Below are 42,064 nucleotides of genomic sequence, written 5' to 3'. Positions count from 1 at the left end.
GTGGTAGAGCCCACTCAACCACTGCGTCTTGCTCGATAATCCAAAGACAATTGAGAGGCTAGGACTTTTGTCCCAGCATCACACGGGAGTTTTGAAACTTTAGGTTTAAAACTAAGTCATGGAACTTCTTCGAAGTTCGCTGACGTCCGATCTCACCTAAGGAAAGTTTCAGAGATAACATTATCCATAAGCAAAAAGCCTGAGCCAACGCTCAGACTTTTTTGTGTTAATCAATTTCGAGACCACCGGTGTAGAGGCGGTAATAAGTTCCGCGTTCTGCCATCAAGGAAGCGTGGTTACCTCGCTCGATGATGCGTCCCTTGTCCATGACCATGATCACATCCGAGTTGACGATGGTTGAGAGACGGTGGGCGATGACAAAGACAGTCCGTCCTGCCATCAGGCGATCCATCCCCTCTTGGACCATCTTTTCTGTCCGTGAATCGATTGAGGAGGTCGCTTCATCAAGGATCAAGACCGGCGCATTGGCCAAGGCAGCACGCGCAATGGCAATCAACTGACGTTGACCGTTTGAGAGACCGGCTCCATCATCGTTCAAGACGGTATCGTAGCCTTGGTCCAAATGTTTGACGAAGGAATCCACATTGGCAATGCGGGCTGCTTCCAGGATTTCCTCCCGGGTCGCATCTGATCGACCATAGGCGATATTTTCTGCGATGGTTCCAGTGAAGAGGTGGATATCCTGCAAGACGATCCCTAGCGAGCGACGGAGCGAAGCCTTCTCGATCAGCTTCACATCGATCCCATCATAGGTGATAGATCCTGATTGGATATCGTAGAAACGGTTGATCAAGTTGGTAATGGTGGTCTTTCCTGCTCCTGTCGCACCGACGAAGGCCACCTTTTGCCCCTTGTCTGCGTAGAGGTTGATATCGTATAGGATTTGGTTCTTCTCATTGTAGGAGAAGTCTACATTTGTAAAGACGACATTTCCGACCAGTTTGACTAGTTCGTAGTCGCCATTTTCCCGAGGGTGTTTCCAAGCCCAGAGGTTGGTCTTCTTATCAGTGATGACCATGCGACCATCGACCTCTTCATAGTTGACCAAGGTGACTTTCCCTTCATCCACTTCGACTTCTTCATCCAAGAGATCAAAGATCCGATCTCCCCCAGCAAGAGCAATGAGGACAAAGTTCAACTGTTGCGATACTTGGGTGATAGGTCCGTTGAAGGAACGGTTGAGCTGGAGGAAGGCCATGAGTCCACCAATGGTGAGGCCACTGATACCATTCAAGGCAAAGATCCCACCGACTAGTGAAGTCAAGACGAAGGAGACATTTCCCAGGTTCCCCAAGATAGGCATCAAGACATTGGCATAGCGGTTGGCCTGATAAGATGATTCAAAAAGTTGGTCATTAATCCGCTCAAAGGCTTCAATACTTTCTTTTTCATGAACGAAGGCCTTGACCACTTTTTGACCAGACATCATCTCTTCGATAAAACCATTTTCAATCCCTAAGTTCTTTTGCTGATCGGCGAAATAGCGACCAGATTTGCCAGAGATATCTTTGATGACATAGGCCATGACTCCGACCATCAAAAGAACGAGAAGGAAAAGGAGAGGGCTGATCATGATCATGCTGACAGCTACCCCGATAATGGTAATGGCAGACTGCAAGAGCTGCGGGATAGACTGCTCGATCGCTTGGCGAAGAGCATCGATGTCATTGGTGTAGATCGACATAATATCCCCGTGTTGGTGGGTATCGAAGTACTTGACAGGGAGCTTTTGCATGCGGGCAAAGAGCTGGTTCCGTAGCGAGCGAAGCGTATCCTGAGAGACTGTCGCCATAATGAGGGAAAAACCATAGTTGGCCAAAACTCCCAAGATACCGACTACTGCCAGCATCATCAAGAAGCTGAGGAGAGGCCCAAAATCCTTGCTTCCACTATCCAACATGGGTTGGATGTATTGGTCCACCAAGGCCCGGATAGAGGAGGTAATATAGACCGTAGAGAGGGAGGCTGCCACAATGAGGACAGCCGCTAAGAGAAGGACAAACTTATACTGTTTCCACATATAGTCTAGCAAGCGCACCAGAGAGCCCCAGCTGGCTTTTTTCTTATTCTTCATCTGCTTGTCCTCCTTTCCCTTGGGTTTGCATGTCATAGACTTCACGGTAGATGGCATTGCTCTCGAGCAGTTCTTGGTGAGTACCGATGGCATCGATCTTCCCATCATTCATGACCACGATCCGGTCTGCATCTTGGATAGAAGAGATCCGTTGACCAATGATGATCTTGGTCGTATCCTTGAGACTAGACGCCAGTCCTTGACGGATCAGACTATCCGTCTTGGTATCGACAGCCGAGGTCGAATCATCCAAGATCAAAATCTTTGGATTCATCAAGAGAGCGCGGGCGATACAGAGACGTTGGCGCTGACCACCTGAGACATTGGCTCCACCACGTTCGATCATGGTATCATAGCCATCCTTAAAGTTCTGGATAAATTCATCCGCTTGAGCGATCTTACAAGCTTCCACGATTTCTTCGTCCGTCGCGTCCTTATTTCCCCAGCGCATATTTTCCTTGATGGTACCGGAGAAGAGGACATTGGTCTGAAGCACCATGGCAACTTGCTTGCGCAAATGGTCTAGATCATAGTTTCGCACATCCTGACCAGCTACCTTGACGCTACCAGACTCTACATCATAGAGACGAGGGATGAGCTGGACCAGACTAGACTTACCAGAACCAGTCCCCCCAAGGATTCCGATCACTTCACCCGAGCGAATGCTGAGGTTGATATCAGATAAGACATGGGCCTTGTCACCATTTTCGTCTGTATAGGCAAAGTCCACATGGTCAAAGGTAACAGATCCATCTGCTACTTCTGTCAGACCATTCTCAGGAGAGACGATGGTTGACTCTGTCCCAAGCACTTCATTGATCCGCTCCACTGATGCCATAGAGATTGAGAGCATGACGAAGATCATCATAAACATCATGAGGGACATAAGGATGGTCATGACATAGGCAAACATAGACGTCAGCTCACCCGTTGTGAAGCTGCCACCCACGATGAGTTGGGCCCCGATCCAAGAGATCAGGATAAAGGATGCATATAAGGACAGCATCATGGCTGGACTACTCAAGATCACGATGCGGATAGCCTTCATGAACATGTTGTAGATCAAGCGAGAAGCCTTCTTAAACTTAACCGTCTCTTCTTCTTCCTTGACATAGGACTTGACCACGCGCATATTGGTAATATTTTCCTGGATGCTATTGTTCAAGTTATCATAGGCCTCAAAGACCTTGGTAAAGAGTGGATAGACGATCTTCGTAATCACCCCCAAGACCAGACCCAAGAAAAGGGTAATTCCAATAAAGATCATGGCCATCTGCGGATTGATCAAATAGCTAGCAACAATGGCAAAGATCAAGTTGAGCGGTGCACGCACACAGATCCGGATCACCATCTGATAGGAGTTCTGCACATTGGTCACGTCCGTCATCATGCGGGTTACTAGACCACCTGAGGAGAAGCTATCGATGTTTTCAAAGGAGAAGGTTTGGATCTTTTTGAAGATCGCCTTCCGTAGATTCTTAGCAAAGCCTGCTGATGCAAAAGCTCCGTAGCGGGCCGACTGCATCCCACAGAAAAGAGAGAGAAAGGCGAAGACCAACATGAGGAGACCATAGGTCAGAACAGTGGTCATATCCCCCTTCTGAACCCCCTTGTCCAGAAGCGTCGCCATGATAAAGGGAATAGAAATCTCAAACATGACCTCAAACACCATATAGAGTGAGGCCAGAACTGAGGGTTTCTTGTATTCCTTGATTTCAGCAATCAATGACTGAAGCATAGATACCTCCTAAAATACTAGTTAGTACAGTTTTCGTTAGTAAGACGTCCATTCCCAAACAAAGAGAAAATCATTTGAAGAGATCGGCCATCTCTGCATTCGAAAGCTATGGAAACAGAAAGCGCCCTGACAGCGTTACTGTAGGGACGACTTTCATTATTCATAACAGTTATTATAGCTTAACAATGGATAAAAATCAAACTTTTAGTCAGTCCTTACCAAATAGACTGACATTCTTCTGGATACAAGTTTCTACTCTTCACTGGTACTGAGAGACACCAAGCTCAAGAAGCGATCAAAGTAGGTCTTGTTCTTCTTTAAGTTTTTCTTCAGGCTTTGTGCCTCTGAGACTTCATCCGTGATGATTCCATCAACCGGCCGTTGAAGGTAGGCCGTTAACTTTTGCTCATCATTGATGGTCCAGACATAGAGATCTTTTTTCATCTCATGGGCCTGGGTTACCAAATCCTCCTGATAAGAAAAGTCTTCGATCGCAAAGAAATCAACAGAGTAGTTCTCAAACTGTCCAAACTGAATCGGAATGACATAGCCGGTCTTAATCTCCGGAGCTTTCTTCTCCACCTTTTCCATCACCGACAGATCCAAGGACATGGTTGGATAGTCCTTTTCAACTCCCAACTCCTTCATCTTTTGGACGAAGAGGTCCACGTAATTTTCTGGTTCTGCACCGTGAGGTTTGAGCTCGACCAAGAGGGGCATCTTCAGCTCCTTGGCCCGGGTGACAAACTCCTCAAAGGAGGGGATGTGACTGGTATGACCATCCTGTTGGATCTCCAATCCCTGCACCTCAGCCAGGGTCATATCTTTGACATCCTTGTCCACTCCAGCCAAGCGTTTGAGATTGTAGTCATGCATGACGACGAATTGATGGTCCTTGGTCAAGAGGATATCCATCTCAACATAGGAAACCTTCTCCTTGGCAGCTGCCTCGAGTGCTTCGAGGGAATTTTCTACACCCTTGGCCACATAGCCACGATGGGCTACGATTTTTACCTGGTCATTGACCTCTAAGGTCGCTAAGTCAAATGCTGCCATCCCTGACTGAGCCAGGAGGAAAAGAAAGGTCAGGACAAAGAGCCCCTTCATCTTGCGAGAGCCTCGAGTCTTGATGACCGAGCAACTCGGAGCCTCCCAGCCATTGTCCAGGATGATTCCCAAAGTTCCCAGTTTAGACATGACAGAAAAGAGGAAAATGTAGAGGCGGATCAAGACCAAAAAGATAGTCTGCACCCAGATATGCTGGCCCGTTTTGTCCAGCTGACTAGACGCAAAGACCAGGCCAAGGATCAAGAGAATACCCGTAACAGAAAGGATAAACTCAAAGGAGAAGATCCGCAGGATAAGGCGAATCCCACCTTTTTTAGTCATCTCCCAACTCTTGCGCAAGGCAGTGCCAAAAGGCAACTCTTCAATCACGATATTGGGTACCGTATAGATGAGACGCAGATTGAGATAGATCAGAAGCACTTGAACTATGAAGAGACCGATGGCCCCAGCGGTCGTCTTGGAAAACTCCCCTGTGATAAAGTTCGGAATATAGAGACCATCCGTCAGAGTGGAACCAATGAAGAGACCCGCTACAGGCAGAGTCAGAACCATATAAAAGAGAAAATGCAACAGATTCCAACCGCTAAAATCCTTTAAGCGACCAAAAGACTGGTGAAAGACCTTTTTAAAAGACAGGTGCTGATCCGTACGAGACAGATAGATCAGGGCGATCATTGTCCGCATCTCCAGCATAAAGAGAAAGGCGAAGACGATGGCAAAGAGAATCAAAGCCACTAGACTCAATGGATTGGTCAAGGTCGTGAGGATATTGTTCTTGTCAATGTTGGACTCACCCGATAAGAGGAGGGCCAGTTGAAAGACCCAACTCAAGGCCGCAGCCCCTATACCAACCACAAACTGCAAAAGAATCCCCACAGAGATAAAGGACCATTTGTTGCGCCAGATCAAGTAAAAGGCCCCTTTCAGGTCTTGCCAGTAACTCCGTTTCATAAACTCTCACTTTCATTTCTATTATTCCCTTAGGATAGCGGAAAAGCCCTCCCTTGTCAATGCGTTTCAAAAGAAAAAGGCTGGGAAAACCAACCTTTTCTGATCATTCTGCTAAAAGCACTTCTTTGATAGTTTGTTTTTGGAGTTTTCTGTTGGATAGATAAAAGAGGCTTTCGTAAACCACAGCAAAACCAAGCAAGGTCCAAAAGCAAACGTTCCAGTCAAAGTTGTGCTCAATCTTTTCGGGTACCGTGTCTTTGATCACACCAATCAAGATTTCCATGATGCCATATTGATAAGCCGTCCCAAGGGCAAATCCTAGATAAGCCCAGAAACGATAGGGAGCGAGAATATGACTTTGGCATTCACGATCGGTGTAGCCAAATGCCTTCATAAGAGCCAAGGTTTCGCGACTTTCTGAAACGACAATCCCCAATGACAAAAAGAGGATCGAGAAAGAAAGAATCAGACCAATCATAATCATCATTGTTTGGATGATGTCATCTGTGTAGTCCCTTAGCCCAAAAGACAATTGAACCATGGACGCGAAACACATGGAGCCAAAGACCACAAAAAACAGGATTGATTTTCTCCCCCAAATCAGCGACGAAGACAGCTCTTTTAGGAAGGATTTCTCTTTCTTAGGAGCCCTTCTTCTCCTTTTTTCCTTAATCGGTGTTGGAGATTTTTTTAATAAGCGAAGGGCCGGCGTTTGTAGTTGTCTTCTAGCATAAGCAATCGCAAGGACCATAAAGAAAGTCGTTGGCAACACCACCAAAGCAAGCAAGAGCTGCCAATGAAAATGAATGGTAATTTCTGGCAGAATCCCCTTCTCATTGCGAAAGTCATAAAAATGTCCCATCATTAGAAAAGAAGCGAAATAGCCAAGAAGTGCTCCAACTCCAAAACTGAGTCCAAAAGCCCAAAATCGTTTCGCCAACTGGCCATTGCTATAGCCCAAAGCCTTTAAAATCCCTAATTGTTCCTTGTGGTCATCGACAAATTGTTTGATATAAAAACACATGAGAAGGCTCGACGTCAAGGACAAGACAACCCCACTGACCATAGCCACCATCCAAGATAGCGAAACCTGGGCATCATAGTAGGTCTGAATCATCGGATTGGTTTTAGAAATCTCCAACTGCTCGATATCCAGGTAAAAATTCAAGAAGAGATTGGCCACAAAGGCCGCACAAGCCCCAATGATACTGACGACAACTAATTTTCGAATATCTTTTACTGAAAACATGGCTTACCATCCAATCTCATAGGCAGTCTGAGGCTGATCGTTGGTCACAACTTGGGTAATCTTGCCACTATTGACGCGAATGATGGTTCTGGCCATATCCGCAATATTTTGGTTGTGCGTCACCATAATTAGAGTAAAGCCAAGCTTTTCCTTCAACTTCCAGATATAGTCGAGAATCTTGCGCCCTGTTTCTTCATCGAGGGCCCCCGTCGGCTCATCTAAGAAAAGAATCTCTGGCTTTTTGGCCAAGGCCCGAGCAATGGAGACTCTCTGCTGTTCCCCACCAGACAATTCACTTGGATACTTGTCCAGCTTATCGCCAAGCCCCAAATCCTCAATGATCTGCAAAAAATCATGATTGTTTGCCAGGTCAGCTCCCATCTTTACATTTTGTCTAACCGTGAGATTCGGTAATAAATAATACTGCTGAAAAATAAAAGCTATCTTCTCACGTCTAAAGGCTGTCAATTGAGCATCCGTGAGTTGCGATAAATCCTGCCCTTTAATGAGGATATGCCCCTCGTCTATCTTTTCTAATCCTGATAATACGTTTAAGAGAGTGGACTTTCCTGATCCAGAAGGACCTAGGATAACCACATCATCCTGGTCTTGAATCTGCAAATCAATCCCTTTTAAAACCTTTGTTTGGCCGTAACTTTTGTGAACATTTTCTAGTTGAATCATTTCTTTCCTACCATTTCTTTGATGAGAGATTGACAAACTTCTGTCAATAAACCAATCACTTCTTCCATGCTGAACTGATAAATACCAGAAGCAACCATAGAGGCCATCCCGTGTGAGTAGATGAATAGATGCTGGTACAAGCGACTAGCCTCCTCTAGCGTCAACGGATAGTCTGCGACAATCGAATCCAGAACCATTTGGTAACTATGATCCTTCATGGGAAGAAAATCTTGAAAGCGACGAATCGGATCTTTGCTAGGATTTTGGAAAAGCAATTGAAAGAGTTGGGGCTCTTTTGAGGCAAACAGGATATAAGCAACCCCGACAGATCGAAAAGGCTTCTCATCTTCTAGGGCCTTGCGAATATACTCCACCACGACCATCTCCGCCGCAACAATAACCTCTGCTTGTAACTCAGCCATATTGGCAAATTGCCCAAAAATGACCCTTGGCGTGGCTCCCAGTTTCTCTGCTAATGCTCGAGCCGTCAAACTAGCCAAGCCCTCTTCTCTCACCAATTGTAAAGCTGTCCCAATGATAGCCTCTTTACTAAATTTAACCTTGGGTGGCATAAGACTCCTTTCGCGCAACAGTTGTTACGCAACATATGTTTCCTAAAGAATACCATAACAAAGAAAGACTTGTCAAGAAAAATCTGTAAAGCATAAAACAAAAAAAACCAGCCCACTGATACAAGTGAAGTCTGGTTTACTAACAAGATTCTAAGGCAAATCATTTCCCGCCGCCAAGTAGATTTGGTACCATTCCTTGCGCGTTAGGGTGACTGTTGCTGCTTTCCCCGCTTCAAGGACATGCTGGGGTTTGGTCGTTCCGATGACAGCCTGCATCTTTCCCGGATAGCGGAGGACCCAAGCAAGGGCGATGGCTGTCGGAGTGACCTGATATTTCTTCGCCAAGTCATTAAGGACATGATTGAGGGCCGCAAACTCTTCCTTGCCGACAAAATTCCCTTTGAAATAGCCATGCTGGAGGACAGACCAGGCTTGAATCACCGTATCGGTTAAGCGACAATACTCAAAGACACTGCCATCTCGCACGGTTGCTTTTGGCCCTTCCATGTTGACATGAAAACCAGCTTCAAGGCTAGGCGTAAAGGCGGCACTCAACTGCAACTGGTTGATCTTGAGTGGTTGTTTGACAGCCGTTTTGAGCAATTCCATCATCATAGGATTTTGATTGGACACCCCAAAATGATGGACCTTGCCCACTTGCCCCAAGTGATCAAAAGCTGTCGCCACTTCTTCCGGCTCCATGAGGGCATCCGGTCGGTGAAGGAGGAGACTATCTAAGCGCTCGATCTGCAGACGCTCGAGGATACCATCGACGGAGTCCAAAATATAGTCCTTCGAAAAATCAAAATAGGTAAAACCGTCTTTACGAATCCCACACTTAGACTGGATCCACATCTGATCCCGAAGATCCGGACGGCTCTTGAGAACCTTCCCCAGCAGGACCTCACACTGGCCATCGCCATAGATATCCGCCAGATCAAAAGTGTTGATCCCAATCGACAAGGCTGCCTCCACCAAGGCTTCCACCTCGTCTTCACTCATCTGACTGATCCGCATCATCCCAAGGACAATCGTGGACAGACGCTCATTTTCAGCAAACTCAATATAGTTCATGTCCGCCTCCTTTTCATTCTTCCTTCATTATAAAGGAAAGAAGACCAAACAGCAATGATTTCACAAAGCAAAAACACCTCCAGTATCCACTGAAGGTGTCTTTTTTAGCGATAGCTCAAGGCTTTTTTGACTGTTTTGACCAAGCCTAGATCATCTGTTTGTAAGATGAGGCTAGAATAGATTTTTCCAATGATCATGGTGCCAAGGAGCGTAAAGGCCAAGGCGATTCCGAATGACCCCCATGATTCAAGTCCACTTGCATAGCCATTGATGGTACGGAAAGGCATGAAGAAGGTTGAAATGAATGGAATGTAAGATCCAATCTTCAAAAGAGGAACATCACCAGCGCTACCCAAGGTAGTCACTCCAAAGAATCCAACCATCACCAACATCATCAGTGGAGAGAGGGCCTTCCCTGTATCTTCAGGACGAGCAACTGTTGACCCTAGGAAAGCTGAAAGGACAACGTACATGAAGATTCCAAGAATGATAAAGAAGAAGGTGTTCAAGGAAATGGATTGTCCAATATGTTGAGTAATAGGAGAGTCTGGAGATAATACATCTTTCACAAGAGGAATGGAATCTCTAAAGATCCAAACACCTCCCAAACCTACTGCATAGATACCAATATGGGTAAAAATGACTCCGAAAAGACCAATCATGCGAGCATAGAAATAGTGAGTTGCGCGAATGCTTGAGAAGACCACTTCCATGATCTTGGTTCCTTTTTCACTGGCTACCTCTTGAGCAGTGATACTTGAATAAAAGATCAGAATCATGTAGAGAAGAAAACCGATTCCTCCAGCTACCATGGTCTGCACCATTTTCAGTCCTTCTTTCTTCTCATCAATTTTTTCAGTCAATGAGACCTGTTGAGAAAGGGCTGTTAACTGCTCTTGGCTTAAATCTGCCTTAGAAACATTGAGCATTTGTTGGACCTGACTCAATTTAGCCATAAGAACTGATTTGAAATCTGGCTTCATGGCATCCTCACTCTGGTAGCGAGCCTCTAGCTGGCCATCCTTTTCTTCAACTGTGAGGATCCCCTTGATTTCTTCCTCTTTCATGGCCTTCTTAGCTGCTGCTTCATCCTTATAGTCAAAGGTCAAGCCATCGGTCCCTTTCAAGCTTTCCTTGACAGGAGCTTGATCTGTAATCAAGGCGATGTTGCTTTTAGCAGAGGTAGAAGAGCCAACGAAGTAGTTTATTCCGATCGTCAATCCAATGAAGAGAAAGGGAGAAAGAACCATCAGGAAAAAGCTCCATGATTTCACTTGGCGTAAATAAGTTTCTTTGATAACAATCAGCATCTGTTTCATACTTCTACTCCTGATTCTAATTTAAAGATTTCATCAATGGTTGGGGCTTGTTGGTCAAAGGTTGCAAGATAGCGACCCTTGGTCAACTGGTCAAAGAGGTCTGGACCTGCTGTCTCATCATCCAATACCAACTTCCATAGACCTTGCTTGGTCATAGTCACTTTAGTCACATGAGGCAAGGCTTCCAACTCCTCTTGACTGAAGTCATTGGATACGAAGAGGCGAGTCTTGCCAAAGCTATTCCGAACTTCTTGTACAGGACCTGAGAGGATGACGGATCCATCACGGATCATGACCAACTCATCACAGAGTTCTTCTACATTGGTCATGACATGGTCTGAAAAGATAATAGTTGCACCGCGTTCTTTTTCTTCAAAGATGACCTGCTTGAGGACTTCTGTATTGACAGGATCCAGTCCACTAAAAGGCTCATCTAGGATGATCAATTTTGGCTCATGGATCATTGTAATAATCAATTGAACCTTTTGCTGATTCCCTTTTGAGAGACTCTTGATCTTATCAGTTAATTTCCCTTTTACTTGGAGTTTTTCCATCCAGATCGGAAGTTTCTCCTTGACCTCAGCAGTTGACATTCCTTTGAGATTGGCAAGGTAACGAACTTGCTCATAGATGGTCAACTTAGGCATGAGGCTCCGCTCTTCTGGCAGGTAACCAATTTCCTTATAGGTTTCTTGACTGATTGCTTTGCCATCCAATTGGATATCGCCACTGTAGTCAAGGAAGCGGAGGATACTATGGAAGATGGTCGTCTTCCCTGCTCCGTTCTTCCCAATCAAACCTAAGATGGATCCTTTTTTCGCAGTCAAGTCAATGCCGAACAAGACTTGCTTTTTGCCAAAGCTCTTTTCTAAATTTCTGATTTCTAACATAGAAAACTCCTCTACTCTTTATAGTAACGTTTGGTAATCTTGTACTGAGAGACCAAGATATAGATATAAATTAATGATACAACTACTAATGCTAACAAGATATCTGCCTGGAAAGTAATGCCGACTAAGAATATCAACATCAAGGAAATCGGTAAGACATAATTGCTTAATTTGAAGACAATATCGAAGTTCTCCTCATAGCAAATTTGTTTCTCTGCTTCATCCATCATACTCATTATTAATTCACGGACTTCTGCCCCACTAGCATTTCGTGGGATTGCTTTTCCATAAATCTGTTTGAAGGTTTTTCGAAACTGATGTTCCAGTCCAAAAGTAAGAAGGAGCAAAGCAACGAAAATAAGCAGGATGCTATCTTTTCCAAAAACGCCTGTTAGTTTATCTTCATAGACTAGTTTTTGGCAAGAAAAGAAGAGCACTAACAGATAGGGAACAATCATGACGCCTTTGAAAATCGCAGCCAAGTCATAAAGCCTTCTCGTTTGACTTTCATAATGGTAGGCTTCGTCTTCATCTTCTGTCTCCTCCATCATCTGATAAGACTGGCGGGACGACAAGAGATAAGTAGACGCAATTCCGAAGCTCACCAGATATAAAATGATTGACCCTATATAGAGCATATCTCGATCAAATAGTTTTTGGATTTCAATAGGATGATCTGAACCAAAATAAACTTTAAAAAAGCCAATGATTATTCCTAAAAGGAACATGGCCAGGTTTCTCCAAAAACGAAAACGGGCTGACCTTTCTTTATACTTCTTTTTCACTTTCATTCTTCTCCCTCTACTAGACTAAAAACATTCTCCACCGGTTCCTTGAAAATCAGGGCGATGGTAATAGCAATGATAACCGAAGGGGTGTATTCCCCCCGCTCCAAGAGACTGATGGACTGGCGCGAGACCCCTGCTAGCTTAGCTAGCTCGGATTGGTTGAGCCCATCACGCGCCCTCAGCTCTTTCAGTCGATTTTTTAAGATCATGGCTTTCGCCCCCTTATAGTTGAATACCTTGAATATCTTCGATGCGAACTAATTTGAATTCCTTCTCTTTTTTCTTATTCTCACGGCTCAATTTGACCCAATCTTCATCGATATCCGTAATTTCATATTCGGTTCCAAAACCATTCACTGTAACCGTGACCGTTTGGCCTTTCAATTCTTCTAAAAGTCTAGACATGTCTTGATTTCCTTTCACTTGTTTTTCTAATCTTTTGATGCGCTTGTTCAACCTTTTAATCTTCTTTTCTGAGCTTGTATAAAATATAACCAGAAAAGGGATAATGAGAATCCAAATGGCGTCCATAACAACTCCTCTTCTTCTTTCAACTGAAATCATTGTAACACTTCTTTTTCTTTTTGACAAGTATATTTTTCAAAAAAATAAAAATATTTGTCAAAAATAGAAAGATGGTTGACATAGATATTTTGAGTACTTAAAGGAATTTCTCTATTTTAATAGGGTTTCAAGGCCAATAACTTACAAATCCTGTAAGAAAAAAACAGTTGAGAACTTCTCAACTGTTTCATCTTTTTACGACTTAACGCACTTCTGCATTCACTTTTTCTTCGAGAGATGCTTGGATTTTCTCCATGTAGCGTGCGACTTCTTCGTCGGTCAAGCTATCTTCTGGATTTTGGAAGGTCAAGCTATAAGCCATGGACTTCATTCCGATACCCAGTTTTTCACCTGAGAAGACGTCAAAGAGTTTGATATCTGTCAAACGTTTCACGCCTGCAGCTTGGATGGCATCGACTACCTCTTGGTGAGTCACTTCTGCCTTGAGGAGAAGGGCGATATCACGGCTGACCGCAGGGAACTTCGTAATTTCCACAAAGGCTGCGGCTGGTTGAAGGGCTGCTTCAATAGCTGAAAGGTTAAGCTCAGCCACATAAGTCTCTGGAATATCATAAGCCTTAGCCGTCACAGGGTGTACTTGACCGAGGAAACCAAGAACTTGATCCCCGAGTGAAATCAAGGCTGTACGTCCTGGATGGAGACTAGCTATTTCAGAGGTTGCTGTATAAGTCACTTCAAGACCCAAGCGAGCAAAGAGGGCTTCCAAGATTCCCTTAGCATAGAAGAAATCAACTGGAACAGCTGGAGTCTGGAAGTCTTTTTCAGCAACTAAGCCAGTCAATGCAAAGGCAAAGCTGTTGATTTCGTTTGGCAAGTCTTCTTTTGGATTACCCGTTTGCTCGAAGACTTTTCCAATCTCGTAAAGAGCCAAGTCTTTGTTCTTACGCGCTACGTTGTAGGCAACTGTATCAAGGATACCAGAAACCATATTTTGACGAAGGACTGAACGATCCACAGTCATTGGCCACATGAGCTCCGTTAAGTTACTTGGTGCAGTCGTGAATTCAACGGCTTTTTCAGGAGTTGTCAGAGCGTAGGTGATGATTTCTGTCAATCCAGCCCCTTCAGCGATAGTCCGAACCTGACGACGCAATTTTTGTGTCGCTGTCAACTCACCGGCTGTCCCATCATCTTTTGGAAGACTGGTTGGCAAGCGGTCATAGCCATAGATACGTGCGATTTCCTCAAAGAGGTCCGCTTCAATCGTGATATCCCAACGGCGACGTGGAACGCTAACTGTGAAGGCTTCTGCATTTCCAGAAAGGCCAAATCCAAGGCGACGGAAGACATCCTCTACATCCGCGTAGGAAAGCTCAGTACCAAGGACACGGTTAACGTCTGCAAGAGTAGAAGAAACTTCTACATCAGAAGTATCCAATTCACCTGCTGAAACAATACCTTTACGAACAGTTGCTCCTGCAAGTTCAGCAATCAGGCTTGCTGCCGCATCAAGGGCTTCATTAACGGTTGCCACGTTGATGCCTTTTTCAAAGCGAGAAGAAGATTCTGAACGAAGGTTGAGGCGACCACTAGTCTTGCGGATTGATTTACCATTGAAGACAGCGGCTTCAAGGACGACACGGCTAGAGTTTTCAGAGATTTCTGTAGCCTCTCCACCCATGACACCTGCAAGGGCAACAGGTTTGTCAGCAACAGTAATGACTAAGTCAGTTGTTTCCAACTCACGCTCTTCCCCATCCAAGGTCACTAATTTCTCACCAGCACGTGCTTCACGCACACGGATGTCAGTACCTTCAAAGGTATCCAAGTCAAAGGCATGCATAGGCTGACCAAAGTAAAGTAGGATGTAGTTGGTCACGTCAACGACATTGTTAATCGGACGGATACCTTCATTCATGAGAAGATTTTGCAACCATTGTGGACTTGGTGCGATGGTCACATTGTCCAAGATACGAGCAGCATAGTAAGGCGCCTTGTCTGTGTCAATGCTGACAGAAAGAGCATCCGCTACGGATTGGTCTGTTTCAGTCAAAGAAAAGTCTTTGAAATTGACTGCCTTGTCATAAATCGCTGCTACTTCGTGCGCTACCCCACGCATAGAAAGAGCGTCTGCACGGTTTGGAGTGATGGAAAGTTCGATAATTTCATCATCCAAGTCGAGGTAAGAGAAGACTTCATCTCCAGGAACAGCATCTTGAGGCAAGATTTGGATCCCGTCAGCGAATTCCTTCGGTACAACGGAGTCAGAAATCCCTAATTCACCAAGGGAACAGATCATTCCGAGAGATTCCAAACCACGGATTTTCCCTTTTTTGATCTTGTAGTTGTCCGCGATACGAGCACCTGGAAGAGCCACCATGACCTTGATGCCAGCGCGCACATTTGGTGCTCCACAGACGATTTGACGGGCTTCTTCTTCACCCACATTGACTTGGCAGACATGCAAGTGTGTTTCTGGCACATCTTCACAAGACAAGACTTCTCCGACGACAATTTTTGAGAGACCAGCAGCAGGTGATTCCACACCTTCTACTTCGATCCCTGTAGTTGACATTTTTTCAGCCAACTCCTCTGATGGCACATCAATGTCCACCAATTCTTTTAACCATTTATAACTAACTAACATATGTAAGATACCAAGGGCCAAGCAGAAATCTAGTTATCTTTCCTAGATCTCCATCCACCCTCGTTTTGATCCTTTCATTTTGTGTTTTCCAGCTCGAGGCTTGTTTAGGTAGGTCTAGTAACCTCCCCTTCTCTAGAATAGAAGTTTCTCGTTCCTTCTAGATCAATTTCTTTCTCAACAACCAGTCTGTATCCACGGTATCTCCAGTGATATACTGGTGTTCACTAAATCGTTCAAATCCAAAGCGATAGTAAAAATCTTGCGCCTTAAAGTTGCGTTCCCAGACACCTAGCCAAGCCCACTCAAAGCCACGGCTCTTGGCTTGATCCAGCGCAAAGGTAAACATTTCCTTGCCAAAACCAGCCCCATGCCATTCCTTTTTGACATAGATCCGTTGGATCTCAAAGGCCTTGTCCATCTCTACTGGCTCGGTCTGCGCTTGGCCCCAGTTGATCTTGAGAAAACCACAGATTTCTTGATCTTCATTGAGGACAAAATAGGTTTCGGACTCCGGATCTTGCAGATCCTTTTCGATTTGCTCCAATGAGAGAACCGTTGAGAAGTAATCTTCCAAATCTTTCTCAACGATATAGGGACCAAAGGTATCCCGATAGGTTTCCACCTCTAGGTCACGCAGGGTCTGTGCCTGGTCGATTTTTACTCTAACTAACATGATTATTTAAACTGTTCCGAGAAGCGAACATCTCCTTGATAGAAGCCACGGATATCATTGATTCCATAACGAAGCATGGCTACACGCTCCTGACCAAGTCCGAAGGCGAATCCTGAATAAACTGTTGAATCAATGCCACTCATCTCAAGCACGCGTGGGTGAACCATGCCGGCTCCCATGATTTCGATCCAACCGGTCTTCTTACATACATTACATCCCGCTCCCCCACATTTGAAGCAAGAGACATCGACTTCAACAGATGGCTCTGTAAATGGGAAATAAGAAGGACGCAGACGGATTTGGCGTTCTGCACCAAACATCTTTTGCACGATCAACTGAAGCGTTCCTTGAAGGTCTGCCATAGAAATATTCTTCCCAACGACCAAGCCTTCGATCTGATGGAACTGGTGGCTGTGGGTCGCATCATCTGTATCCCGACGGAAGACCCGCCCTGGAGAGATCATCTTCAAAGGCCCCTTGCTAAAGTCATGCGCATCCATAGCACGCGCCTGAACTGGTGATGTGTGGGTCCGAAGCAAGATTTCTTCTGTGATGTAGAAGGTGTCCTGCATATCCCGCGCTGGGTGATCTTTTGGAAGGTTCATGCGTTCAAAGTTGTAGTAGTCTTTTTCAACTTCAAACCCATCGACGACTTGGTAGCCCATCCCGATAAAGATATCTTCGATTTCTTCACTGGTTTGGGTCAAGACATGACGGTGACCACTTGCGACTGGACGTCCTGGTAGGGTCACGTCGATACTTTCACTAGCTAATTTAGCTTGGACTTTCTTTTCTTCCAAGAGTTTGGCTGTTTCTTCAAAGGCAGCCGTCAAGACATCACGCGCTTCATTGACGTGTTTCCCGATAACCGGACGCATTTCAGCAGAGACATCTTTCATCCCTTTGAGGATTTCAGTAAGGGAACCTTTTTTCCCAAGGACAGAGACGCGTAACTCTTGCATCTCTTTTTCGTTTTCAGCAGAGATTTGCTTCAAAGCTGCCAGCGTTTCTTCCCGAAGCGCTTTTAATTGTTCTTCAATCGTTGACATATTTCCTCCATCATGGTCTTCACTCAGACATAGAAAAAACCACGCGCCACACCCATATTCGGAGCGTTGACACGCGGTACCATCCGTTTTTTATCTGAAACTCAGACCTTAATTTCTAAATCCTTGCGCAAGTGAATTCACTCAGCTTTCATGCAAAGAGCTTTCAGTCACGGCTCTTCTCCCTGTTGCACTTCCCTTGAGGTACTAGTCTTGCAGATTTCTATTCAATTACATTCTAGTTTATCAGATTTTTAGTTAAAAAACAAGTTAGATGAGACTAATTTCAATAGACAAAGAAACAAGACGCAGGGCATTATTTATTTGCCTTGTCTGTTTCATCTGCTTTCCTTTTCAATAGAAGAGTTGCTGCTTGGTTAAAACCATCACACCAGTTATACCATTTTGCTTCATACTCATCTTGAGGTAAGATACGATGTTTTAAATCCAGAACAGAGGATATCTTTCTTTCCTCGCAAGCTTGCGCATAGAGATGATAGAGCTCATCACCACCATCTCTATCAAACTCAGCAGAAATCGTATCCCGACTAGCCAATAAAGCCTGATATGCCCTGTGATGCCCGTCTGTAATCAAGAAGCAATTTCCAAATGCAAGAACACTAATCGGATCCACATTGATGATTTCTGCCGACTGATCAAGCATCTGGATATCATGTAACTTCTTTTCCGATAAATAAAGTTGAGTCGGATGAAGATCTGTTATCTTGACTTCCATTTCTTTCTCCTCTACCATGAGTAAAAAAGCTGGTCATGAGCACTGGTGAACATTTTTAAAGGTCAGGATTTAAAGACCTGCCAAAGCCAAATTCCCTTGCCATTCTTGTTATTCGTTTGTTTTTATTCGATGACTTGTCCAGCTTCTTTCAAGACAGATTCTGGGATGGTAATGCCTAATTCTTCTGCTACTTTTTTGTTGATGACAGATTTACCATCTGTAAAGATCTCGACTGGTGTATCCGCTGGTTTTTGACCTTTCAAGATTTTCGCAGCCATTTTACCAGTTGCCACTCCAAGATCGTGTTGGTCGACAACGACTGAACCTAAACCACCAGCCTCGACCATGGCTGTCGCACTTGGGAAGATTGGTTTTTTAGCTGTTTTGTTTGCTTCGACTACAGTTGAGAAGGCTGAAGCGATGGTGTTGTCGATTGGAACCCAGATAGCATCCACTTTACCAGTCATGACAGAAACCGTTGAAGCAATTTCATTTGTAGAAGGGACTGAATAAGGAACCACCTTGTAGCCTGCTTTTTCAGCCAATTTTGTAAATTCTTCTACTTGCGTTTTAGAATTATCTTCACTGGTTGAGTAAAGAACCCCGATTGTTTTCACGTTTGGAGTCAACTCTTTGATCAACTTCAACTGTTGTTCCGTTGGGTTGTGGTCAGATACTCCTGTGATATTGCCACCTGGTTTTTTCAAATCTTTGACCAAGTTAGCGCCGACTGGGTCTGTGATAGCACCCATGACGATTGGTTTGTCCTTAGTCGCACTAGCCAAACCTTGAGCAGATGGGGTTGCGATTCCAATCAAGACGTCGTTGTTGTTTTGGACCAATTGCTTGCTCATGGTTGCAACCTTGTTTTGGTCTCCTTCCGCATTGAGGAATTCGATCTCAATCTTGTCCTTATCGTAGCCTTCTTCAGCCAAGCCATCTTGAATCCCCTTGTAGATTTCGTCTAGCGATGGGTGGCTGACCAACTGCAAGACACCGACTTTTACCTTTTTACTTCCATCTGCTTTATTAGCATCATTTTTATTGTTTAACATTGGATAGACAACAGCTACTAAAATAATAGCTAGCAAAGCACCAATCATTCCCAATACACGTTTGTTTTTCATTTTCTTTACCTCAATTATTTATTTTTTCATTTTCTAGCATCTTTGTTAAAGACTGAGTCGCCATCGTTTCTTCATCTTCTTTTCTCCCTTCTTTTTGAAACAAAAAACACGCCCACACATAGCTATAGCTATGTGAGGACGTGTCATCGCGGTGCCACCTCACTTATGGGAAAATGGATAAACTCCTCCCATATCTCTGTCTTGTCTAGCAACAAATTGCACGATAAGGTGTGCCGACCGAATTTTTATTGTTTCAAATTCATCTCATCATTAGTCCAATTTCATAAATGTCCACTACCCACTTCCACCAACCGTGAGCTCTCTATTAAATTTTCATTTATTACTTTTCTAATTGAATCCATTGTAAATGTTTCCGTAAGCCTTGTCAATACTTTTTTATGTTTTTTTTGAAAACGTTCGTCATTTCCTGAAAATTCATTATCTAACGGATGCTTTTACAAGGATTGAAAACCGCCTTCTTACTGGGTTTTCAGGCACTTTTTTGATATAATTTACTAGAACTAGTCTAGAATGTTGAGGAACCCCATGTCTTTTGATGGATTTTTTTTACACCATATGGTGAATGAATTACAAAGCGAACTCCTATATGGTCGCATCCAAAAAATTAACCAACCCTTTGAACAAGAGTTGGTTTTACAAATTCGTAGCAACCGCAAGAATCAAAAACTCTTGCTGTCTTCCCATTCTGTTTTTGGTCGGATCCAACGGACCCAGACCAATTTTGAGAATCCTGCCTTCCCTAATACCTTTATCATGGTCATGCGCAAGTATCTCCAAGGGGCAGTCATTGAGCAGATCCAGCAACTGGAGAATGACCGGATTTTAGAAATCGCCGTCTCCAATAAAAATGAAATTGGAGATGATATCTCTGTGACCCTGATCATTGAAATCATGGGTAAGCACAGTAATATCATACTCCTGGACAAGGCGACTGAAAAAATCATCGAAGCCATCAAGCATGTGGGCTTCTCTCAAAACAGCTACCGAACTATCTTGCCAGGTTCGACCTATGTAGCTCCTCCGAAAACCGAAGCGTTCAACCCCTTTACCATTAAAGACGAAGCCTTATTCGCCTTTCTTCACCGAGAAGAGTTGACACCTAAAAACCTTCAAGCCCATTTCCAGGGTCTTGGTCGAGATACTGCTCAAGAATTGGCTAGTCGATTAGAAAGTGGAGAAAAATTAAAAACCTTCCGGGCTTTCTTTGAAGCTCCAACAGATCCCCGTCTAACGAAAAAATCCTTTGCTGCTCTCGCTTATGCAGATAGCCAAGAGGAGACCTTCGATACCTTATCGGATCTACTTGACCACTACTACTTGGACAAGGCTGAGCGCGACCGGGTCCAGCAACAAGCTGGGGAACTGATCCGCAAGGTGGACAATGACCTAGAAAAGAACCGGAAAAAATTGGCCAAACAAGAAGCCGAACTGGCAGCGACAGAAAATGCCGAAGACTTCCGTCAAAAAGGCGAACTGCTCACCACCTTCCTCCATCAAGTCCCAAATGATCAAGACCAAGTCACCTTGGACAACTACTATACCAACCAGCCTATTACCATTGCCTTGGATAAGGCCTTGACCCCCAGTCAAAATGCACAACGCTACTTCAAGCGCTACCAGAAGCTAAAAGAAGCTGTTAAACATTTGACCTCTCTCATCCAGGAAACCAAGGAAACCATCTCCTACCTAGAGACAGTCGAAACCGCTCTGGCCCAAGCCAGCCTTTCTGAAGTAGCCGAGATTCGCGAAGAGCTGATCCAAACAGGCTTTATCAAACGACGCAACCGCGAAAAGATCCACAAACGGAAAAAACCAGAAAAGTACTTAGCCTCAGACGGAAAAACCATTATCTTGGTCGGCCGAAACAATCTTCAAAACGAAGAATTGACCTTTAAGATGGCTAAGAAAGATGAACTCTGGTTCCACGCCAAGGATATTCCAGGTAGTCACGTGGTTATTACTGGTAACCTCAATCCTTCAGATGAGGTCAAGACGGATGCAGCTGAGCTAGCGGCCTATTTCTCTAAGGGACGCCTCTCTAATCTGGTCCAAGTCGACATGATTGAAACCAAGAAACTTAACAAACCGACCGGAGGAAAACCTGGCTTTGTAACCTATACCGGTCAGAAAACCCTACGGGTCACCCCTGAAGAAGAAAAAATCAAATCCATGCGCATCAGCGAGTAGACAACATAAAAGGACTGAGAATCATCTCAGCCTTTTTGGTTTATTCTGATTTGTGAATATCCTCTTTGACCTGGTCAACATTGAACTTGGCAAAGAGATACTGGCGGTCCTGGACAGGGAAGCGTTGATCCAATTGATCAATGGCCCCAACTTCAACAATCCCTTCTTTGATGACAAAATCCATGACATGACCTCCGAAGGTATGGTCATCTGAGATAAAGTGGAGGTGATAGCCTGCTACACTGACCCCATGAAACATCTCTGGTGTCCAAAAACCAACAATGGTTCCTGTAACATTTTCTCGCGTAAATTCTGGCTGATGGGTCGCCACGTCTGCAAATTTGGTTTCCGATGTTGATTTTGGAATCATGCGCACATGCATTTTGGCGAATTCTCCGTGAATCTTAATTGAACGAAACAAATTTTCACCATCGTAATATGATTCAATGCGAGCCTCTAATTCCTCGTCTGTCATTTCAAAGCGTTGCCGAAAAATCACTTCGGCCTGATGGGGAACGATGGCCGCATAGGGAACTGTCGCATCCGGGGCCACTTCCACAATCTCTGGCTCTTCTCCTGATCCCTTAGCTTGATAGGCCTTGCCATCTAGGACAATTAATTCGCCATCAATTGAGTCCAGGGTCCCAATTCCTAGATCTCCGTGCTCTAGTAATTCTTTAATGGTAAAGGATCCTCCATAGAGACCTGCCATCAAAGCCCCCAAGGTATTGTATTGAAACAATTTCACCGGTTCCATTATCTTCTCCCTCATTCATCTTGTCTTCTTTTTAGCCCTTCCAGTATACCATATTCTCAAGGACAATAACAGAAAGACTGATTAAAAAAGAGCGGGTCAGAACAATGATGCACACTTGTTCGGATTCCCGCCCTTCAAGGCTCAAATAGTTAATCTTCTAATAGGCTCTCATAGAAAGCTTGCATTTGCCCATCATCTGGGACTAGCTGCAAATAGCCTTCTGCCACTTCCCGGGCTTTTGCGATTTGTCCCAACTCTCTCAAGAGGTAACTATAGCTTTCTAAGTACTCTGGATTTTCTTTCAAATCTGGGTAGAGCTCTTCATAGATTGGAGCCGCTTTTTCAACCTCTTCGAGTGCTACCAAGGCACGAGCGATATTCCAACGGGTGACGACATTTTCCACTTCCACTTCTTGCCATTCAAGGACGTCTTCATAGCGTTCCTGTTCCAAATATAGAGTTGTTAGGCGAAGGGCGATATCTTCAAGATCCTCAGCAACTTCTTTGGCTTCTAACAAATACTTCTCTGCTTTTTCTGGCTGGTGCAACTCGTAGGCCAATTGGGAGGCTAGAAGGAGGAGATAAGCGTCAAAAGGATTCTTTTGGATCCCTTGCTCTGCTATTGCTAGCGCTGTTTCTCGGTCATTCTCAGCTTGTAGAGCCAAGGCATAACCATATTCATACCCTTCGAAGTCTGGCGACAGTGTATCGATCTGCTTGAAGTAGATCAGAGCACGTTGATACTCTTCTCGGTCATAAAGAAGGGTTGCCAATTCATAGGCAATCTGGTCATCAAACTCGATTTCCAAAGCTTTTTCTAAAAACTCAATGGCAGACTCAAACCGACCCAGATTGGCATAAGCATAGCCAATCCGCTGGTAGGTGGAAATGCCTGTTTCTTCTAAAATGAATCTGTTATCTAACTGAGCATACTCTTGAATGGCTTCTTGGTAATTTTCGAGTTCTAGATCAATCTCTGCCAAGCCTAGTTGAATAATAGGGTCATCTGAAAGACTTGCAGCTTCCATCAGCTTTTCCCGAGCCACATCTGCCAAACCCTCACTTTGGTAGAGATCTGCCTTGACCAAGAGACTAGCCAGGTACCACTCCGAACTTTCCGGGATTTCTTCCAAATAAGCAAAGGCTTCTTCCATTAGGCCATCTTCCGCTACAATGGTCGCTAGACTCAGATAGACCTCTGGATAATCATCTTTCAGATGCAAGTAAGTTTGTTTTGCTTCAGGGTAAAACCCGATACTTTCAAAATACTGGCCCAATTCTAACAAGGTTTCTGGATCATCTTCTAGAAAAGCCTTATCCAAATAAGCCGGCAGACGATCTAGCTCTTGGTTCTCAATTGCTTCTAGGATTTTTTGACTATTCTTCACTTTGAATTTCCTCAACTTCGTCTTCTTCGTACAAGCCACTGACTTCTTTGTACCATTCAAATAGAGCACTGATGACGACCTTGGCGGAAGCGTAAACCGGGATTCCTAAGAAGACACCCCAGATTCCAAACATAGAGCCAGAAGTAATCAATACAAACAGGATGGTAATTGGGTGGATATTGAGCTGACTACCCAAGACAAGTGGAGAAACGAAACGTCCCTCGATGGTTTGCTCAACAATAAAGACAATGACGACTTTGACAAACATTTCTGGTCCTGCTACCAAACCCAAGACTAAGGCTGGGAGCATGGCCAAGAAGCTACCCAAGTATGGAATCAAGTTCAGGAAACCAGCGGTTACACCAAGTGTCACAGCATAACGAAGTCCAATGATCTTAAACAAAAGAATGAACATTAAGGCCACAATGATGGCAACTGTGATCTGACCTCTGACATAATTGGCCAATTGGGTATTGACATCAGACAGGACTTTGCCTGCTGATTTACGAATCTTGGTTGGTAAGAAACGGATAATTTGACCTTTCAAATTCTTCCCATCTCTCAATAGATAGAAGACGATAAAAGGCATAATAATCAAAGCGATAATGACTTGAGAGGCGACAGCAATCAGATTGCTGACCCAGTTGACTGCACGGGCAGAAAAGGAACTCGCCCAGCTAGTAATATTCTCTGACAACTGGCTGGTCCATTCATCCAGTTGAGGCTTGATTTCTGGCGACACTTTGTTGTCTAAGAAATCATCAATGGTCATATTGGCCTTTTCCAAGTAATCTGGCAGATTCTTCATAAAACTGAGAACCTGACGCTGAATGGCTGGAATAGCGACGGCCAAGCCCCATAAAATGAGAAGGGCAATCAAGATAAAGACGATGGAAATCGCAATAATCCGCTTAACTCGGTGCCTTTCCAAAAAGTCAACAATTGGATTTAACAAATAATAGAGGAGGCCTGAAATAATGACGGGCAGCATGACCGCTGCTCCAAACTCTAACAGGGGTGTAAAAATAAAGCTAATCTTGCTCAGAACTAAAATATTTAATCCCATTAGCAAGGCTACAAGGAAAACAGTAATGGCCTTATTATCAACAAACCATTTAAAAAACCAGGATAAACTAAAATCTTTTTCTTTATGTTCCACAGGAATCTCCTTCGTTTTCAATCTGTTTTTATTTTAGCATTTTTAGTCTATAATTTCACGATATAGCTGAATGTGAGCTAGTTTTTAATTCTTAACTTGTCAATCCTTCACCTAATCGTTTTCCATCCCCTTCTTTTCTGATATAATGGAGCTATCAACAAAGTCGAGGTGCATGTAATGCAAGATATTTATTTCGGAACCTATACCAAACGCGACTCCAAAGGAATTTACAAAGCTTCCTTTGATGAGAGAACTGGACAGCTAAGGGATTTGCAACTAGTCGCTCAAGAGCCAAATCCAACCTATCTCGCTTTTTCAAAAGCTGGTTTCTTATACAGTGTAGGTGCGGACCAAGATCTTGGTGGCATTGCGAGCTTTAACCCTGACCACCAGTTGATTAATCACGTCGTCGAGGAAGGCGCCCCCCTCTGCTATGTATCTGTTGACGAGGAACGGGGCTTGGTATATGGTGCCAACTACCACAAGGGGCAAGTCCTCTCGTATCGCATCCATGAGGATGGGCATTTGACCTTGGTCGATCAAGCGACTCATCAGGGTTCTGGACCTCACGCAAACCAAGCCAGTCCCCATGTTCACTATGCAGATCTCACTCCTGATAAACTGCTCATCACTTGTGATTTAGGTACTGATCAAGTAGTGGTCTACCAAGTCGATGATTTTGGGCAACTGACGGAAGCTCAAACCTACCAAACTGCTCCAGGTGCTGGTCCGCGTCATATCATTTTCCATTCTCATTACAAGACAGCTTACCTGATTAATGAATTAAACGCCACCATCGATGTCCTTTTCTATGATGGACTTGGCTACTTTGAACATTTCCAAACCATCTCCACTCTACCAGAAGATTATGAAGGTCAAAAATGGGCTGCTGCTATTCGCCTGTCAGAGGACGGGAAATTCCTCTATGCCTCAAATCGAGCTCATAACTCCATTGCAGTCTATGAAATCTTGGCAGATAGTAGCCTAGTGCTTCTTGAAATCGTTCCAACCAATGGTCTCAATCCTCGTGATTTCATTCTTAGTCCAGACCAAGAATACCTCATTGCAGTCCATCAAGATTCAGACAATGCCACTGTTTTTAAACGTGACAAAGAAACTGGTCGATTGACTGAATTGAGCCATGATTTCTACGTACCAGAGGCAGTTTGCGTCCTCTTCAACCAATAATCAAAACGCTTGCTAGTTTGGTTGAAAAATGATTAAATAGTGATATTAATAAATAGTTTATAGGAGAAACCTCATGAACCCAATGGATTTGTTTAACCAAGTCAAAGAAATGATCGAAAAGAAAGATTTCGATGCTGCTAAAAAATTTATCGATGACAACAAGGAGAACCTTGGTGACTACTTAGAACAAGCCAAAGCTCTTGTTACTGGAAACGATCTCGTCAGCGGTGCTGTAGATAAAATCAAAGGCTTGTTCTAATAAAACGATTCCTCAACTATCTAGTTGAGGATTTTTTGTTTGGTTCGATAACAAAAAAGATCCTTGAGAAAACTCAAGGATCTTTTGTATCTAGTTAACTAGATTATTTTTTCAAGTTGTAGAATGATTTCAATCCACGGTATTCAGCTACTTCACCAAGTTGGTCTTCGATACGAAGTAATTGGTTGTATTTAGCGATACGGTCAGTACGTGAAAGTGAACCAGTCTTGATTTGTCCTGCGTTTGTTGCAACTGCGATGTCAGCGATTGTTGAATCTTCAGTTTCACCTGAACGGTGTGATACAACGGCAGTGTAACCAGCTTCTTTAGCCATTTCGATAGCTTCGAAAGTTTCAGTAAGAGTACCGATTTGGTTAACTTTGATAAGGATTGAGTTAGCAGCACCTTCTTGGATACCACGTGCAAGGTAGTCAGTGTTAGTTACGAAGAAGTCGTCACCAACCAATTGTACTTTCTTACCAAGACGTTCAGTAAGAGCTTTCCAACCTTCCCAGTCGTTTTCATCCATACCATCTTCGATAGTGATGATTGGGTATTTGTTAACCAATTCTTCAAGGTAGTCGATTTGTTCTGCAGATGTACGAACAGCAGCGCCTTCACCTTCGAATTTAGTGTAGTCATAGACTTTACGTTCTTTATCGTAGAATTCTGATGATGCACAGTCAAATCCGATGAATACGTCTTTACCTGGTACATATCCAGCAGCTTCGATCGCAGCAAGGATAGTTTCAACACCATCTTCAGTTCCTTCGAAACGAGGAGCGAATCCACCTTCGTCACCTACGGCAGTTTCCAAACCACGTGATTTAAGGATTTTCTTAAGAGCGTGGAAGATTTCAGCACCGTAACGAAGAGCTTCTTTAAATGTAGGTGCACCAACTGGCAAGATCATAAACTCTTGGAAAGCGATTGGAGCATCTGAGTGAGAACCACCGTTGATGATGTTCATCATTGGAGTTGGAAGAACTTTAGTGTTGAATCCACCAAGGTAGCTGTAAAGTGGGATTTCAAGGTAGTCAGCAGCAGCACGAGCTACAGCGATAGACACACCAAGGATTGCGTTCGCACCCAATTTACCTTTGTTAGGAGTACCGTCAAGAGCGATCATTGCACGGTCAATAGCTTGTTGATCACGAACATCGTAACCGATGATTGCTTCAGCAATGATGTTGTTTACATTGTCAACAGCTTTTTGAGTTCCAAGACCACCGTAACGAGATTTGTCACCGTCGCGAAGTTCAACTGCTTCGTGTTCACCAGTAGAAGCTCCAGATGGAACCATACCACGTCCGAAAGCACCTGATTCAGTATAAACTTCTACTTCAAGTGTTGGGTTACCGCGTGAGTCTAGGACTTCGCGAGCGTAAACATCAGTAATAATTGACATTTCTTACTCTCCTTTGAGTTTAAATTTTTTACACCTCTATGATACCTTAAAAATACGCGTTTTTCAAGAAAAAACGTTATCTTTGTGCAGATTTTCCTTAACTTTATCAAGAAATCGCTTTCTTTTTGTTTGGAACAGCCTTTATTCGTTTGGCATTTTCAACCTAAAGTATGATATACTATTCTTATGACTGATCTATCTAAAGAAATTATGGAAAAGGCTAACGGTGGCCTAAAATTAAATCCTGATGAACAACGTCGCTTTCTAGGTACGTTTGAAGAGCGCGTTCTAGGATATGCCGATTTAAAAACAAGCAATAGTCCTCAGCTTCAGAAGGGCTTTTTGAAGGTGCTGAAAAGCTTGAATGAACAAGCTAGCCCTCTCTTTGTAAAGATTTCTCCAAATGTTGATTCTAGCGTTCAGTTGAGCTATCTAAAACAAGCAAAAGAATTTGGTTGCCAGGCTACTATTGTTTCGGAGGAGCACGACTCCTCTCCTTTTGGCCTCGTGATTCATACAGATGCACCAGTGACCACTACTGACAAGGACCTCCGAACTGCTTTTTCGGATCTCTGGGAGGAAGAAAAGAAGCCGACCAAACCTTCTCTTTGGAAAAAATGGTTTGGTTGATCAGAGCTGTCCCTTAGACATTTTATTAGTATTAAACAATAGATGAAAAAAAGCGGTTTAACCGCTTTTTTCTATGCTTAATAGATTTCCGATATTTCTAGCTGTAAAGAGAAGATTTTCTCTCGCATTCTTCAGAAGTTGCTCTAAACTATCGGGATGTTTCGTAATAGAAAAGGCACCGACTATATTTTCAAATGGGAGACTTGGTAAATCATCTGCAAGACTGCCACAAATGGCTATTACTGGGATTCCTTTTGGGGTTCGTCTCGCAACCCCTATCGGAGCTTTCCCGGATAGACTCTGATGGTCCAGTCGTCCTTCACCGACAATGACCAGGTCTGCATTGGCTACTTTGGAGTCAAAGTCGATCAGATCTAAACAGCTATCGATCCCTGATACCAGTCTCGCTTGCGCGAAGGCACAAAGACCCGCAGCAAGGCCACCACCAGCTCCCATCCCTACTTGAGTCAAAATACTTGGACAGTGCTTTTCGTAAAAGCTGTAAATAGCTTGATCCACTTGCTCAAACATATTGGGACAGAGCCCCTTTTGTTTTCCAAAAATATAGGTCGCACCATCTAGTCCACATAAGGGATTGGAAACATCTGCTAAGACCTGTATCTCGACATCATCTGGAATCTTGATCGCTTCCTCTTTACGGACGGAATGCCATTCTAAAAGACTTTGTCCACAGGCCTTTAATTCTCTTCCTTCTCGATCATAGAATTGGTAGCCTAGTCCTATTGCAAGTCCCAGGCCACCATCATTGGTCGCTGTTCCTCCAACCCCGATATAAATCTCCTTTTTTCCCTGTTTGATTAAATAACAAATCAGTTCACCAATTCCTCGGGTTTCTAGGTCAAGTGGACGGCGTTGATCAACTGGAATCTTTCCTAAACCAATCAAGTCGGCTACTTCAAAGAGAGCCAAAGAATCCTTCTCCATATACCGCATTTCTACCGGCTCTCCAAATGGACCTGTGACAAGGGTAAAAGTTTCCTTCAATCCCAATGAGTAGCTGATGGCATCCACTGTCCCTTCCCCACCATCTCCAACAGGACAGGTGACCGGTTCTACATCGAGGAGAGACTGACGCAAGCCTTCTGCAATCATTTCTGCTACATCTTTCGCAGGTAAGCTTTCTTTGAATGAATCTGGAGCAATTAAAACTTTCATGGACTCATCTCCTTTTTCTATCCTTCCCTTTCCCATCACAGCTTCATTTCCATAAAAAAACATCCAGGAATATTCTCCTGGATGTTTTAGATTAGAATCGGATGGATTCTCTTGTTTTTTCAAATGAGGTAACAAATCTCTCTGTTACTCCTGGTTCAACTGTTTCCAATGCTTCTGAAATGACTTTGAATGAAGCAGGATAGTCATACTCTTTTTCAAAGATGTACAAGGCTTCATCAAACGCTGCTTGGACATGATCGTCGAATGAACGATAGCGATTTGAGTATTGAAGCAACTGCTCTGTTAGAGTAGCATATTGTACTAATTTGTAAGTTTCTTCCTCTAACTCTGTCATATCGTTGGTCAAAATATCCAGGAGACGGTTGGCGTTTTCGATATTGACACGACGACCTTCTAACTCAGCCAAGAGAGCTTCTGTGTTATCACTTGCAGTGAAGAAGATAGTAAGGAAGGATTGAGGGATTCCAGGTAAGTTACGCTTATCCATGTAACGCTTAATTGCATGTAAACGGTTGGCGTAGATATTTACCTTTTGACGAGCATTGGTGTCGTCTTTCTCAATCTTAGACAAGGTTTCGCTCAAAGCAATTTGATCATCTTCAATCTCTTTCAGACGTTCTTCAATCGCTTCTAACTCTTCTTGAAGGATAGAGTAGGCTTTTTGAGTTTCAGATGTATCCTTCAAGGCATCTTCTACAACGAGCTCTTGAGCTGTTAATTCAGCTTCTAACTCCTTCAAATGATTTTCCTTAAGTTCTTTGCTTTCAAATGTTTTGCTGAGACGTTCAACTTCTTCTGCTAAACGCTTGTTATTTTCCTTCGCATGGGCAAGGTAACCTGGTAAGGCTTTGACCAATTTTTCAACAACTTTGTGTGATTCAATTTCACGAGTGAAAATATCATACAGGGCGTTGATTTCTTCTTGAATCTGCTCATTTTCATAGAGCGCATTATCTAATTCAAGAGCAGCAACATTTTGTAGGTTGGCTTTCAAAGCTGCATGCAATTGTTGGAACCGTGCTTCCAAATCAGTCTCTGTAAAATGATAACCAGATTCCAAAAGTTTGCGATGACCAGCTTCCAAATCTTCCAATTGATCAGGAAGAGTTGTTTGGACATCCTTCACAATTGCAGGAACTTTTTCAACAATATGCGTCAAGGCTACAATATGGTTTTCAGCTGTATCCAAAATTTCAGCAGCTTCAACAGGGTCACCTGATGAATTCAAGGTTACAAATTTTGAAAACTCAACTTGAATATTTTCAGCTTGCTTCTCGATTTCGGGAAGCGCTGGGCCGTATGCGTCTGGATCAGAAGCTACTTGTTTTTGCAAGTTTTCAAACATATCCAAGGCATGAACAACCCGACCGCTATTCTTTTCTTCTTTTTCTTTTAATTCAGATAAAGCTTGACGGATGGCCTTGATATCTTCATCAATCAATTGAACCTGACTCTCAATATTTCCAATTGCTTGCTTGGCTTTTAAAAAGCGGAAAGAATTGTTGTAGCCTTCTGCTTCAAAGAGGTTGTTCTCGATATCAGCAAAAGAATTGAGGGATAGGTCCACCCATTTTTGATTCCATTCACGAAATGCAACTTGACTTTGACCAATCAAGTGCATATTCTTCACTTCTTCTACTTCATCATTTACCGGAAGGTTATACAACTGTTCTTTTCGTTCTTCCAGAGATGCCAGTAAGGCTTCGTTACGCTTTCTCAATAAGACTGCCACTACATATCCTAAAACCAAGAGGACCCCAATGACAATAATGAGAATAATTAGTCCACTAGACATATAAAAACTCCTTCATTAAATTACTTGAAAGTAATCGTAGTTATTATATCATAAATATTCGAATAATTGGCAAATATCGCAGAATTTTATACATCAAGTGTACTATATTCGGCATTTTCTTCGATAAATTCACGACGAGGTTCTACTCGATCCCCCATAAGCATATCAAAGATTTTATCTGCTTCTGCTGCATCATCAACTGTCACACGCGCCATGAGGCGATGTTCTGGGTTCATCGTTGTTTCCCAGAGCTGATGATCATCCATCTCACCCAAACCTTTGTATCGTTGAATCGTTGGTTTGGAACGACCTTCAGAATAGCGCTCCAAAGCTTCAGCCAATTCTGCTTCTTGGTTGGCTCCTGGTTGGATGTATTCTTTGATTTCACTACCGACTTTTACACCATAGATTGGTGGTTGGGCGATGTAAACATAGCCTGCCTCCAAAACTGGTTTCATATAGCGATAGATCAAGGTTAAGAGGAGGGTTCGAATATGAGCTCCATCGACATCGGCATCTGTCATGATGACTAATTTTTGATAACGGGCTTTCGATACGTCAAATTCTGCACCAAAACCAGTTCCCATAGCTGTGAAAAGGCTACGAATTTCTTCGTTGGCTAAAATCTTATCCATGCTGGCTTTTTCCACGTTGAGGATTTTCCCTCGAATAGGGAGAATCGCCTGGAACTCGCGGTTTCGACCTGATTTAGCAGATCCTCCGGCAGAGTCTCCTTCGACGATGAAGAGTTCTGTCTCAGCTGGATTGTTAGATGAACAGTCTGCTAATTTACCAGGAAGGTTTGAGATTTCTAAACCAGATTTCTTACGGGTGACTTCACGGGCGCGCTTAGCAGCAACACGCGCTTTGGCAGCCAAAATTCCCTTTTCGACAATTTTCTTAGCAATCTGCGGATTTTCCAACAAGAAATCAGAGAAGGCATCGCTGAACAAGCGGTTGGTAATCTTCACCACTTCAGAGTTTCCAAGTTTGGTCTTGGTTTGTCCTTCAAACTGTGGATTTGGGTGTTTGACAGAAATCACTGCAGTCAACCCTTCCCGGACATCTTCCCCTGTTAGATTTTCTTCATTGTCCTTGAGAAGTTTATTCTTACGCGCATAGTCGTTGATAACACGGGTCAAAGCTGTACGGAAACCTTGTTCATGAGTCCCCCCTTCATGGGTATGGATGTTATTGGCAAAACTCATGACGGTTTCGTGATAACCAGTCGTGTACTGCATGGCTACTTCAACCGTGATATCATCCAATTCTCCATCGGTATAAATCGGAGTTTCAAAGATGACATCCTTGTTTTCGTTGATGTATTCTACATAACTAGCAATCCCACCCTCATAGTGGTAATCTTTCGTTTGCTCCTGCCCTTCACGCTTGTCCGTGATCGAGATCCGTAAGCCACGGTTCAAGAAGGCTAATTCTTGAATCCGTTTGTTCAACTTGTCAAAGTCAAATTCAGTGGTTTCTGTGAAAATCTCTGGGTCTGGAGTAAAATGAACGGTTGTACCAGTTCGATCAGTTTCACCGATCACTTCAAGATCTGCAACGACTTGCCCACGTTTGTATTCTTGGTAATGAATTTGGCCATTCTTATGGACGTGAACATCTAACTGAGTCGACAAGGCATTTACGACGGATGATCCAACTCCGTGGAGTCCACCAGACACCTTGTACCCACCACCGCCAAATTTTCCTCCCGCATGGAGAACGGTAAAGACAGTCTCAACCGCTGGACGACCCGTTTTTTCTTGAATGTCAACCGGAATCCCCCGTCCATCATCGACGACTGTAATCGAATTGTCCGCTTCGATAAAGACTTCGATATGGCTGGCAAATCCTGCAAGGGCCTCATCGATTGAGTTATCGACGATTTCCCAGACCAAATGGTGAAGACCTTCTTTAGAAGTGGATCCGATATACATCCCCGGACGCATCCGAACTGCTTCTAAACCTTCTAAAACCTGAATCTGACTGGCATCATATTCTTGACCAGTCGTTTCTTGCTTCAATTCTTCTGTCATTCTTTCCCTTTTCTAATTAAAAATATAGGCACTTAATTGATCCATTGAGTCGAACAAATAGGTCGCCATGCCAGCTCTCTGACCAGCTTCGATATCGATTGGGCGATCTCCAATCACCAAGCCAGACTCAATCGCATACTTGTCTTTTAGATACAACATGGACGTAGGATTTGGTTTACGTGGAAAACCATCATCAGCAGTCACAACTTCTGTAAAGTAATGACGAATCCCTGTTTTTTCTAAGATGGTCTCTACATGATGGTCACGGTGAGAAACCAAAAAATGACGGGCTCCTACAGCTGTTAGACGATGCAATAACTCCTCAGTCCCCTCGAATAAGCAGGGGATTTCAAGAGCTTCTTTCTCTCGCTGTTTATACTCTCCCAAAAAGTCTGGAAGATCTGAGGCAAACTGCTGAACAGCATAATCCGTGGAAACCTTTAAAGCTGCATAAACGGAATCATGATCAGCCTCCCTTTGGAAATACTGTAAGGTCGCTACAAAAGCTTTTGTAGAGGTCTCATAATTGTCCAATAAAGTCCCACCAAGATCCCATATAAAATCATGATAATCCATAGCTTCAATTATACCATAATTTTCAAAAAATTGCTTGTAAAGTCAATGTTTTCACGGTTTTTTTACAGTCATCTCACACCTGTTTTACTTTCATTTAAAAAGCATTTATATTTTGACAAAACTAGCCTATAAAAAAATGAAGACAGGAATTTTCCTACCTTCATTTTTCTTCTCGACAACTATGGGGCCGATGTTCCAAAAACATCTTGATAGAGCATCCCTTCTCTCAATGCTGTGGCATCTCCACCAAAATGGTTGACCAGGGCATAGGAAAAAGCAAGTGCTGTTGCAGGACCCCGACTGGTGAAAATGTGACCATCCTGGACCACTGCTTCTTTCACATAATGCTCTCTTCCAATTTCTTTTTCGAAGCCATCATAGCAGGTATAGCGTTTTTCATCAAGTAGTCCAGCTCGATCCAAGACAATCGGAGCTGCACAAATAGCTGCTAGAGTTTTTCCTCGTTCATGGGCTTCTTTTAAAGACTGAATCAAGCCCTCATGGTCGCGTAGATTTGCTGCTCCCGGCATCCCTCCTGGAAGGACAATGCCATCAAAATGATCCAACGAACCGGACCAGACCTCATCTACCTTCACTGTGATACCATGGGAACCTGTCACTTCTGGATCAAATCCAACCATCAAACACTCGATTGCTGCTCTTCGCAAGACATCGACAACGGTCAAGGCTTCGATTTCCTCGAAACCATTTGCTAACATCACTGCTACTTTTGTCATATCAAATTATTCCTTTCTCGTGTAGTCGACTCAATTGTTTCTGTCTCAAGAGTCTACTTTCTTTTTTCCGTTCTTCACTCACCCTATTTTGATGGCTCATGGATAATAATAAGCCAATCCCAATAAGGTTACTCACAATAGCGGATCCTCCTTGTGAGATAAAAGGCAAGGGAATTCCAGTGAGAGGCAAGATCCCAGTTACAGCCCCAATATTCTCAAATATGTGGAAGACCAGCATCATGATGAAACCAGTTGAGATATAGGTGTAAAATTGATTATTGGATTTCAGGGTAATGCGCAACATCTTATAAACTAGAAACATGTATAAGAGAAGGAGGCACAGTCCTCCTACAAATCCAAAATCTTCCGCGATGACCGTAAAAATCATATCACTCTCCCTGACCGGGATCAACAGATTAGATACATTAAAACCTTGCCCCAATAGACCACCGCTTGCAATGGCCAGCTGTCCCTGAGCCTGTTGAAAGGTCATGGTTTGTGCATAATCAAAAGGATTCAACCAGGCTAAAATGCGGTTCATCTGATAGGTGGGCATCCCCAGAGTTTGATGGAGAAAGGCCCGCCCACCGTCGGATAGAAAGACGGCCAAAAAGAGAGCAATTCCACCTGCGAGGGTCAAAAAGACTGGTAAAATGATTTTCCAGGAGACACCTGAAATAAGGACTACTCCTGAGAAGATAGCCATAAATACCAAGGAGGTTCCAAAATCATGTTGAAAGGCTAGAAGCCCCAGGACCGGTATGGTATAGGCAGCAATTTGGAGAATGAGAGAAAAGTCTTTTTTTAGCGTCCGATTTTCTTCCCTATTGTTTCGTAAAAAATGAACAATCGCACGAGAGACCATCAAGATATAAGAAATTTTCATAAACTCTGATGGCTGAAAAAGGCTGATCCCCTTGTAGGCCACCCAGTTTTTAGAACCGGTCGAAGCAACCAGGTTTGGGTTGTAAAAGTAAAGGGGCAAGACCATTAAGACCAAGCCAAAGACATACAAATAGGGCGTTACTTTCCATAAAAATTCTGTATTAAAGAGCATAACGACAAAACTAATCATACATCCTAAAACAATCCAGGCAACCTGTTGGCCTAAAATAGACCAAACCAAGTCAGGATAATCATTCGAAACTGCAATGTAGACTGCCACCACTCCAAATGCCAATAATAACAAAACAGTGGTGATCAAGGAGAAATCTCCTCTAAGTTTGAAAGACTGACGTCTCTTCATTTCATCTCCCTTTCATTTAGATTCCTAAAACGTGTTGAAGTAGCAAACTAGAAATGGATACAGCTAGCCAGGCCACAAGGCCGATGATGAGAGGAGCCACCCCCTGCTTACGGAAGGCCTGAATAGACACTTGACTTCCAATGCCAACCAAGGCCATGGCCATCAAATATTGTGACAACCATTTACAGAAGGGGATCCAAGAACTTGGAAACCAGCCAAAGGACGTCACTAAAGAAGCCAAAAGGAAATAGAAAATAAACCAAGGAACAATTTTACTCAATTTCACTTGCTTGCCTTCTCGATCCTGTTTCGACCGTCCTAGAAGTTTTAGTCCCAACATCCCAAAACAGATTGGAATAATCATCAAAGCTCGGGTCAACTTTACAACCGTAGCCACTTCACCCGCTGCTTTACTATAGGAAAATGCGGCCGCTACAACAGATGAGGTATCATTAATGGCCGTTCCTGCCCAAAAACCAAATTGCCGATCCGTCATAGCAAGGAGGTGACCAAAGAAAGGAAAGAGGAAAACCGCTAGGATATTAAAGAAAAAGATGGTCGACATAGACAGAGCGATGTCATTTTCATCAGCTTCTAGAACAGGAGAGGCTGCCGCGATTGCAGAACCTCCACAAATAGCTGTCCCCATTCCAACCAAGGCTGTTAGGATCTTTGGAACTTTTAAGAGGTAGCCCATTACAAAAGCAGAGAGAAAGGCAATACTGATGGTCGGTAAACTAATGACCAAAGAAGACAAGCCCAATTGAGTCACCTTTTGAAAAGACATGGTAAAGCCCATCAAGATAATGGAATATTGCAAGAGTTTTTTCCCTGAATAGGCTAGACCCGGCCTACTATTTTGAGGCAAGAGTTGGCTAGCATTCAAAAGGATGCCACATAGGATAGCAAAGAGACTAGAGCCAAGGATAGGTACTGCTTTTCCTAACACCATAGATAGTCCTGCTGTGAGAGCGGCTAGCAAGACACCGGGAACATACTGAGTTCCATTGGGTTTTTGATTCATGTTAACTCCTAAATTGTTCAACAACTTCTTTTACTTCTCCTGTCTTAACAATGACAAGAGGAGCTATTTTCTCTAAACTGGCTTGAATCTGCGAGCCATATTGGCGATTTAATAAGCGTTGATCTAATAAAATGACCAGAGATTCTTGCTCGCTCGAACGACTCGAGCGTCCAAGAGCCTGCTTCAAGCGTAAGATAGCTAGTGGCAAACTATAATCATAGAAAGGATTTTTCCCTTCTAGACGCAAGGTTTCGTGCAGTTTTTGCACGAAGAAATCACTTGGATTATCAAAAGGAATGCGAGGAATGACTTGAATGATTTTTGCTTGCTGGGCAAAATCGACCCCTTCCCAAAAACTACCGGATCCTAAAAGGACGGAAGCTTCCCCTCTATCAAATCGGCGTTTAATAGTTGCTGCTTCACCATTCTTATACTGAGCCAGATGACCCACTGTCATCAGCTGAGAAGTTGCTAAAAGCAAGTCCTTGGAAGTGAACAATGCAAAGAGAGGCAAGCCAGTAGCTGCTAGATCATCCAAATAACTTGCTAAAGAGCCAGCTAATTCCTCTTGCGTCAAATTGGTCAAATCAGGAAATTCTCGATCGATGAAGATGGTTTGCCCTTGATGATAGGACAGTTCTTTCCCAATGAATTGGTAATTCTCAATTCCTAAAATCGAGGCTAGATTGACCTTTTTACTAATGGATAAGGTAGCTGAGACCAAGAGAAGTCTGGTAGTTGTTGGAATAAAGTCTTGAAGGGAAACCAAGCCCTCTCTTCCAGACTGCAAGCGAATTATCGGATGCTGATTCTCTTGCGTACGATCAATCCAAAAAATTTGAAAACGAGAATCAAAGACCGTTTTTAATGCAGCCAAGACTGGACTATCTAGTTCAGATAAATCCTGGCGAATTTTTTTCACCTGTTCCGGTGTTAGTTCGACCTTTCTGCTACCCGATTCAAGATGTTTGAGTAGAGCATTCAATTCAAATTGGAGACTTTCAAGGATCCGTCGTTTCAACAAGGATTTTTCTATTTCAATCTCCCGTTGCAGATCTAGCATGAAATCCGATAAGGATAAGGAAGCCCTTGAAAACTGCTCCAATGAAAAATATAGTTTTTGTGCTTCATCCACCACTAGAGTCCGATTTTCTACTAGAGAAGGATCATCCTCTAATCGAGTCAATAAATAGGCATGATTGGTGAGCAAGACCCGACTCATTTTGGCTTTTTCTTGACCGAGACGCCAAAAATCTTCTGTGTAAAATAAAGATTTTTTTGATAGCTTCCCATCATGACGGATTCGTTGAACAAAATTCCCGTAACGATGAAGCTGTCCCACTTCGTTTAGATCACCCGTCCTTGTTTGGGTCAACCAGACTAGCAATTGCATTTTGAACCGATTCCATAGACGATTTTCCTCTGGTTCATGCAAGATTCGAAAGAACTCATCTAGTTTTAAATAATTTTGAGGACTCTTTAGGCTATGAAAAGATGTCTGAAAAACGTCCTCAATCATCTTAGCCTCCTGCTGCATAATCTGGTCTTGTAAGACCTTGGTTGGAACACTGACGACAATCTGGTCCCTTGTATGCGATAGTAAGGAAAGAAGGTAGCCATAGGTTTTTCCAATCCCAGTAGGTCCCTCGACAAAGGTTGCTACTTCTCTCGAAGACTGAAGACTTTCTTCAATTGACTGGGCAAACTCTTGCTGCAAGGGACGGGGTTCCATACCCATTAACTGGATATTAATAGCAAACTGATCAGAAAAATTCTTGGCATCTCTTTTGATCAGAGGCTTACGAAGAAAAATCCCATGGTGAGATGTCAAGTCCTCTTTATGAAAAGCTCCCGTATCCTCGAACGCATCCTCTATCAAGAGTCTCGACTCGTAAATCAGATTATCAGAAAATGACAGCAAGGTTTCCACCAATTCTCTTGGTAAGGAAGCAATCGTTTCACGAAGCTTAAGAAATAGCTGGGCGGTTGCTTGCGCATCAGAAATAGCTGAGTGGGCATGGTCTAGAGGAATCGCCAATTCTTCACACAGGCTACTTAAATTATATCTTTCTAGGGTTGGAAAAAAGACTTGGGCCAATTCAACCGTATCGATCCGGGGGGTTATGAGCTCAAAACCTTCCCAAAACAATGATTCTGCCAAGAGATTGGCATCAAATTTGACATTATGAGCCACAAAGACAGCATCTTCAATCAGTTCGTATACTTGTCTGGCTACCTGTGAAAAGTCAGGGGCCTTCTTTAATTGCGAATTGGTAATCCCAGTCAGTTGACGAATATGTTCGTCTAGTTCCTCATGCGGATTGACATCAGTCTCATAGGTCTCTACAATCTGCCCATCTTGAATGATGACAATCCCGATTTGAATAATTTTTGCATTGCTGCTTGCACTGGTCGCTTCCAGGTCCACGACAGCATATTTTCTTTTAACATTCGTCGTCATAGCACTTAAAATTATATCACTTTCCGACTCGCTTTGCTTGGTATTTTATGACATTGAAAGGACCAAATCCAGCCAAGCGGCGATTCTTCGGTTTCTAGAGGCGTTTTAGTCAGCTATTTTACAATATTTTTGATAGACTAATAGAGAAAGGAGCTCTTATGAAAATCCACCGCATTGTCAATCCCATCGCTTATGAAAACACCTACTTGCTTGAAAACGAGGACTATCTTCTGGTCGTTGATCCCGGGAGTGCTTGGGAACAAATTCGCAGCCGCATCGATCAACTCGCAAAACCAATTGCTGCTATTCTCCTCACCCATACCCACTACGACCATATCATGAGTTTAGAGAAGGTGCGGGAAACTTATGGCCATCCACCTGTTTATGTAGATGCTCATGAAGCAGCCTGGCTTCAAAGTCCCGTAGACAATCTTTCCGGTTTAGACCGCCATTCTGATTTAATGGATGTGGTATGCCAGCCAGCCGAAGAGCATTTTGACTACCGAACAGATTATCAATTAAAAAACTTCCATTTTTATGTCCTTCACACACCAGGACATTCCATCGGAGGGGTCTCCTTGGTCTTTCCTGATGACCACCTTGTCTTGACAGGAGATGCCCTTTTCCGAGAAACTATTGGACGGACCGATTTGCCGACAGGAAGTGGTCCTCAACTCCTTGAAAGTATTGAGACACAATTACTCACTCTTCCATCCTCTTATGCAGTATATCCAGGACATGGGAATGATACCACTATCGGTCATGAAAAAATGTTTAATCCCTTCTTTCGAAATCGATAAAAAAGGAAGTTCATCTGAACTTCCTTTTTTGTATAATCTTAAATCTTCAAGAAACGTCTCATTGAAATAGATGAGCCAAGTGCTCCAATTAAAATACCGAGACCAAACAGTCCTCCGACCATAATCGGAACAAGAAGGTTTGGACTATATAAGAACAATTTCTGATCTTGTAGGGTATTGTACATGGACTTGTAGACAATATTATAGACATAATAAAGCAAGAGAGCTGGTGGAATTGCACCAATCAAGCCAATCCAGGCACCTTCCAGAAGGAATGGCGCACGAATATAGCCACTCTTAGCACCTACAAGACGCATAATCTTGATTTCTCGACTTCGTGAAATAATGGTAATCCGAATCGTATTAGAAATCAAGAAGACTGCGATAAAGATTAGTAAAGCGGCACCAATCAGGCCCCAAATACGGATGAAGTTCCCGAGAGCAAAGAGACGTTGAGTATCAACTCCCCCATCTTTTACTTCAGACACCCCTTCGATTTTCTTAGCGGCCTTGGAAACTTCTTTTACATACTTAGGAGCCGTTGTCTCTACAAAATAGGCATCATAGAGTGGATTGGCATCGCCGTCAAAAATTTTCCAGTTGTTACCGGCAGTCTTGATCAAGTTTTCATATTGTTCTTCCTTGCTGGAGAACTCAACTTTATCAACATTCTTCATGGCTGTCAACGCATTATAGACTTTCTTGTAGTCCTCATTATCAACCATCTGGCCTTCTTTTTCAATCTGCTGGCTTTGATCTTGGATATCCTTACGCATATAGACAACAATCCGTACACTATTTTGAATATCATCTGATAGCTTGATCGTATTCGCAATAACTGAGGCAAAAATCGCTACAAGTCCAAGTGTAATCATCACCGAACTAACCGCAGCAATGGTCATCCAGCCATTCCGTTTTAAACTTTTAAATGATTCAATGAGATGGCGGAAAAATCTTCTAATCATCGTATCCGTACTCTCCTTCCGCTTCATCCCGTACAACACGGCCATTTTCAATGGCGATAACACGGTGACGAAGTGTATTTACAATTTGGCTATTATGGGTCGCCATCAAAACAGTGGTACCTTGCAAATTAATTCGCTCTAAGAGGTTCATAATTTCCCAAGAGTTATCTGGGTCCAAGTTCCCTGTTGGTTCGTCCGCAATCAATACTTTAGGATTGTTGACGATGGCACGCGCGATAGCGATCCGTTGTTGTTCACCACCTGAAAGCTCATTTGGGAATGAACGAACCTTGTGTTTCAAACCAACAAGGTCTAAAACTTCCATTACGCGTTTTTTAATGTTGCGACGACGCTCTCCGATTACTTCCATTGCGTAGGCAATATTTTCATAAACGGTCTTTTTAGGAAGCAATTTGTAGTCTTGGAAGACTACCCCAACGTTCCGACGCAACATCGGAATATCACGTTTTTTGATTTTATCTAAATCAAAACCAGCAACTTTCAAGCCACCTTTATCATGCTTCACCTCACGGTAAAGCAAGCGAATAAAGGTTGATTTACCTGCACCAGAAGGTCCTACAATATAGGCAAATTCTCCTGGTTCAATATGAACGGTCACTCCTCGAAGAGCTGTCGTTCCGTTGTCATACTTTTTGACAACATCTTTCATTTCAATCATTGACATGTATTGAAAATTCCTTTCCACATTTTATATAGAAGGAGGACTTTAATTGAGACGCCATTTTAAATAGGCATCAATAAAGCCATCAATATCTCCGTCCATTACTTTATCAACTTGGGCCACTTCATAGCTTGTACGGTGATCCTTCACCATGGTATATGGTGTAAAGACGTAAGAGCGAATCTGACTTCCCCAGGTGATTTCTTTTTTATCACCTTTTAAGGAATCCACTTCAGCTGCCTTCTTTTCTTGCTCCAATTGATAAAGTTTCGCCTGCAACATTTTCATTGCACGGTCACGGTTTCCGTACTGAGTCCGGTCAACCGTCGAAGCAACCACAATCCCTGTTGGGATGTGAGTCAAACG

General features: G+C 43.3%; 37 protein-coding genes and 1 other annotated feature (1 of these 38 running past the window's edge). Of the genes, 5 read left to right on the top strand and 32 right to left on the bottom strand.

Going from position 1 to position 42,064, the window contains the following annotated elements; translation table 11 throughout:
* Positions 1-226: 226 nt before the first annotated feature.
* The 17 genes from K1J10_RS01200 to trpX all read right to left on the bottom strand — a co-directional run bounded on the left by K1J10_RS01200 (position 227) and on the right by trpX (position 19,158).
* Positions 227-2,095 carry an ABC transporter ATP-binding protein gene (locus K1J10_RS01200; protein ID WP_223355606.1) on the bottom strand — a complete coding sequence of 623 codons (1,869 nt, stop codon included), beginning with the start codon at positions 2,093-2,095 and terminating at the stop codon, positions 227-229.
* Positions 2,085-3,833 (bottom strand): ABC transporter ATP-binding protein, encoded by a 1,749-nt coding sequence (locus tag K1J10_RS01195; protein WP_223355605.1) that lies wholly within the window; start codon positions 3,831-3,833, stop codon positions 2,085-2,087. The genes K1J10_RS01200 and K1J10_RS01195 overlap by 11 nt, the downstream gene beginning before the upstream one ends.
* Positions 3,834-4,085: 252 nt before the next feature.
* Positions 4,086-5,852, bottom strand: coding sequence for a glycerophosphoryl diester phosphodiesterase membrane domain-containing protein (locus K1J10_RS01190; RefSeq protein WP_223355604.1), 1,767 nt, complete (start codon positions 5,850-5,852; stop codon positions 4,086-4,088).
* A gap of 103 nt (positions 5,853-5,955) precedes the next feature.
* Positions 5,956-7,101 carry an FtsX-like permease family protein gene (locus tag K1J10_RS01185; RefSeq protein ID WP_223355603.1) on the bottom strand — a complete coding sequence of 382 codons (1,146 nt, stop codon included), beginning with the start codon at positions 7,099-7,101 and terminating at the stop codon, positions 5,956-5,958.
* Between the two features lie 3 nt (positions 7,102-7,104).
* On the bottom strand, positions 7,105-7,785 hold the full coding sequence (locus K1J10_RS01180; RefSeq protein ID WP_223355602.1) for an ABC transporter ATP-binding protein: 681 nt from the start codon (positions 7,783-7,785) through the stop codon (positions 7,105-7,107).
* On the bottom strand, positions 7,782-8,357 hold the full coding sequence (locus tag K1J10_RS01175; RefSeq protein WP_223355601.1) for a TetR/AcrR family transcriptional regulator: 576 nt from the start codon (positions 8,355-8,357) through the stop codon (positions 7,782-7,784). The genes K1J10_RS01180 and K1J10_RS01175 overlap by 4 nt, the downstream gene beginning before the upstream one ends.
* A gap of 150 nt (positions 8,358-8,507) precedes the next feature.
* A complete protein-coding gene (locus K1J10_RS01170; RefSeq protein WP_223355600.1) occupies positions 8,508-9,431 on the bottom strand; it encodes an aldo/keto reductase in 924 nt (307 codons plus the stop codon).
* Positions 9,432-9,535: 104 nt separating this feature from the next.
* Positions 9,536-10,750 (bottom strand): ABC transporter permease, encoded by a 1,215-nt coding sequence (locus K1J10_RS01165; RefSeq protein ID WP_223355599.1) that lies wholly within the window; start codon positions 10,748-10,750, stop codon positions 9,536-9,538.
* Positions 10,747-11,640, bottom strand: a complete 894-nt coding sequence (locus K1J10_RS01160) for an ABC transporter ATP-binding protein (protein ID WP_223355598.1) — start codon at positions 11,638-11,640, stop codon at positions 10,747-10,749. The genes K1J10_RS01165 and K1J10_RS01160 overlap by 4 nt, the downstream gene beginning before the upstream one ends.
* A gap of 11 nt (positions 11,641-11,651) precedes the next feature.
* Positions 11,652-12,431, bottom strand: coding sequence for a DUF3169 family protein (locus tag K1J10_RS01155; protein ID WP_082162649.1), 780 nt, complete (start codon positions 12,429-12,431; stop codon positions 11,652-11,654).
* Positions 12,428-12,637, bottom strand: coding sequence for a helix-turn-helix transcriptional regulator (locus tag K1J10_RS01150; RefSeq protein ID WP_048789196.1), 210 nt, complete (start codon positions 12,635-12,637; stop codon positions 12,428-12,430). Before K1J10_RS01150 ends, K1J10_RS01155 begins: the two co-directional genes overlap by 4 nt.
* Before the next feature lie 13 nt (positions 12,638-12,650).
* Positions 12,651-12,959: a hypothetical protein gene (locus K1J10_RS01145; protein WP_048789197.1), complete on the bottom strand. Its 309-nt coding sequence runs from the start codon at positions 12,957-12,959 to the stop codon at positions 12,651-12,653.
* Between the two features lie 235 nt (positions 12,960-13,194).
* A complete protein-coding gene (pheT, locus tag K1J10_RS01140) occupies positions 13,195-15,600 on the bottom strand; it encodes a phenylalanine--tRNA ligase subunit beta (protein WP_223355597.1) in 2,406 nt (801 codons plus the stop codon).
* A gap of 157 nt (positions 15,601-15,757) precedes the next feature.
* Positions 15,758-16,273 carry a GNAT family N-acetyltransferase gene (locus K1J10_RS01135; RefSeq protein ID WP_223355596.1) on the bottom strand — a complete coding sequence of 172 codons (516 nt, stop codon included), beginning with the start codon at positions 16,271-16,273 and terminating at the stop codon, positions 15,758-15,760.
* 2 nt (positions 16,274-16,275) lie between these two features.
* Positions 16,276-17,322, bottom strand: a complete 1,047-nt coding sequence (gene pheS / locus K1J10_RS01130) for a phenylalanine--tRNA ligase subunit alpha (RefSeq protein WP_048789200.1) — start codon at positions 17,320-17,322, stop codon at positions 16,276-16,278.
* 313 nt (positions 17,323-17,635) lie between these two features.
* Positions 17,636-18,055, bottom strand: coding sequence for a chromosome partitioning protein ParB (locus K1J10_RS01125; protein WP_048691030.1), 420 nt, complete (start codon positions 18,053-18,055; stop codon positions 17,636-17,638).
* A gap of 122 nt (positions 18,056-18,177) precedes the next feature.
* Entirely contained in the window at positions 18,178-19,158 is a 981-nt protein-coding gene (trpX, locus tag K1J10_RS01120) for a tryptophan ABC transporter substrate-binding protein (protein ID WP_398577083.1), read from the bottom strand.
* A gap of 155 nt (positions 19,159-19,313) precedes the next feature.
* Positions 19,314-19,548, bottom strand: a binding site (T-box leader).
* Positions 19,549-19,728: 180 nt separating this feature from the next.
* On the opposite strand from trpX, the gene K1J10_RS01115 reads away from it, so the two are divergent.
* Positions 19,729-21,390, top strand: coding sequence for an Rqc2 family fibronectin-binding protein (locus tag K1J10_RS01115; protein WP_223355595.1), 1,662 nt, complete (start codon positions 19,729-19,731; stop codon positions 21,388-21,390).
* 40 nt (positions 21,391-21,430) lie between these two features.
* On the opposite strand, the gene budA is transcribed toward K1J10_RS01115, so the two are convergent.
* From budA to K1J10_RS01100, 3 genes are all read right to left on the bottom strand, one after another.
* On the bottom strand, positions 21,431-22,147 hold the full coding sequence (gene budA, locus K1J10_RS01110) for an acetolactate decarboxylase (RefSeq protein ID WP_398577082.1): 717 nt from the start codon (positions 22,145-22,147) through the stop codon (positions 21,431-21,433).
* 149 nt (positions 22,148-22,296) lie between these two features.
* Positions 22,297-23,535, bottom strand: coding sequence for a tetratricopeptide repeat protein (locus tag K1J10_RS01105; RefSeq protein ID WP_223355593.1), 1,239 nt, complete (start codon positions 23,533-23,535; stop codon positions 22,297-22,299).
* On the bottom strand, positions 23,525-24,694 hold the full coding sequence (locus K1J10_RS01100; RefSeq protein WP_223355592.1) for an AI-2E family transporter: 1,170 nt from the start codon (positions 24,692-24,694) through the stop codon (positions 23,525-23,527). The genes K1J10_RS01105 and K1J10_RS01100 overlap by 11 nt, the downstream gene beginning before the upstream one ends.
* Before the next feature lie 177 nt (positions 24,695-24,871).
* Here K1J10_RS01100 and K1J10_RS01095 point away from each other — a divergent pair, with 177 nt between their 5' ends.
* Positions 24,872-25,882 (top strand): lactonase family protein, encoded by a 1,011-nt coding sequence (locus K1J10_RS01095; protein WP_223355591.1) that lies wholly within the window; start codon positions 24,872-24,874, stop codon positions 25,880-25,882.
* A 73-nt stretch (positions 25,883-25,955) separates the two neighbouring features.
* Positions 25,956-26,141, top strand: a complete 186-nt coding sequence (locus K1J10_RS01090) for a hypothetical protein (protein WP_061564168.1) — start codon at positions 25,956-25,958, stop codon at positions 26,139-26,141.
* 103 nt (positions 26,142-26,244) lie between these two features.
* On the opposite strand, the gene eno is transcribed toward K1J10_RS01090, so the two are convergent.
* Entirely contained in the window at positions 26,245-27,549 is a 1,305-nt protein-coding gene (gene eno, locus K1J10_RS01085; protein ID WP_006597394.1) for a surface-displayed alpha-enolase, read from the bottom strand.
* A gap of 186 nt (positions 27,550-27,735) precedes the next feature.
* On the opposite strand from eno, the gene K1J10_RS01080 reads away from it, so the two are divergent.
* Positions 27,736-28,179 (top strand): DUF1694 domain-containing protein, encoded by a 444-nt coding sequence (locus tag K1J10_RS01080; protein ID WP_061564169.1) that lies wholly within the window; start codon positions 27,736-27,738, stop codon positions 28,177-28,179.
* Between the two features lie 57 nt (positions 28,180-28,236).
* On the opposite strand, the gene K1J10_RS01075 is transcribed toward K1J10_RS01080, so the two are convergent.
* From K1J10_RS01075 to K1J10_RS01040, 8 genes are all read right to left on the bottom strand, one after another.
* The gene (locus K1J10_RS01075; RefSeq protein WP_061564806.1) at positions 28,237-29,355 is read right to left on the bottom strand and encodes a glycerate kinase; all 1,119 of its coding nucleotides are present in this window, start codon (positions 29,353-29,355) and stop codon (positions 28,237-28,239) included.
* 91 nt (positions 29,356-29,446) lie between these two features.
* Complete coding sequence (gene ezrA, locus K1J10_RS01070; RefSeq protein ID WP_048688742.1) at positions 29,447-31,171, bottom strand: septation ring formation regulator EzrA; 1,725 nt, start codon at positions 31,169-31,171, stop codon at positions 29,447-29,449.
* Between the two features lie 86 nt (positions 31,172-31,257).
* Entirely contained in the window at positions 31,258-33,207 is a 1,950-nt protein-coding gene (gene gyrB, locus K1J10_RS01065; protein ID WP_048789359.1) for a DNA topoisomerase (ATP-hydrolyzing) subunit B, read from the bottom strand.
* 12 nt (positions 33,208-33,219) lie between these two features.
* On the bottom strand, positions 33,220-33,783 hold the full coding sequence (locus tag K1J10_RS01060) for an HAD-IA family hydrolase (RefSeq protein WP_061564170.1): 564 nt from the start codon (positions 33,781-33,783) through the stop codon (positions 33,220-33,222).
* Between the two features lie 179 nt (positions 33,784-33,962).
* Entirely contained in the window at positions 33,963-34,520 is a 558-nt protein-coding gene (locus K1J10_RS01055) for a DJ-1 family glyoxalase III (protein ID WP_223355590.1), read from the bottom strand.
* Position 34,521: 1 nt separating this feature from the next.
* On the bottom strand, positions 34,522-35,766 hold the full coding sequence (locus K1J10_RS01050; RefSeq protein WP_061564172.1) for an FtsW/RodA/SpoVE family cell cycle protein: 1,245 nt from the start codon (positions 35,764-35,766) through the stop codon (positions 34,522-34,524).
* A 16-nt stretch (positions 35,767-35,782) separates the two neighbouring features.
* Positions 35,783-36,790: a YeiH family protein gene (locus K1J10_RS01045; protein WP_061564173.1), complete on the bottom strand. Its 1,008-nt coding sequence runs from the start codon at positions 36,788-36,790 to the stop codon at positions 35,783-35,785.
* Between the two features lies 1 nt (position 36,791).
* Entirely contained in the window at positions 36,792-39,251 is a 2,460-nt protein-coding gene (locus K1J10_RS01040) for a bifunctional DnaQ family exonuclease/ATP-dependent helicase (protein WP_061564174.1), read from the bottom strand.
* A 158-nt stretch (positions 39,252-39,409) separates the two neighbouring features.
* On the opposite strand from K1J10_RS01040, the gene K1J10_RS01035 reads away from it, so the two are divergent.
* Positions 39,410-40,051, top strand: a complete 642-nt coding sequence (locus K1J10_RS01035) for an MBL fold metallo-hydrolase (RefSeq protein WP_061564175.1) — start codon at positions 39,410-39,412, stop codon at positions 40,049-40,051.
* Between the two features lie 38 nt (positions 40,052-40,089).
* On the opposite strand, the gene ftsX is transcribed toward K1J10_RS01035, so the two are convergent.
* The 3 genes from ftsX to prfB all read right to left on the bottom strand — a co-directional run.
* A complete protein-coding gene (ftsX, locus tag K1J10_RS01030; protein ID WP_048714915.1) occupies positions 40,090-41,016 on the bottom strand; it encodes a permease-like cell division protein FtsX in 927 nt (308 codons plus the stop codon).
* Positions 41,009-41,701, bottom strand: coding sequence for a cell division ATP-binding protein FtsE (ftsE, locus tag K1J10_RS01025; RefSeq protein WP_061564176.1), 693 nt, complete (start codon positions 41,699-41,701; stop codon positions 41,009-41,011). Before ftsE ends, ftsX begins: the two co-directional genes overlap by 8 nt.
* Before the next feature lie 42 nt (positions 41,702-41,743).
* Positions 41,744-42,064, bottom strand: a protein-coding gene (gene prfB, locus K1J10_RS01020; protein WP_125329848.1) for a peptide chain release factor 2; it runs 775 nt beyond the window's last position. Within the gene, positions 41,744-42,064 belong to an annotated coding region that runs on past the window's edge; the region does not span the whole gene.

This window comes from Streptococcus australis (assembly GCF_019930045.1).
In the GTDB taxonomy this organism is placed as follows: Bacteria; Bacillota; Bacilli; order Lactobacillales; family Streptococcaceae; genus Streptococcus; species Streptococcus australis_D.
Note: the sequence above shows the minus strand (reverse complement) of the source record. Positions and strands in the feature narration are given on the sequence as shown.

Bases quoted from the DNA above. Each gene is read 5' to 3' on its own strand.
- K1J10_RS01190 (WP_223355604.1), bottom strand. From the start codon at position 5,852: ATGAAACGGAGTTACTGGCAAGACCTGAAAGGGGCCTTTTACTTGATC.
- K1J10_RS01200 (WP_223355606.1), bottom strand. From the start codon at position 2,095: ATGAAGAATAAGAAAAAAGCCAGCTGGGGCTCTCTGGTGCGCTTGCTA.
- K1J10_RS01170 (WP_223355600.1), bottom strand. From the start codon at position 9,431: ATGAACTATATTGAGTTTGCTGAAAATGAGCGTCTGTCCACGATTGTC.
- ezrA (WP_048688742.1), bottom strand. From the start codon at position 31,171: ATGTCTAGTGGACTAATTATTCTCATTATTGTCATTGGGGTCCTCTTG.
- K1J10_RS01165 (WP_223355599.1), bottom strand. From the start codon at position 10,750: ATGAAACAGATGCTGATTGTTATCAAAGAAACTTATTTACGCCAAGTG.
- K1J10_RS01185 (WP_223355603.1), bottom strand. From the start codon at position 7,101: ATGTTTTCAGTAAAAGATATTCGAAAATTAGTTGTCGTCAGTATCATT.
- ftsX (WP_048714915.1), bottom strand. From the start codon at position 41,016: ATGATTAGAAGATTTTTCCGCCATCTCATTGAATCATTTAAAAGTTTA.
- K1J10_RS01050 (WP_061564172.1), bottom strand. From the start codon at position 35,766: ATGAAGAGACGTCAGTCTTTCAAACTTAGAGGAGATTTCTCCTTGATC.
- budA (WP_398577082.1), bottom strand. From the start codon at position 22,147: ATGGAACCGGTGAAATTGTTTCAATACAATACCTTGGGGGCTTTGATG.
- ftsE (WP_061564176.1), bottom strand. From the start codon at position 41,701: ATGTCAATGATTGAAATGAAAGATGTTGTCAAAAAGTATGACAACGGA.
- K1J10_RS01145 (WP_048789197.1), bottom strand. From the start codon at position 12,959: ATGGACGCCATTTGGATTCTCATTATCCCTTTTCTGGTTATATTTTAT.
- K1J10_RS01180 (WP_223355602.1), bottom strand. From the start codon at position 7,785: ATGATTCAACTAGAAAATGTTCACAAAAGTTACGGCCAAACAAAGGTT.
- K1J10_RS01175 (WP_223355601.1), bottom strand. From the start codon at position 8,357: ATGCCACCCAAGGTTAAATTTAGTAAAGAGGCTATCATTGGGACAGCT.
- gyrB (WP_048789359.1), bottom strand. From the start codon at position 33,207: ATGACAGAAGAATTGAAGCAAGAAACGACTGGTCAAGAATATGATGCC.
- K1J10_RS01095 (WP_223355591.1), top strand. From the start codon at position 24,872: ATGCAAGATATTTATTTCGGAACCTATACCAAACGCGACTCCAAAGGA.
- K1J10_RS01080 (WP_061564169.1), top strand. From the start codon at position 27,736: ATGACTGATCTATCTAAAGAAATTATGGAAAAGGCTAACGGTGGCCTA.
- K1J10_RS01045 (WP_061564173.1), bottom strand. From the start codon at position 36,790: ATGAATCAAAAACCCAATGGAACTCAGTATGTTCCCGGTGTCTTGCTA.
- K1J10_RS01115 (WP_223355595.1), top strand. From the start codon at position 19,729: ATGTCTTTTGATGGATTTTTTTTACACCATATGGTGAATGAATTACAA.
- K1J10_RS01060 (WP_061564170.1), bottom strand. From the start codon at position 33,783: ATGGATTATCATGATTTTATATGGGATCTTGGTGGGACTTTATTGGAC.
- K1J10_RS01160 (WP_223355598.1), bottom strand. From the start codon at position 11,640: ATGTTAGAAATCAGAAATTTAGAAAAGAGCTTTGGCAAAAAGCAAGTC.
- K1J10_RS01035 (WP_061564175.1), top strand. From the start codon at position 39,410: ATGAAAATCCACCGCATTGTCAATCCCATCGCTTATGAAAACACCTAC.
- eno (WP_006597394.1), bottom strand. From the start codon at position 27,549: ATGTCAATTATTACTGATGTTTACGCTCGCGAAGTCCTAGACTCACGC.
- K1J10_RS01090 (WP_061564168.1), top strand. From the start codon at position 25,956: ATGAACCCAATGGATTTGTTTAACCAAGTCAAAGAAATGATCGAAAAG.
- pheT (WP_223355597.1), bottom strand. From the start codon at position 15,600: ATGTTAGTTAGTTATAAATGGTTAAAAGAATTGGTGGACATTGATGTG.
- pheS (WP_048789200.1), bottom strand. From the start codon at position 17,322: ATGTCAACGATTGAAGAACAATTAAAAGCGCTTCGGGAAGAAACGCTG.
- K1J10_RS01055 (WP_223355590.1), bottom strand. From the start codon at position 34,520: ATGACAAAAGTAGCAGTGATGTTAGCAAATGGTTTCGAGGAAATCGAA.
- K1J10_RS01155 (WP_082162649.1), bottom strand. From the start codon at position 12,431: ATGAAAGTGAAAAAGAAGTATAAAGAAAGGTCAGCCCGTTTTCGTTTT.
- K1J10_RS01195 (WP_223355605.1), bottom strand. From the start codon at position 3,833: ATGCTTCAGTCATTGATTGCTGAAATCAAGGAATACAAGAAACCCTCA.
- K1J10_RS01150 (WP_048789196.1), bottom strand. From the start codon at position 12,637: ATGATCTTAAAAAATCGACTGAAAGAGCTGAGGGCGCGTGATGGGCTC.
- K1J10_RS01075 (WP_061564806.1), bottom strand. From the start codon at position 29,355: ATGAAAGTTTTAATTGCTCCAGATTCATTCAAAGAAAGCTTACCTGCG.
- K1J10_RS01135 (WP_223355596.1), bottom strand. From the start codon at position 16,273: ATGTTAGTTAGAGTAAAAATCGACCAGGCACAGACCCTGCGTGACCTA.
- K1J10_RS01125 (WP_048691030.1), bottom strand. From the start codon at position 18,055: ATGGAAGTCAAGATAACAGATCTTCATCCGACTCAACTTTATTTATCG.
- trpX (WP_398577083.1), bottom strand. From the start codon at position 19,158: ATGATTGGTGCTTTGCTAGCTATTATTTTAGTAGCTGTTGTCTATCCA.
- K1J10_RS01040 (WP_061564174.1), bottom strand. From the start codon at position 39,251: ATGACGACGAATGTTAAAAGAAAATATGCTGTCGTGGACCTGGAAGCG.